General features: G+C 39.3%; 47 protein-coding genes and 3 pseudogenes (1 of these 50 running past the window's edge). 27 read left to right on the forward strand and 23 right to left on the reverse strand.

Features of this window, described 5'->3' with window-relative positions:
* The 3 genes and pseudogenes from ACE1CC_RS30565 to psbO all read right to left on the reverse strand — a co-directional run.
* Positions 1–1211: pseudogene (locus ACE1CC_RS30565) on the reverse strand (hypothetical protein); the annotation flags it as partial.
* A gap of 324 nt (positions 1212–1535) precedes the next feature.
* Positions 1536–2312: an RNA polymerase sigma factor SigF gene (locus tag ACE1CC_RS30570; RefSeq protein ID WP_413274204.1), complete on the reverse strand. Its 777-nt coding sequence runs from the start codon at positions 2310–2312 to the stop codon at positions 1536–1538.
* 529 nt (positions 2313–2841) lie between these two features.
* Complete coding sequence (gene psbO, locus ACE1CC_RS30575) at positions 2842–3669, reverse strand: photosystem II manganese-stabilizing polypeptide (protein ID WP_413274205.1); 828 nt, start codon at positions 3667–3669, stop codon at positions 2842–2844.
* Between the two features lie 654 nt (positions 3670–4323).
* On the opposite strand from psbO, the gene ACE1CC_RS30580 reads away from it, so the two are divergent.
* Positions 4324–5043 carry an MORN repeat-containing protein gene (locus tag ACE1CC_RS30580; protein WP_413274206.1) on the forward strand — a complete coding sequence of 240 codons (720 nt, stop codon included), beginning with the start codon at positions 4324–4326 and terminating at the stop codon, positions 5041–5043.
* A gap of 42 nt (positions 5044–5085) precedes the next feature.
* Here the strand turns inward: ACE1CC_RS30580 and ACE1CC_RS30585 are convergent, their stop codons facing one another.
* Positions 5086–5898, reverse strand: a complete 813-nt coding sequence (locus ACE1CC_RS30585; RefSeq protein ID WP_413274207.1) for a hypothetical protein — start codon at positions 5896–5898, stop codon at positions 5086–5088.
* A 319-nt stretch (positions 5899–6217) separates the two neighbouring features.
* Between ACE1CC_RS30585 and ACE1CC_RS30590 the strand changes: the two genes are divergently transcribed.
* Positions 6218–8521 (forward strand): methyltransferase domain-containing protein, encoded by a 2304-nt coding sequence (locus ACE1CC_RS30590; RefSeq protein ID WP_413274208.1) that lies wholly within the window; start codon positions 6218–6220, stop codon positions 8519–8521.
* A gap of 19 nt (positions 8522–8540) precedes the next feature.
* Here ACE1CC_RS30590 and ACE1CC_RS30595 read toward each other — a convergent pair whose 3' ends face one another.
* The 3 genes from ACE1CC_RS30595 to ACE1CC_RS30605 form a co-directional block, all read right to left on the reverse strand.
* Complete coding sequence (locus tag ACE1CC_RS30595; protein ID WP_413274209.1) at positions 8541–10757, reverse strand: O-linked N-acetylglucosamine transferase, SPINDLY family protein; 2217 nt, start codon at positions 10755–10757, stop codon at positions 8541–8543.
* A gap of 103 nt (positions 10758–10860) precedes the next feature.
* Positions 10861–11400: a type IV pilin-like G/H family protein gene (locus ACE1CC_RS30600; protein ID WP_413274210.1), complete on the reverse strand. Its 540-nt coding sequence runs from the start codon at positions 11398–11400 to the stop codon at positions 10861–10863.
* A gap of 113 nt (positions 11401–11513) precedes the next feature.
* The gene (locus ACE1CC_RS30605) at positions 11514–12842 is read right to left on the reverse strand and encodes a class I SAM-dependent methyltransferase (RefSeq protein WP_413274211.1); all 1329 of its coding nucleotides are present in this window, start codon (positions 12840–12842) and stop codon (positions 11514–11516) included.
* Between the two features lie 330 nt (positions 12843–13172).
* Here ACE1CC_RS30605 and trxB point away from each other — a divergent pair, with 330 nt between their 5' ends.
* On the forward strand, positions 13173–14543 hold the full coding sequence (trxB, locus tag ACE1CC_RS30610) for a thioredoxin-disulfide reductase (protein ID WP_413274212.1): 1371 nt from the start codon (positions 13173–13175) through the stop codon (positions 14541–14543).
* Positions 14544–14966: 423 nt separating this feature from the next.
* Positions 14967–16745: a tetratricopeptide repeat protein gene (locus ACE1CC_RS30615; protein ID WP_413274213.1), complete on the forward strand. Its 1779-nt coding sequence runs from the start codon at positions 14967–14969 to the stop codon at positions 16743–16745.
* Between the two features lie 118 nt (positions 16746–16863).
* On the opposite strand, the gene ACE1CC_RS30620 is transcribed toward ACE1CC_RS30615, so the two are convergent.
* Together ACE1CC_RS30620 and ACE1CC_RS30625 are read right to left on the reverse strand one after the other, a co-directional pair.
* The gene (locus tag ACE1CC_RS30620; RefSeq protein WP_413274214.1) at positions 16864–17439 is read right to left on the reverse strand and encodes a class I SAM-dependent methyltransferase; all 576 of its coding nucleotides are present in this window, start codon (positions 17437–17439) and stop codon (positions 16864–16866) included.
* 8 nt (positions 17440–17447) lie between these two features.
* Positions 17448–20042, reverse strand: a complete 2595-nt coding sequence (locus tag ACE1CC_RS30625) for a tetratricopeptide repeat protein (RefSeq protein ID WP_413274215.1) — start codon at positions 20040–20042, stop codon at positions 17448–17450.
* 160 nt (positions 20043–20202) lie between these two features.
* On the opposite strand from ACE1CC_RS30625, the gene ACE1CC_RS30630 reads away from it, so the two are divergent.
* From ACE1CC_RS30630 to ACE1CC_RS30640, 3 genes are read left to right on the forward strand one after another with little or no spacing between them, the layout of a single operon-like run.
* Entirely contained in the window at positions 20203–23424 is a 3222-nt protein-coding gene (locus ACE1CC_RS30630; protein WP_413274216.1) for a TylF/MycF/NovP-related O-methyltransferase, read from the forward strand.
* A gap of 19 nt (positions 23425–23443) precedes the next feature.
* The gene (locus ACE1CC_RS30635) at positions 23444–24328 is read left to right on the forward strand and encodes an ABC transporter permease (RefSeq protein ID WP_413274217.1); all 885 of its coding nucleotides are present in this window, start codon (positions 23444–23446) and stop codon (positions 24326–24328) included.
* Positions 24329–24363: 35 nt separating this feature from the next.
* Positions 24364–25251, forward strand: coding sequence for an ROK family protein (locus ACE1CC_RS30640; protein WP_413274218.1), 888 nt, complete (start codon positions 24364–24366; stop codon positions 25249–25251).
* 207 nt (positions 25252–25458) lie between these two features.
* On the opposite strand, the gene ACE1CC_RS30645 is transcribed toward ACE1CC_RS30640, so the two are convergent.
* From ACE1CC_RS30645 to ACE1CC_RS30655, 3 genes are read right to left on the reverse strand one after another with little or no spacing between them, the layout of a single operon-like run.
* Positions 25459–25878, reverse strand: a complete 420-nt coding sequence (locus ACE1CC_RS30645) for a hypothetical protein (RefSeq protein ID WP_413274219.1) — start codon at positions 25876–25878, stop codon at positions 25459–25461.
* A gap of 30 nt (positions 25879–25908) precedes the next feature.
* Positions 25909–26139, reverse strand: coding sequence for a hypothetical protein (locus ACE1CC_RS30650; RefSeq protein ID WP_413274220.1), 231 nt, complete (start codon positions 26137–26139; stop codon positions 25909–25911).
* Positions 26117–27844: a CTP synthase gene (locus ACE1CC_RS30655; RefSeq protein WP_413274221.1), complete on the reverse strand. Its 1728-nt coding sequence runs from the start codon at positions 27842–27844 to the stop codon at positions 26117–26119. Before ACE1CC_RS30655 ends, ACE1CC_RS30650 begins: the two co-directional genes overlap by 23 nt.
* 166 nt (positions 27845–28010) lie before the next feature.
* Between ACE1CC_RS30655 and ACE1CC_RS30660 the strand changes: the two genes are divergently transcribed.
* The 3 genes from ACE1CC_RS30660 to ACE1CC_RS30670 all read left to right on the forward strand — a co-directional run bounded on the left by ACE1CC_RS30660 (position 28011) and on the right by ACE1CC_RS30670 (position 31029).
* On the forward strand, positions 28011–28559 hold the full coding sequence (locus ACE1CC_RS30660; RefSeq protein ID WP_413274222.1) for a pyridoxamine 5'-phosphate oxidase family protein: 549 nt from the start codon (positions 28011–28013) through the stop codon (positions 28557–28559).
* Positions 28560–28561: 2 nt separating this feature from the next.
* Positions 28562–30406, forward strand: coding sequence for an N-acetylmuramoyl-L-alanine amidase (locus tag ACE1CC_RS30665; RefSeq protein WP_413274223.1), 1845 nt, complete (start codon positions 28562–28564; stop codon positions 30404–30406).
* 65 nt (positions 30407–30471) lie between these two features.
* Positions 30472–31029, forward strand: a complete 558-nt coding sequence (locus ACE1CC_RS30670; RefSeq protein ID WP_413274224.1) for an NUDIX hydrolase — start codon at positions 30472–30474, stop codon at positions 31027–31029.
* A gap of 16 nt (positions 31030–31045) precedes the next feature.
* Here the strand turns inward: ACE1CC_RS30670 and ACE1CC_RS30675 are convergent, their stop codons facing one another.
* From ACE1CC_RS30675 to ACE1CC_RS30685, 3 genes are all read right to left on the reverse strand, one after another.
* Complete coding sequence (locus ACE1CC_RS30675; protein ID WP_413274225.1) at positions 31046–31561, reverse strand: GNAT family N-acetyltransferase; 516 nt, start codon at positions 31559–31561, stop codon at positions 31046–31048.
* Positions 31548–31835 carry a type II toxin-antitoxin system TacA family antitoxin gene (locus ACE1CC_RS30680; protein ID WP_413274226.1) on the reverse strand — a complete coding sequence of 96 codons (288 nt, stop codon included), beginning with the start codon at positions 31833–31835 and terminating at the stop codon, positions 31548–31550. Before ACE1CC_RS30680 ends, ACE1CC_RS30675 begins: the two co-directional genes overlap by 14 nt.
* 151 nt (positions 31836–31986) lie before the next feature.
* A complete protein-coding gene (locus ACE1CC_RS30685) occupies positions 31987–32436 on the reverse strand; it encodes a DUF29 domain-containing protein (RefSeq protein WP_413274227.1) in 450 nt (149 codons plus the stop codon).
* Between the two features lie 339 nt (positions 32437–32775).
* On the opposite strand from ACE1CC_RS30685, the gene ACE1CC_RS30690 reads away from it, so the two are divergent.
* Both ACE1CC_RS30690 and ACE1CC_RS30695 read left to right on the forward strand, forming a co-directional pair.
* Positions 32776–33171, forward strand: coding sequence for a hypothetical protein (locus ACE1CC_RS30690; RefSeq protein WP_413274228.1), 396 nt, complete (start codon positions 32776–32778; stop codon positions 33169–33171).
* Positions 33168–33587: an HNH endonuclease gene (locus ACE1CC_RS30695; RefSeq protein ID WP_413274229.1), complete on the forward strand. Its 420-nt coding sequence runs from the start codon at positions 33168–33170 to the stop codon at positions 33585–33587. Before ACE1CC_RS30690 ends, ACE1CC_RS30695 begins: the two co-directional genes overlap by 4 nt.
* Before the next feature lie 99 nt (positions 33588–33686).
* Here ACE1CC_RS30695 and argZ read toward each other — a convergent pair whose 3' ends face one another.
* Together argZ and ACE1CC_RS30705 are read right to left on the reverse strand one after the other, a co-directional pair.
* Positions 33687–35801 carry a bifunctional arginine dihydrolase/ornithine cyclodeaminase gene (gene argZ / locus ACE1CC_RS30700; protein WP_413274230.1) on the reverse strand — a complete coding sequence of 705 codons (2115 nt, stop codon included), beginning with the start codon at positions 35799–35801 and terminating at the stop codon, positions 33687–33689.
* A 298-nt stretch (positions 35802–36099) separates the two neighbouring features.
* The gene (locus ACE1CC_RS30705) at positions 36100–36777 is read right to left on the reverse strand and encodes an arylesterase (protein WP_413274231.1); all 678 of its coding nucleotides are present in this window, start codon (positions 36775–36777) and stop codon (positions 36100–36102) included.
* Between the two features lie 340 nt (positions 36778–37117).
* On the opposite strand from ACE1CC_RS30705, the gene ACE1CC_RS30710 reads away from it, so the two are divergent.
* Entirely contained in the window at positions 37118–38359 is a 1242-nt protein-coding gene (locus ACE1CC_RS30710) for an adenylate/guanylate cyclase domain-containing protein (protein ID WP_413274232.1), read from the forward strand.
* 23 nt (positions 38360–38382) lie between these two features.
* On the opposite strand, the gene ACE1CC_RS30715 is transcribed toward ACE1CC_RS30710, so the two are convergent.
* Positions 38383–39282, reverse strand: a complete 900-nt coding sequence (locus ACE1CC_RS30715; protein WP_413274233.1) for a c-type heme family protein — start codon at positions 39280–39282, stop codon at positions 38383–38385.
* A gap of 110 nt (positions 39283–39392) precedes the next feature.
* On the opposite strand from ACE1CC_RS30715, the gene ACE1CC_RS30720 reads away from it, so the two are divergent.
* Positions 39393–40259, forward strand: a complete 867-nt coding sequence (locus tag ACE1CC_RS30720) for a phosphate/phosphite/phosphonate ABC transporter substrate-binding protein (protein WP_413274234.1) — start codon at positions 39393–39395, stop codon at positions 40257–40259.
* 89 nt (positions 40260–40348) lie between these two features.
* On the opposite strand, the pseudogene ACE1CC_RS30725 reads toward ACE1CC_RS30720, so the two are convergent.
* From ACE1CC_RS30725 to aroC, 4 genes and pseudogenes are all read right to left on the reverse strand, one after another.
* Positions 40349–40655 (reverse strand): annotated as a pseudogene (locus tag ACE1CC_RS30725) (cytochrome P450); the annotation flags it as partial.
* A pseudogene (locus ACE1CC_RS30730) lies at positions 40648–40923 on the reverse strand (cytochrome P450); the annotation flags it as partial. The pseudogenes ACE1CC_RS30730 and ACE1CC_RS30725, both read right to left, overlap by 8 nt.
* A gap of 84 nt (positions 40924–41007) precedes the next feature.
* Positions 41008–41862, reverse strand: a complete 855-nt coding sequence (locus tag ACE1CC_RS30735; RefSeq protein WP_413274237.1) for an MBL fold metallo-hydrolase — start codon at positions 41860–41862, stop codon at positions 41008–41010.
* Positions 41852–42964, reverse strand: a complete 1113-nt coding sequence (aroC, locus tag ACE1CC_RS30740; RefSeq protein ID WP_413274238.1) for a chorismate synthase — start codon at positions 42962–42964, stop codon at positions 41852–41854. Before aroC ends, ACE1CC_RS30735 begins: the two co-directional genes overlap by 11 nt.
* A gap of 583 nt (positions 42965–43547) precedes the next feature.
* Between aroC and ccmS the strand changes: the two genes are divergently transcribed.
* A complete protein-coding gene (gene ccmS, locus ACE1CC_RS30745) occupies positions 43548–43979 on the forward strand; it encodes a beta-carboxysome assembly chaperone CcmS (protein WP_413274239.1) in 432 nt (143 codons plus the stop codon).
* Positions 43980–44042: 63 nt separating this feature from the next.
* Here ccmS and ACE1CC_RS30750 read toward each other — a convergent pair whose 3' ends face one another.
* Positions 44043–44939, reverse strand: a complete 897-nt coding sequence (locus ACE1CC_RS30750) for an alpha/beta fold hydrolase (RefSeq protein ID WP_413274240.1) — start codon at positions 44937–44939, stop codon at positions 44043–44045.
* A 116-nt stretch (positions 44940–45055) separates the two neighbouring features.
* On the opposite strand from ACE1CC_RS30750, the gene ACE1CC_RS30755 reads away from it, so the two are divergent.
* The 12 genes from ACE1CC_RS30755 to ACE1CC_RS30810 form a co-directional block, all read left to right on the forward strand.
* Positions 45056–45853: a DUF928 domain-containing protein gene (locus ACE1CC_RS30755; RefSeq protein WP_413274241.1), complete on the forward strand. Its 798-nt coding sequence runs from the start codon at positions 45056–45058 to the stop codon at positions 45851–45853.
* A 31-nt stretch (positions 45854–45884) separates the two neighbouring features.
* Positions 45885–48149 (forward strand): CHASE2 domain-containing protein, encoded by a 2265-nt coding sequence (locus tag ACE1CC_RS30760; RefSeq protein ID WP_413274242.1) that lies wholly within the window; start codon positions 45885–45887, stop codon positions 48147–48149.
* A 183-nt stretch (positions 48150–48332) separates the two neighbouring features.
* The gene (locus ACE1CC_RS30765; RefSeq protein WP_413274243.1) at positions 48333–49538 is read left to right on the forward strand and encodes a glycosyltransferase family 2 protein; all 1206 of its coding nucleotides are present in this window, start codon (positions 48333–48335) and stop codon (positions 49536–49538) included.
* A 23-nt stretch (positions 49539–49561) separates the two neighbouring features.
* Positions 49562–50236: a class I SAM-dependent methyltransferase gene (locus tag ACE1CC_RS30770; RefSeq protein WP_413274244.1), complete on the forward strand. Its 675-nt coding sequence runs from the start codon at positions 49562–49564 to the stop codon at positions 50234–50236.
* A 4-nt stretch (positions 50237–50240) separates the two neighbouring features.
* Positions 50241–52019 (forward strand): hypothetical protein, encoded by a 1779-nt coding sequence (locus tag ACE1CC_RS30775; RefSeq protein WP_413274245.1) that lies wholly within the window; start codon positions 50241–50243, stop codon positions 52017–52019.
* A gap of 60 nt (positions 52020–52079) precedes the next feature.
* Positions 52080–53039, forward strand: a complete 960-nt coding sequence (locus ACE1CC_RS30780) for a glycosyltransferase family 2 protein (protein ID WP_413274246.1) — start codon at positions 52080–52082, stop codon at positions 53037–53039.
* Positions 53040–53056: 17 nt separating this feature from the next.
* Complete coding sequence (locus ACE1CC_RS30785; protein ID WP_413274247.1) at positions 53057–53836, forward strand: class I SAM-dependent methyltransferase; 780 nt, start codon at positions 53057–53059, stop codon at positions 53834–53836.
* A 7-nt stretch (positions 53837–53843) separates the two neighbouring features.
* Positions 53844–55031 (forward strand): glycosyltransferase, encoded by a 1188-nt coding sequence (locus tag ACE1CC_RS30790; RefSeq protein WP_413274248.1) that lies wholly within the window; start codon positions 53844–53846, stop codon positions 55029–55031.
* Between the two features lie 48 nt (positions 55032–55079).
* A complete protein-coding gene (locus ACE1CC_RS30795; RefSeq protein ID WP_413274249.1) occupies positions 55080–56177 on the forward strand; it encodes a glycosyltransferase family 9 protein in 1098 nt (365 codons plus the stop codon).
* Positions 56178–56200: 23 nt separating this feature from the next.
* The gene (locus tag ACE1CC_RS30800; RefSeq protein WP_413274250.1) at positions 56201–56479 is read left to right on the forward strand and encodes a hypothetical protein; all 279 of its coding nucleotides are present in this window, start codon (positions 56201–56203) and stop codon (positions 56477–56479) included.
* A gap of 71 nt (positions 56480–56550) precedes the next feature.
* Positions 56551–57615, forward strand: a complete 1065-nt coding sequence (locus ACE1CC_RS30805) for an NAD-dependent epimerase/dehydratase family protein (protein ID WP_413274251.1) — start codon at positions 56551–56553, stop codon at positions 57613–57615.
* Between the two features lie 48 nt (positions 57616–57663).
* Positions 57664–57671 carry the 5' end (the start) of a glycosyltransferase gene (locus tag ACE1CC_RS30810; RefSeq protein WP_413274252.1) on the forward strand. 1309 nt of this gene lie beyond the right edge of the window, so 8 of the gene's 1317 nt are visible here — the first part of the coding sequence; its start codon is at positions 57664–57666; its stop codon lies off the right edge, out of view.

Below are 57671 nucleotides of genomic sequence, written 5' to 3' on the forward strand. Positions count from 1 at the left end.
GTCCGTTGCGGTGTCCTTGCCACAGTTCGGGTTGGCTGTTGAGTCCGTTGCGGTGTCCTTGCCACAGTTCGGGTTGGCTGTTGAGTCCGTTGCGGTGTCCTTGCCACAGTTCGGGACGGATGTTGAGTCCGTTGCGGTGTCCTTGCCACAGTTCGGGTTGGTTGTTGAGCCCGTTGCGGTGTCCTTGCCACAGTTCGGGTTGGTTGTTGAGCCCGTTGCGGTGCCTGTGCCACAGTTCGGGTTGGTTGTTGAGCCCGTTGCGGTGTCCTTGCCACAGTTCGGGACGGATGTTGAGCCCGTTGCGGTGCCTGTGCCACAGTTCGGGTTGGTTGTTGAGCCCGTTGCGGTGTCCTTGCCACAGTTCGGGTTGGTTGTTGAGTCCGTTGCGGTGTCCTTGCCACAGTTCGGGTTGGCTGTTGAGCCCGTTGCGGTGCCTGTGCCACCTGAGTAGGTTGAGTTTGGCCAGTGGTGCGTGTGGCTGGAGTTCTTACTCTTGGTTGTTGTCTAGTCCCAGTTATGCCAGGGCTAGCAGGAACACGAAGTACTGGTGCTTGGGGTATTCTGCTCGGTGTTGTGGTTGTACCACGCCCTGCTGTTTGTTGGGGAGTCGCTCTCGAGGGAATATTAACTACTGGTGGTTGTGCTTCCGGCACTCCTCCCACTGTAGGAACGTTCCTTGCTGTAGGTGCAGTAGTGGTACTAGGAATGCTAACTACTGGTGGTTGTGCTTCTGGCACTCCTCCCACTGTAGGAATAGATCTATTTGGTGATTGAGTAGGAGTTCTATTAGCAGTATTTGGGGTTGGCTGCTGTGGATTTAATTCTAAAGGTGGCAACCCAAAAGGATCTCTGTTAGCTTTATCTATTTGTGTTTGTACTTGTGTTGCCCGCTGATTTGGGTCTGTTGGTGGTATTAATTCTGCTGGTGCAGTAACAATAACATTTGGTGCTGGTTTGGGCGCAGTCGCCCCAGGCGTAGGTGTGGGTTTTTGTTTCGGATCAACCATTGGACTGGAAAATGGTTGAGTCGGTGATTGCTGCGCTGTTGGTTCAGTGGCAGGCGTGGTAGCAGCGGGTGTGGTAGCAGCGGGTGCGGTAGCAACGGGTGTGGTAGGTGAAGGAGAAGTGGCGGTTTCATTTTCTTTGCCACCGCATCCACCCATTAGAATAGCCAGTGTCCCAAATAAGGCAATAAATGATAATTGACGCATTGCCTGTCTCCCAAAAAGTTTTTTAGCCTCCACTATCAATGTCTATTTTTTCTATTGGACATTTAGTGATTGCTCAGTACTGTTATATATTAAACTGCAATTCTCAAAGTATAGCGGGACTAGTGACTACAATTTGAGTCTTTACATCTTGGTTGCAGTTAAATTTTTGTTTCAACTTCTCTGGAAAAAGAGTAATTTTGTATTTGTCTATATCTCTATGCAGGAAATCAGCAGATACACCGTGACTTGTTAAATTTATTTTATTGAAACTCCCTGCTGAGTAAATGAGCAGTAAATTAAATGAAAAAATTTTCAGTCGGAATTTTAATCGTTACTTCCTGCCATCAACTGCTTGAGGACATCCAATCCTTTTTTCACCCGCCGAGAGACAGTCACTACGCTAATGTCTAAGCGTTGTGCTACTTCTTTTTGGGTTAGGTCTTGGAAGAAAACGAATTCTAAAATTTCGCGAGTTCGTTCTTCTAATTTGACTAAAGCTTGTTGTAGGCGAATTTGATCTTCTTGGGCTAACTGAAAACTGCGGTAATGAGGATCGGGGACGAGTTCTGCTAAAGGTCGAGATCCGTCTTCGTCATCTCCTACTGGTATATCTAGACTTATGGGGGCGCGATTTTGACAAGCTAATTTAATTTCTTGCCATTCTTCTGAAGGAATTTTTAAGGCAGCTGCAACTTCTGCGTCTGTTGGTTGGCGGTGCAGTTGGCTTTGTAATTCTCTGGTGGCTGCTATTCCTTGTCTTTGCAGTGTGAGCCAGCGCCGGGGAATGCGGACTGAGGAGCCTCGATCTCTGAGGTAGTGTTGAATTTCGCCTCTAATGTAGGGGAGAGCAAAAGAGCTAAAGGCGTTGCCTTTGCAGATTTCAAATCGCTCGATCGCTCTAATTAATCCTAAGCAGCCTACCTGAAGCAAGTCTTCATAGCTTTCTGTACATTGATTGCTCCAGTAGTGCGCTTCCTTTCTTACTAAGCCGAAGTTCAGATTTACCAACTGATTACGAGTGGTGGCAGAGCCAGTTTTTCGGTATTCTTGCAGCAATTGCAAGCTATCATTTTTTAAATCGTGAGACAGATTGGTAGGCATAGCGGCGTAATGGGGGTAGGTAGGCTGTACCAGGGTTATTTTCGATTCAGTTTTATCACTTTGGCAGTCTGGTGGGCTGTGATCTGCAACAACATAAGTTATTGGGTAATGATTATGTTTTGCTGATTTGCTTAAGTAGACTGGAAATAGAACTGAACCTAACCAAAACTTTGTTAATTTATCACATTATTTGGCAGTGAGTATTACCCAACAGAAGGGTGCTGCTCTACCTGGTGCGAAGTTATATCTTTACCTTAGTCACCGACTATATACTCCAACAACCCCATATTTACGGAAGTTTTGATTTAATTGAAACAATCGATGTGGTGAGAAATTTTGATTACTTAATTTAGTAAGTGCAGTCGGACGATCGCGTTACGTATTTCTAAGTAGAAGCGGGATAATCATCAGCAAGATTTCATGGTTTTGGTTCCTGCTGGCGATTTTACCCCGCTCCCACTCTCGTTCATTGATAGCGTCTGCTGTTTTACTTTGACGATTTTAAGCTCTGTTGAGCCATTCTCTGGACTTATGCCTGGGATTCAACTCTGGCGTAAAATACGCCCCGAATTTTCACTTCTTTGGGTTCAGAGGCTCCCAAATCGGTATCCGAGGGCTGTTCGCTCTCAAATGTACCAGCAATTTCACCAGTACGGCTGTCCACTTTGGCTACTCGGAGGGAAATTTTTCCTTTGCCTGTTTCGGCGCGTTTGATGTTAGCACGGGCTAGTTCTTCCCGATCGGCTTGGGAGGGAATTGCCACCGCGCTATCATAACCAGTAGCTTCACCACGAGCTTTCGGGTCTAGGAAGGCAGCAGACCGATAGGAAGGAACCTTAAATTGGCCTTCAAAGTCGGTGGAAGTGTTGATGCTTTCCGATCCGGGCTGGGATGTTGCTACTAAGTTCTTAATGGTGAATAGGAAAGGTACTCTTTCGCCACCAGGTAACTGAACGGTAATGGCTTGGAAATCTAAGCCATCTTCTTCAATGAAGGTCAAGCTACTGTCAGAGTTAATCTTCAGTTTGCCTTGTACTTGGTCAATGCTGGAGGTGTAACGAGTCAGTAGTTTGCCGGGAACGAATTCTGCTTGTTGGCGTTTGTTAACTGGTTCTTCTTTAACAAAGAAAGTGGTGGGTTGTAAGCACAATCCCTTAATTGCGTATGACTCACCGGATTTAAGTGCGATCGATCCACGAGTTGTTTCTTCTAACTGTGGACAGTTATTAGCTAAACCAGTGCCTTTAATTTGATCGTATGTCAGTTGCTCGGTAGCTGTTGCAGGGCCGTCGCTACAAGCAGTTAGCACGCATAAGCATAATGCTAGGAGTGCAACGATAAAACCGCGATACCTCATGGTCAACCTCTGTACCTAACCTCAATCTCTACTTAAACTCAAATGTGAAAATTATTGCCACTGCCGTCAAACATCAAGCCATTTGACTTAGGCAAATGCCAGCTCTGGCTTTGATACCTTGAGTCGGGGGTAGTCGGCTTGACTATTCTCCCTCGAAAAGGAAACCTTTTGAACTGTTGCCCTGTTTTAGGCTAGATTCATTAGATCTTTTATTGGCTCGGCTAAATCTCATACAGCATTTTACAGAATAATGTGCTCACTCCCACTGTTAAATTAACTATTAATTGATCTTGGCTAGTTTGTGTTACGTGGTAGCTGGGACGAGCGGCAGAAAAAACTTTTACCAATTGTTTCTGGCTTTGAAAGATTAACCTGAATATATTACGATTGATTAAGTGATGGTTATTTTTACTAATTATGTGCTTTTAGCTTGACTAACTAGTGCGGTGTGGTAGAAATAACTATACAGTAAAAAAGCTTTGTGTTAGCTTGATTTGCCGGAAGCCTGGGAGCCTTGAATCTGTAAGGATGGCTGTCGCTCAGGGAAAAAGTAAGATCTAAAATCGGATGACATAATTGGATTGTTAGGTGACAAATGATTAAATATTGCGCTAAAACATTTTATTGATAGGAAATAAGGGAGATTGTTTACCGATGTTTAGCCCAATTCAGAAGTTAGGAATCCTAGTATTAGCGGCTTCTAGTTTGGGAATCATTACTAATATAATGAAACCCATGCCATCCTTTGGTCAAGTTGTGATCAAATTTGCGGATGGCACTTACTGTGAAGGAGCATTTCAAGGCGATCGGCTCAACGGTAAAGGGGTTTGCTCGTATAAGGATAAAGGTTCTTACAGAGGACAGTTTCGTGATGGTCAGCCGAATGGAATAGGTGTATTTATATTTAAGGAAGGCGATCGCTACCAAGGGCAATTTGTTAACGGTCAACCAAATGGTTATGGGGAATTCGTATTCAAAGATGATAACCGTTATCAAGGAGAATTTCGCAATGGTCAGCCAAATGGTAGGGGTACATTTATTTTTACGAATGGCGATCGCTACCAAGGGCAATTTCGCAATGGACAATTTCACGGTACGGGAGTATTTACTTATGCCAATGGCGATCGCTACCAAGGACGTTTCGTGACTGGTCAAATTCTTGGTGGTGGCGTATTTACCAGTAGCGACGGTACACGCTGTCAAGGAGAATTTTTTAATAATGATTTAGATGGCAGAGGAGTTTGTGTCGATAATAAAGGTAATCGTTATCGCGGTGAACTTCGTAATGCTTTACCTCACGGCAGAGGTAACATTGTGTTTGCTGATGGACGCAGTTTTTCTGGACAATTCCGCAATGGTGAACCACTTCGGTAAACTAAATTGAAGCTAGAAGGAGCCTTAGTTTTTAATTCGTAACTAGTTTAATTTGGACTTTGGTAGTTTTACGCTTATGGCTCCTTTTGGTGAAATAATTACTTTTCCTCCCTGTCTCTCTATTCTATCTATTACTTGCTTGCGAGTACGTTCGTCATTAGCATTTAACGCATTGACTAATACCATTGCCCAAGCCCCTTCTTGAGCTAATGTCAGATCGGGATCGTCGGCTAAAAATTCAGCAGTTCTTCGAGAAATAGAAGCAATATTTTGACTTTCCTCATCGGAATGTTGACTCGCCCATTCTGCTGCCGTTGCAAAGGATTTTTGTGCTCTTTTAGTGTCTCCTAAAAATAATAGCTCATCAATTCCTTTATAGCGCCAGACATAATAAGATCCAGGTTGTTTAGGAGTTAGTGATTCTAACCCTTTTTCCATTAAAGAAATAGTTTTTTCTGGTTCTCCAGCAAATAGAGAAACACTGGTAGATAAAAGTAGATATGATTGCAAAAAGTGGGGATCGCGGTCTACAATAATCTCAAAGTACTCTGGGCTTAATTCGTATCCTGTGCGATCGCGGGCGACATCATCTCCGAAATATTGGATAAAACTCAGCAATACCCAATCAGCTATTAAGTTACTAAATCCCAACGAAGGTATTTTTTGGATTAACTCAAGTCGGAGTTTTTCTGCTGCTACCTCTCTTCTCAATTCTTCGATCGGTGCAGTTTTTGATTTAGTAATTAATTGGTTCAACTGAGGTAGTTGCAGCCCTATTAACGCTAACACGCATAGAACGGCTACTAAGGAAGTTACCAGAGAAGGGCCGAATTTCATTCGAGATACACTAAACATAAACATCAATCCACTATTTGTCCGTTAACTTTGAGCAACTCTTTTCTCTGTTAAGTACTTATGTACTATTTTGCAATTAATAAATTTATTTAAATGTCTATAATAAGCTGTTACGCATTTAAAAGTCATATTGTAGGGTGCGTCAGAAGGGGATATTTTCCTTTCTAAATAAGGCTTTACCGTCTGACGCACCCTACTCGTTAATAAGTGATTTAAATGCTCCACAGCTTAGCTAATTGAAGTAAGATATAAATATTGTAACTCTTCTGATGCTCAGGAAGCAATTACAGATATCCTCTTAGTTAATTATTATCCAATTATGAAATGCAAAATTTGTCAATCAGAAAGTATTCATTTTGCTAATGCGAAAATTCTGGATAAATATAATATTGATTACTTTAAATGTCAAAATTGCGGGTTTGTCCAAACAGAAGAACCCTATTGGCTATCAGAAGCATATACCAATGCCATAGCAAGTAGTGATGTAGGCTTAGTCTTCCGCAACCTCCAGTTTTCTAAGATTACTAGCAACATCATATTTTCTATTTTCGCTCATTCTAGTAAATTCTTAGACTACGGTGGTGGTTATGGCTTGTTTGTCCGCCTGATGCGAGATGAAGGATTTGATTTTTATTGGTACGATAAATATTGTGATAATATTTTTGCTAAAGGTTTTATAGCTGAATCAGAAGAGGAGAAATACGAACTAGTAACCGCTTTTGAGGTATTTGAACATTTCAGCGATCCCTTAACAGAAATTCAAAACCTTTTCCAGTTTTCTCGAAACATATTGTTTAGTACAGAACTACTACCCGAAAATAATCCTAAGCCTGGTGAATGGTGGTATTATTCTCTACAAGATGGGCAACATATTGCTATCTATACTGTTAAATCTTTAGCTATAATTGCTGAACGATTAGGGCTAAATTTCTATTCTAATGGGTTGAATCTACATTTAATCACAGAAAAGCAGATCCCCGAAGTTTTATTTGAAAATTTATCTTATGCTCCCCCTCCAAATAATAAAAAACCTTCTTTAATTACTAAAGATTACTTGCAGGTCATTGGTAAAACTGAAGAAATTGAACAAGAATTAACGACTACAAGCCCGCTTGCGCCACAACAAGAAAAATTTAAAGTAATTATCGATGGAGTATTTTTCCAATCATTTAAAACAGGGATTGCTAGGTTGTGGAAATCTTTACTAGAAGAGTGGGTAAAAGACGGTTTTTCAGAGAATATTTTGGTACTAGATCGAGGGGGAACTGTACCCAAAATTTCGGGTGTTAATTACCGAAATATCCAACTTTACAATTATAGTATGGCAGCTTTCGATCGCGAAATATTACAAAAGATTTGTGACGAAGAAAATGCCGATCTATTTATTTCCACTTACTATACAACACCAATTTCCACGCCATCTGTATTTATGGCTTATGATATGATTCCCGAAGTTTTAGGATGGAATCTTAGTGAACCTACTTGGCAAGAAAAACATTTTGGTGTGCGTCATGGAGTGGCTTATATTACTATTTCCGAAAATACAGCCAGAGATTTAGTGAAGTTCTTTCCAGATATTTCCCCAGAGTCAATTACTGTAGCTTATTGTGGAATTGATAGCAATTTATTTCCAGCCAGTTCAGAAGAAATTAATAGTTTCAAAACTAAGTACGGAATTACGAAACCCTACTTTTTATTAGTAGGTGCAAGAAGCGGTTATAAAAACGGTATTTTGTTTTTTCAAGGATTTGACCAACTATATAATAAACATGGATTTGACATTGTTTGTTCCAGTTTCGATCCGGTATTTGAAGATGAATTTCGTGTCTACACTTCTGGTTGCACTGTCCACAAACTACAATTAAATGATCTGGAATTAAGACTTGCTTATTCTGGTGCTGTAGCTTTAGCTTTTCCCTCTCAATATGAAGGATTTGGTTTACCTGTTTTAGAGGCGCTTGCTTGTGGTTGTCCGGTGATTACTTGTCCTAATTCTTCTCTTCCAGAAGTAGCAGGAGAAGCAGCATTGTATGTAAATTATGATGATGTTGAAGGAATGGTAAATGCTTTATGTGATGTGCAGAAACCTGCAATTCGTAACTTATTAATTGAGCGTGGTTTAGCACAAGCGAAGAAATTTTCTTGGAGAAAGATGGCTGATAAAGTGCGATCGGTTTTAATCAAAACAAGTCTGCTAAACTTAAAACTAAGAGCAGTTAATCTCATAATTTTCCCAGATTGGTTGCAGTCAGAAGAATCTTTATATTTGGAGTTGGCAGAAGTTATTAAGGTTCTAGGAACTCATGAAGATAGAAACCAAATTACTCTACTAATCGATACTAGCAATATTTCGGAAAATTCGGAAATAGATGTTAATCTGTTTTTATCTAGTATTGTGATGAACTTGCTGATGGAAGAAGATGTAGATATTACTGATGGTTTGGAAATTTCACCTGTCGATCAGCTAGATTCACTGCAATGGGAAGTTTTGTTACCGCGCCTTCACTCGCGGATTAGGTTAAACAATGAAAATGAAGAGGCGATCGCACAAGCAAAGCTAGAGACTATACCATTAATTCTATTAGATAACCTTACCAATATGCGATTTATTTCGGAAGCTTAAATCAGCAGCAGTCAACTGACTAATTTTGAATATACCTCGTCCACATTTGCTGGAAAGCAGTTTCCATTTCACGAGTAAACTGTTCGGCATTCCATAGCGGCGATGTTTGCCTCGACTGTCGTAATTTTCCAGCTATTTTTTGCCGCAAAGCTGCATCTTTGCCTAACTGTACACCCCAGTCTATATATTCTTCATCTGTCCAAGCAATTCCTTCAGTTACGCCAACATTCATCATCATAGTGTAACTATTACGACTGGCAAATTGTTCGCCCACTTTTGTCACTAAAGGAATACCCATCCACAAGGTTTCTAAAGTAGTGGTTGCTCCATTATAAGGATAAGTATCTAATACGATATCAGCAATTCCTAGATTAGCTCGGTGGATTTCTTCAAAGGCGACATCTGGAAGGAATCTGAGTCGATCGCTACTTATACCTTCTGATTCTGCTATTTTAATAAAAAAGCTTTTCAGGGAATTTTGTTCAGCCGAACCTTTAATTAAAAAATAGCTATTGGGTACTTGTTTAAGGATTTTCATTTGTAACCGCACTGTATCGGGATGTCGCTTAAAACCCATTTGAGAGCTAAAGTAAATAATGGCATCTTGGGGAATTTCTAGGCGATCGCGACGTAAGGTAGGAACTCCAATTTCAAAACCATCTACAGCTAAATAAGTTTTTGGTAATCGCCAAAGAGTTTCGCTATATTCTTGTTGTGCTGTTTCCGGTAAAACATAGGGATCGACTATAAAGTAATCCACTGCTGGAATTCCCGAAGCATCCCAACCTAACCAAGTTACTTGAATTGGTGCTGGTTTAAGCGAAGTAATTTCCGAGATTACATCTAATGTGATACTATCTAAATCAACTAAAATATCTATTTCATCTTGATAAATTTGGTCAGCTACTTCTGCTGCTTCCAAACCAAATTTATAAGCTTTATTCACTTGGTTAACGTACCATTCTTGTAAGGGATCTTGGCGTTTTTGAGCATTAATTAAATAAGCATAAGTTTGAAAGCGATCGCGATCGTGATATTTAAACAACCAACGTGCGATCCAACCTACGGAATGTCTTTTTAAACAGTGGGATACATAGCCAATTTTTAAAGGTCGATCGAGATTATTTGTTTGTTGCTCCAAACTTCTTGGCGGATATTGGGAATAGCGATCGCCAGAATATGATTTAATATTAAACTGACAAATTTCCGCCACTTGATTTTGCAGCCGTCTATTATTTTTCAGGTCATCACGAAAGTATGGTAAAAAGTAAGTAGAAGAAAACAACCGAATTACTGTAGTTAAATCCAGACTTTTATCTTCCGCTGCAAATAGAGACTGCAAAAGCGATTCGTGTCTTTGAAAAACCGCAACAGCTTCAGACCAATATTCACCAGCTGCCACCATTAATCCCCGAATAATCAGATGATTAGCAAAAACTTTTTGAGCTAATTTCGGTAATAAGGAATAGCAAAATTTCGCCATTTCTATTCCTTGGAAATACTCACCTGCATCTTGATAAAAACTAGTCAACTGAATCACAACTTCTGGACTAACTGGCTCGAATTGTAAAGCCAATTCCAAAAAACGTGCTGCCAATGCCGCTTTTTGATCAGAGTAAGCTATTTTAACTGAAGTTACAATTAACAAATCAATAAAAACATAAGGTTCCTTAACATAAGGGATACAAGCAGTGGCAAATTCCAGAGACGATGGATGCAAAGGAGCCACATCTAAAACTCTTTCCAATACCTGCATTAACAGTTGGTCATCCAAATCTTGTAATTCAGAAGACTGGAAAATTTCCACAACTCCTAAAGAGTTTAATTCTTCTCCGGTAAAAGTTTCTAACTTAATTGCTAGCAAAATTAACTGTAATAAATTATTAATAGCTCCGGGATTAATTTCGCGGATATGTTGCCGAATTAACCAAGCAACTGAATTATCTGATATAGCTTCTCGCCGCTGAGCTTCTGTTTTGAGAACCTGAATTAATTGGACTGTCCACAGTTCAATTTGTTCAGGTTCTCCTTCCGCCATTACTGAGAACCAAGTCATTTGAGCTTCGGCTTCTTTTTCCTGCAAAAGTAACATTAATCCCAAATACCAATAATGGGAAATATTATCCGGTTGGGCTATTATTGCCTGTTCGTATAAGCTAGCAGCCTGAATATAATTACCTTGAAGTAATAATTGATGCGCTTGCTGCTGCCAATTACCGAGATTAGAAAAAGCCATATTAATAAAAGTAGCTCAAAAGTAAAAGCCAAGTGAGTAGCCTAGAGTTTCTACTACCCACTTGGGAAAATGTTAGTTTATTCAAGTAAACCAAATGACTACACTAGATAGGGTTCGTGTTTCCAGTACAAGTGACAGCATCCGCGCCCACTGCTCCGCTCGCAGGGGCATCAGCAGCGGTCTTAGTTTCACACACAATTGCCAAAGAGGTTTTGTCTTGGTTCTGTCCACCGATCAAACCTACTGTTCCAGAATAAGATCTCAAAGCAATAGGAACTTTGGTAGCATGAACGCTGACACCGTTTTGCGGTTCGTTTTTGATTTCGTATTTGTAGTTAGCGGTTTGAGTTTTAATACCAACGCCTAACGCACTCCAAGCAGCTGCATCACTACCAGTAACAAACTGACCATTTTCTGTGTAGTAAGCTTGTTGACCTTTGTTAATTGAACTTACATATTGCTTACCTTCTGCTTGTCTGCCTTTGTTTGCTTGGTTGAGGAAAGATGGCAACGCAATAGCAGCAAGAATACCGATAATGATGATAACTACCAACAGTTCAATTAGAGTGAAACCTTGTTCGCCAGATGCTTGTTTCTTTTGGTTAATGTGTAATAAGAATTTGGTTTTGAATGTAGTATTCATGAGAAGTTTCTCCTTCGGCTCTAGGTGGGTTTTGTTTTCTCCCTTATATATAGAACTTACCCACATCAATTCACTTTCATATCACCTGTGGGAAAATTTTTTTTGGATTAGGCTCAATCCTTTGCAGATTGAGGTTCCAGAAGAATTAAGCCAATTTCTTCTAAGGTAGTGAACATTTGTTTGAGGAGCATAGAGGCTTGGTTGGGATCGCTTGGTTGTAAGGTTATGGGGTCTAGGGGTCTTATTTGCAGCCAACGCTGTACCAGCGATTTTAAAGATTGTGGCTGGTCAAACAAAGGTAAGATGCACGCTACTACGGTGCTGTCCATTAAAAGTGTAGTTTCTTTGATAAAGGGCAGGTAGTTAGCAAGTTCAAGCATTTTGACCTTGCTAATGCAGTTAAGCATTTCTTGTTTGACTGGTGGTACTTTCAGGCTGGGGTGCAGATGTACTAAGGCTTTCTCCCAGTCTGAGTCAGTCCACTCCATTACAGGTTGGCGAGGGGTAGAGACATTAGGATGACCGCACCAAAAATCAATTAAGCGATGTATAGGATGGAGGATTTCATATAGATGTAGCTGTTCTTCTAGCGAAAGTTCTGGGAGGGTAATTCCTAGTGCAGTGGGCAAATTATTCGGATCTTGGAACAGATCTAGTAAATCCCACTTCTGCCGATGCACCATACTGATAAACTCTAAGTCAGTGTTTCTCAATGCTTCAAAGGTTTCAGGGATGGTATAGCCGCGATCGCCTTGGAGTAAGTAGTTTGCACAGAACCATTCGTCGTTATTTTCCATTTCGGGTCTCCAGGTATTGGCTTTGAGAGTTACCCCGTCTTTCAATGACTTCATGGTTTCTCTAGCCTGTTCCATCTCTAGTGGGCCAGGAGTCTCTTCCATAAATCCCAACATTTTGAATAGTTTCTGGGCGGTGAAAAACTGGCGGCGCTGATTCCGGCTATGTAGGTTGGTGCGGATAATTCCCTCTGGTTTAAGCACTGCTTTCATTGCTTTGAGTCCCGCCAGTATATCGGGCAAGAGGTACAAAGTTTCGTCGCAGTGTATGTAGTCAAATTCCATTCCCAGTTTTGGTAAATCGTAGATAGAAAGGGCATGGAATTCTACATTAGAAAACCCGTGATATTTTAAACGTTCTCTTGAGAGGTTAGCAGATTGTTCGGATAGGTCAACTCCCACAATTCTGGCACCCGGATTAGCTACTGCTAAGGCTAGGGATTTGAAACCACTACCGCAACCTGCGTCTAATATTAGCTTTCCTTCTGTCTCTACAACTTTTTGGTATCTTAGGTAGTAAGCTGTAACCATGTTATAGAGAGTCAGATATTTCATGTCGGTTGGGTATTGATCCAAGGGAATTCTTGGATAAGGGGCAGCATCAAATTGTTGGCGAATTTTTTCGATCTCAGATACTTGTTTTTCCATTGTAATTTTGGGATATTTTGAATTTTTTGGGAGTTATTAGTTATTACTTAGCTATTTAAAAAGAACTAATAACTACTGGCGCTCTCCCTTAAGTATTCCCCTTTTTTTGCTCAAAATTACAATTAGACCTCTTACTGAGATCTTGCACTCCTGAGCTCCCGCCTCCATTTTTCGTTCCCCGGTTGAACCGGGGAACGAGGACACAGGAGGTTCTACCTCCTTTGAGTGCAAGATCTGAGTCTTACTTCCCCACCTTCCTACCTGTTGAAACTTTAGTCCAAGGAAAACTTTATGCTATATTAAACGTAGTCGTTATGAGTTTAATTAAATATGGCAAACTCGAATGTAGAGAATGTGGTAATTATTGGTTCTGGGCCTGCGGGATATACAGCGGCGATTTATGCGGCGCGGGCTAATTTAAAACCGTTTGTATTTGAAGGTTTCCAAGCTGGGGGGTTGCCTGGTGGACAGCTGATGACGACGACGGAGGTGGAAAATTTTCCGGGTTTTCCTGAAGGGATTACTGGGCCACAATTAATGGATCGGATGAAGGCGCAGGCGGAACGTTGGGGCGCAGAGTTGTTCACGGAAGATGTGACTTTTGTGGATTTAAGTCAACGTCCGTTTGTGGTTCGTTCTGAGGAAAGGGAAGTTAGAACTCACAGTATTATAATTGCTACAGGCGCGACGGCGAGACGGTTAGGTTTACCTAGCGAGCACCAGTATTGGAGTCGGGGGATTTCGGCTTGTGCGATTTGTGATGGCGCGACTCCGATTTTTCACGGCGCTGAGTTGGCGGTAGTTGGTGGTGGTGATTCGGCGTTGGAAGAGGCGGTTTATTTGACTAAGTATGGTTCTCGCGTGCATTTGTTGGTGCGAAGTGAGAAGATGCGTGCTTCTAAGACGATGCAGGATCGGGCCTTGAGTAACCCAAAAATTACGGTACATTGGAATACTCTGCCTGTGGATGTGGTGGGTGAGGGCGATCGCATGACTGGGATCAAAGTCCGCAATACCCAGACTGAGGAAGAAAGCATTCTAGAGGTGAAGGGTTTGTTTTATGCGATCGGTCACACTCCCAACACTTCTTTATTTAAGGGACAATTAGAACTTGATGATGTGGGTTACATTGCCACTAAGCATGGTTCGGTAGAAACTAGTGTGGAAGGCGTGTTTGCTGCGGGTGATGTGCAGGATCACGAGTTTCGCCAAGCGATCACGGCTGCTGGTACTGGTTGTATGGCGGCGATGTTGGCAGAAAGATGGCTTTCAGCTAATAGTTTAATTCAGGAATTCCACAAAACACCTGATGCGGAAAAGGCGGATAGTCCTGATGAAGTGAAGGAAAGCAAAGAGGTTTTAGCGGCTGAGTTTAGTATTGATGATACTCGCCATGAGGGTGGTTATGCGTTGCGGAAGTTGTTCCACGATAGCGATCGCTTGTTGGTAGTTAAGTACGTTTCTCCTCATTGTGGCCCTTGTCATACTTTGAAGCCAATTCTTAATAAAGTGGTGGATGAGTTTGAGGGTAAAATTCACTTCATTGAAGTGGATATTGAGAAAGATCCAGAAATTGCGGAAAATGCTGGAGTGACAGGAACTCCGACGATTCAGTTTTTCAAGAATAAGGAGTTGTTGACGGAACTCAAGGGTGTTAAGCCAAAAAGTCAATATCGTGAGTTAATTGAAAGTTATCTCTAAAAGTTTTTGATTTGCTACAGACGCTTTATCCCCCCAAAACCCCCGTGGTAAGGGGGGAACAAGACTCTGTTTTAACTCAGATCTTGCACCTAGAGGCAGAGCCTCAATTTTTCGTTCCCTGGTTGAACCTGGGAAGGAGGATCTGGGACAATAGTGCTCGGTTAAGCAAATTTGTGGTCTGTAGGGGCGAAGCAAACGGAGCAGAAAATCTAGGGTTTAAGTCATAAATTGTCGCCCGAATGCTTCGCCCCTACCCAAAACCCGAGCAGTATTGGGATCTGGGAGGTTCTACCTCCTTTGAGTGCAAGATCTGAGTTTAAGTCTCTCTGGGGGAGGGGAATCTCCGATTTATGGGATTCTTTTTTCGATTTAATATTATGGTAGGGAATGGTCAGATCTAAGTAAAGAAATTAATTTATAAAAATGATGGATTTGGCACAACAAGCGGCGGAGTTTTTAGTTCAAGATGAGTACGATCGGGCGATCGCTCTCTACGAGGAATGTATCGCTGCCGATCCTAGTGTTTTGTTTAATTATTGGATGTTGGGATTGAGTTTGCTTTTACAAGGAAGAGAAGAGGAGGCGCAAGCTTGTTGGTTTTCCGGGATGGTAGCTGGAGATTCCGCAGAGATGGAAGCGGGAACAAGGGAGTTAATTGAAATCTTAGAAATTGAGGGAATTAAATGTTTAGAAGCTGGGAAGTTTAAGCAAGCAGAAAGAATTTATTTACAGATTATTGAACAAGTACCCGATCGTGCTATTGCTTATAAAAATTTAGGTAATGCTGCATTGAATCAAGGGAAGTTGGAGGAGGCGATCGCCTATTACCAACAAGGGATTGAATTAGAACCAAATGAGGCGATAAGTTATTATCATTTGGCGATCGCTTTTCATCAGCTGGATAAGTTAGAAGAAGCGATCGCTTGTTATCAACAGTTTCTTAATTTTAATACTAACGATCCGATAGTTTGGAACAATTTGGGTAATGCTTTGCAGAGACAGGGTAAATTTGCGGAAGCGATCGATTGTTACCAAAAATCACTTTCTTTAGATGGTAACAATGCTTTAACTTATAATAATTTGGGAACTGCTTTTAATAGTCAAGGCAATTTAGCCGCAGCACTTGCTTGTTTTGAACAAGGTTTAATTTTAGAGCCAAATAATGCGGAATCTCATTACAATCTAGCTACATTTTATCAGGAACAACGTCTGTACGAAAAAGCATTAGCCTGTTGCGATCGGGCTATTGAAATAGATCCAAATTATGCAGATGCTTACTGGACTCGTTCATTAATTTTGCTCAGATTAGCAGATTATAAACGCGGTTTTATTGAATACGAATGGCGTTGGCGACGAAAGGAAAACAAATCACGTACTTTATCAAAACCTATTTGGGATGGCGCAAGTTTAGCAGGTAAAACTATTTTACTGCAAGCGGAACAGGGCATGGGAGATTTGATTCAATTTATCCGCTATGTACCTTTATTGGTAAAGCTTGGAGGTTGTGTAGTAGTTGAATGTCACCCGCCACTTGTCAGGTTATTAAAAAGTGTTGCAGATATAGAAAAGGTAGTAGCTATAGGCGAAAAGTTGCCGGAATTTGATGTTTATATTCCCTTTCTCAGTTTACCGAGAGTTTTTGGCACAACTTTAGAAACAATCCCCGCAGAAACTCCCTATTTAAAGCCTTTGGAATCGAGGAGTTTAAAACTGGAAACACCCCTGGATAATTGTCTAAAAGTTGGGTTAGTCTGGGCGGGTAATCCTGAACATTTAAGCGATCGGCAAAGATCCACTTCGTTGCACAATTTTTTACCACTATTTAACCTGAAAAATATTACTTTTTACAGTTTACAAAAAGGTGCAAAATCAGCAGAGATTAGCGAAATTGATTGTCCGGCAAACTTGTTAGATTTAAACAGTAAAATTCATGATTTCGCTGATACTTCGGCGGTGATATCGCAACTGGATTTAGTCATCACTGTAGACACCTCTGTTGCCCATTTAGCTGGTGCATTGGGTAAGCCAGTATGGGTGCTTTTATGTTACAATGCCGACTGGCGATGGATGACTGAGCGAGAGGATAGCCCTTGGTATCCAACTATGCGTTTATTCCGTCAAGATCGATCGGGAGATTGGCAAGAATTAATCGAAAGGTTGGCCCGATCTTTGCAAGAATTAGCATCAAGTAACCAATGCTAAAGCTACTAAGTGATTTGTAGGGTGCGTCAGACACCACAATGCCTGGTAAATCGCAAGAATTCTCTGATTCTGACGCACCCTACGGAATATAACTAGCAACTTGCGTTAAGTAATAGTCTTATTTTATAACTTCTAAAACCATTTCAATTTGCTCTATCAAATTATTGTAATAGGTGCTTTCTGACAGTAAAAATCCGACATCAACCTCTGATTCTGGATGGAGAGTGAACCAATGAGAACTGGGTGTATAATAAGTTTCAATTACCTCAAAATCAACATTTAAATAAAGTCCAAGAGGAGAATTGGCAGCTTTTTCTTCTATCCATTTTCTATTTAATCTTTGGGAAAAAAGTGATAACCCCATAGGAGTTACTACACGCACATGAGTAGGGTCATCAAAAAAGAAATCGTGACGATGATGAGGTACAACAATCCTAATTTTTGCTCCTGGTTGACAGATGCGATACATTTCTTTAATGATATTCAAATATATTTTGCTATCTTGCCCTAAATGTTCCAAAACATGAATTAGCAGGATTTCAATTACTGAATTATCTTTCCAAGGCCAAGGAAAAGTTTCTAAGTCGTGTTTGACATCGGGATTACCGTATTTATCTACGTTGATATAACCCTCAAAGTGTCTTTCACCACAACCTAAATTCAGCCGTAAGTCAGTCATACTTGTAGTTTCCATTGATTTTTCTAAGTTATGCCTGCGAAATTTAAAATGTTTAAAAGTTGGTTGGGATTGACGAAAATATCCTCGATTCTAGCGTTGGGATATAGAAGTTTATGTAGATAAAATCCTTCGGGATTTTCACCTAATAAATAGTAATATTCGAGAGCGATCGCATTGCTAACTAGCCAGTAACAAGGATACACATAATTAGGTGAAAAAATTTCTATCACTTTTGTTCCAGGTTGGCAGAAGACAATGTTAGTTAGTCCGCCGCCGTGAGGAGCTATTACTACTTTAGCATTAGTTAACAATGCTGCTTGTTCAATTACAGACATTGATTCTAAAACGATACTTTGAAACCCAAACTTTTTCAATAAGTCAATAATCTCATCTTCGTTAATAATTCTCCGATTGGCTGTGGATTTGCGACTAATATAAAGGCGTTCTATTTTTTCGGCTTTGGCAATAGCTGGTTGTTGCAAAAATTGAGTTCTGAGAAAATCACAAACCCATTGGGGCATCCAGGCTATAGTACTAGGAAAGGATGGTATTACTAATTTAGTTGCTTGGATATGAGGATATTTATGAGTTTGGAGGATTTTTGTTTCGGGAATTCCTAATAGGTTCAGGGTTTCTTTCTGAAAAGGAAGATGGCTACTAACTAAAAATTTTTCTATTTCCGCGATTTCTATATTACTACGATGCAGTAATTCGATGCGGGGGATAATATCAAACATCCAATGAAAATATGTATCATTTAACAGTCCGGCTAAAATTGCTATGGTTCCATTTAGCTTTTCAATAGGTGGTAATTTACTTAAGGAAAAAATTGAATGTTTGCTAGGATGATTATCTGGATGTCCGGGACTTAAAACTGGAAATTCTGGGGAAATATCGCCTAATAGTTGATTGTCTGAGGTGATGACGGCGCTTTTATCTTGGGCTTGATTTAACCAGAAATGTCCATTTGGTACGATCGCCACAAAGCTAGCTGGTAATTCAATTTTATTGCCAAATCTAAAACTAAAATGTATATTTTCATCTGGGGTAAGAGGGGGAGTTAAATCAATTGTATTTTGGGGATAAATCGGGAAGTAATTAGTATTTTCTAAACTTTGACTAGTAGCCCAATATAAGGTTGTTTCAGAAAAAGTTAGGGGTGTTTCTACTGGCAACAATTCTTGAAAATATTGAGCTTTTTGATTCAGCAAACCTTGCCGAGACAAATCGAGGGTTAAATCATAAATTGATTGAGCCATATCTGGCTTAATTTGCATGACTTTTTGGAAACAGGCAAGTGCTTTTTCGGGCTGATTTTGTTGAGCTAGAGTAATTCCTAAATTCCAGTAAGTTTGGCTAGATTCTGGCTGAAGTTCTAGGCTTTTATGGAAGTTGGCGATCGCTTCATTCACCTGACCGATATTTGATAATGCACAACCCAAATAAAAATAAGTTTCGGGATTTTCTGGGTTGATTTCTAATGCTTGATTGTAAATTGCGATCGCTGCTAATAAATCACCTTTTTTAGCTAGAGCTATTCCTAAATTTAGATAAATTCTATCTTGGGAGGGTGCTAGATTGATGGCTTTTTGATAGTTGGCGATCGCACTTTCCAATTCTCCTATCTCTGCCAAGACTTTTCCCATTTGCAAGTAAATTTCTGATGAGTCAGTTTTCAGTTCAGATGCTTTCTGGTAAAGGGCAAATGCTACAGGTAAATTTTTAGATCTACCTAGTATCTTTCCTAAATAAAAATAGGTTTCCAAACTATTCCCTTGCAGATGTAAAGCTTTTAATAAGCAAGCATTAACATCAATATTTTCGCTGGATTTTTCCTGTTGATTTAGAATTTCTTGCCAATGATAGTAGGATTGAGCTAAATTTGGATTTAGTTGAATAGCTTGAGTAAAGAAGAAAATGGCTTGTTCAAGTTGGTTTTGCCGCAATAAAAGATATCCTAAATCGCTGTACGCAGGGGTATAATCTGGTTTAATTTCTATTGCTGTTTGGAAACAGGCGATCGCGTCATCGAAGCTACCTATTTGAGAAAAACATAATCCTAAATCATAAGCTGTTTGATAATCTGGTTGAAGCTCTAAGACTTTTAAGTAATTGGCGATCGCATCAGGAAAATTCTCTAACTTTTGCCACACACTTGCCTGATTTTTATAAGCATCAACTAAATCAGGTTGAAGTTCTATTGACTGTTGCCAACATTCCATTGCTCGCTCAAAATTTCCCTGCTGGGCTAAGGCATTTCCCAAATTATAATAAGCTTCAGTTTGAGTGGCATCTAATTCTAAAATTTCCCAGGAAATTTTTTCTGCTAATTGCAGTTTTCGCGAGTCAAGAAATTCTTTAGCTTTTGTTGTTAAAATCTCCAGCAATTCTACTATTAAGTTATCCATTTCTTCTGGCGTTTCCGTCATTACTGATAGCCAGATTGCTTGTGCTTCTGATTCTTCTCCTTGTAACAACCAAGCAAGTCCAAGATACCAATAGTTAGAAGTTAAAGCTGGATTCGCCTGAATACATTGCTCGTAGAGTGCGATCGCTCGATCGTACTCCCCTTGATTCAAATATTCAGTCGCTTGTTGTGCGATTTTAGTAATATCCATTACTCAGTAGATTCTTAATGAATTTATATATTTGGCAAACTCAAACATTATTGAGCAAAAGCAAACATATCTGACAGTTATAATAAAACTAATTTACCCAACTTGGCTAAGTCGAAGCCCCAAATTTTAACCAGAAGCTTTAAACAAAGGGGAAATTTCTATGGATATCTTATTTATTACTGCGGCTGATGCTAAATACTTCGATCTAGTTCAAGGAACAATTCTGTCGATTCGGCAGAAACCAGAGGGTAAAAATGCTAACATTGGATTTTTTGATTTGGGATGCACGCCAGAGCAAGTTCAGTGGTTAGAAAAGCAGGTAAATTTAATTGAGCGTCCAAATTGGGAGTTTGATTTTCCGGGGAAAAATGAAGCACCAGAACATTTTAAAGGACTGTTAGCACGTCCTTTTTTGCGCCGCTACTTTCCTAATTTTGAAGTCTATTTTTGGATTGATGCTGATGCTTGGGTACAAGATTGGCAAGCGGTGGATTTATTAATTAAAGGTGCGAAGAAACAGAAATTAGCAATTGTTCCCGAAATCGATCGCAGTAGTCATATCCAGTACGGGGGTTTAACGGAATACTGGTGGCAATGGATTTACCGTCGATATGAAGAAACTTTTGGCGAGGAAGTTGCTAAGAAATTCTATAGTTATCCTTTATTAAATGCTGGGGTTTTTGCGCTACATAAAGATGCTCCTCATTGGGAAGTTTGGGCACAATGTTTGCAACAAGGACTACAGCAATCTGTGTCACTAATGACGGATCAATTTGCTCTTAATTTAGCTGTTTATAACTATGGATTATTTGAACAAACTGAATTACTTCCGGCTTGGTGTAACTGGACTTGTCACTCGGCTGCACCTGCTTGGGATGAAGAAAAATCTTTTTTAGTAGAGCCTTATTTGCCGCATACAGCGATCGGAATTTTGCATCTAACTAATGAAAAATATGAATGGGTAGAGTTAGTAACCACTGAGCAAAATTTAGTGGAACTGAGCCTGCGCTATCCTAATAAATCACTGCTTACCGAAAATTCAACTATTAAGATTAAAGAAAAAATGCTAGAAAATGAACAAGCAAATAATTTTGACTCTTTACCTGTTGGGGATTACGTTTCTCCAGGGTGCGAAATAGTCCTTCCTGATGATTGTTTTCCTAATATGATTATCGGGGATAGAGATAAGTGTAATTGGCTTTATTTGAGACGAGAAATTGCCCATAATTGGTATGTAGATAAACGCTATGCAACTGTCGGATTTGTGACTCGTGATGAAGGGCATATACTTTATAATACAGCCCTTAAATTTAAAGGTAAAAAAGCTTTAGAAATTGGCTGTTGGTTAGGTTGGTCAGCCTGTCATTTAGCTTTGGCAGGAGTTACATTAGATATCATAGATCCTATATTAATGAATTCGGAAATATATGAAAGTGTAGTTAGCTCACTTACAGCTGCGAAAGTTATTGATTCGGTTAAACTAATTAAAGGTTTTAGTCCTCTGGCGGTAGAGGAATTAGTTAATCAGTCGCCAAGGAAATGGTCGTTAATTTTTATCGATGGAGATCATGAAACTCCTGCACCTTTGCTAGATGCGATCGTCTGCGAACAATTTGCCGAATCAGACGCAATAATTTTGTTTCACGATTTAACTTCCCCTGATGTAACTCAAGGTTTAGATTACCTCAAACAAAGGGGATGGAACACCATGATTTATCAAACAATGCAAATTATGGGAGTAGCATGGCGCGGAAATGTTGAACCTTTTATTCATTATCCCGACCCCAATATAGAATGGAATTTACCATTACATTTGCAGCAATATCCTGTTAGCGGTATCGACACCAAAGGGAAAGAATTCCATAAAGATTTAGCGGCAATTGAATCAATTAATTTAGTAGAAAATCGGCCACTAGATATTAGTTTTAATTTTCCTGAATTTGATAGTAAAGAAGTAGTTGAAAGTTTGCAGAAAGGAAAAGCAAGTTTTATTGCGGGAAATTTAGATGAAGCTTTGCCAGAATTTACTAAAGCAGTTCAATTAAATCCTCTTTCTTGGATGGGTAACAAATACCTGAGTTTAATTCATTGGCAAAAAGGAGATTTAGAAACCAGCCTAAAACATTATTTAGTAGCAACTCAATCAAGTAATTTGCCAAGTAGTTATAGCAGTAATGATGAATTTTTAAAACTTATTGCAGCCGTTCGTTCCTATACAATGCTGAGTCAAGCGCGATTATTTTCTCTTTATAACTTAGCAAAACAAATTTGTTTAGATGATATCCCAGGCAATTTCGTAGAGTGCGGAACTTGGCGTGGTGGAACAGCAGCGATGTTAGCTTTTGTCATCAAAAAATATAGTTTACGTCCGCGAATTTTATATGTATTTGATACTTTTGCTGGAATGCCCGATCCTACTGAGGCGGATCAACATGATGGCATACCTGCAAATGATACTGGTTTAGGTTCTGGTACTTTAAAAGCTTCCATAGTTGATGGTTTAGATGCTGTTTGTAAATCTTTAGATGTGAGAGATATTGTTGTTCCCGTACAGGGGTTATTTTCTGATACTTTGCCGCAATATAAATCAGAAATAGGTGATATTGCTTTGCTGCACGCTGATGGGGATTGGTATCAATCAACAATGGATATATTTAATAATTTGTTCGATCGCGTTGTCGATGATGGAATTATTCAAATCGATGATTATGGTTTTTGGGAAGGATGTAGAAAAGCGATTCATGAAATTGAACGCGCTAAAAGGATGACTTTTTCTCTCAGGGCAATTGACGATACTGGTGTATGGTTTCGCAAAGAAAATACAATTGAGTATGATGCTTGGCGTGGTGTATGGTTTTTAGCAGAAACAGCAGAAAAAATGGGTGATGTAATGTTAGCCCAAAAAGCGGCACGCACTACTTTAAAATTAGTACCAAGGTTGCTAGCAGCAGAAAAAATGCTGTCTCGTTTGCACCAACCTTCTGTCAAAGAAGAACTAAATTTGCGAAAATTAAATTTTATTTTATTCCCAGATTGGAGTCAACCGGAAGAGTTATTGTTGCCAGAAATAAAAAGCATAATGAGAGGTATTTTAACTCATCCAGAAAGAGAGCAGATAACTCTCTTAATTGTAACTGACGATCGCCACCAAGAATCAGCAGAAATGACTATTTCCGGCACAGTAATGGAGATTTTATACGAAGACGATTTAGATATTTCTCAGCAACCGGAAATTACTTTTGTTGGTCAATTAAGTAAAGCAGAATGGTCAACGCTGCGTCAGCAAATTAACAGTAAAATAACCATGAATAGGGAAAATAGTCAAGCAATTGCGGAAGCAGGAATGACAGATTTACCTGTTTGGGAGTATGATTTAGTTTAAGTAAATTCTCGCTGGTGCAATGACTCCGACAAAAGTTCAGTTTCCCCAATTTTTACGATTTTCCCGAAGTGCGAATCTTTCGATGCAATTAATGGCGATCGGGTTTATCATAACCTTATGCTTCGTCTTAATTGCCATTTTAGCCCCAACATTTCAATCTTGGGGATGGTTACAAGATCCGACTCAATCATTAAAAAATCCGATTAACGAACCCCCTTCTTGGCAACATTGGTTTGGTACAACTAACCAAGGTTACGATGTTTTTTCCCGGAGTTTGTTTGGTAGTCAAGCAGCATTACAAGTAGTAATTCTTGCCACAGTATTAAGTTTGTCGATCGGTGTACCTTTAGGTTTAGTTAGTGGATATTTAGCAGGAAGATTAGACAGAATATTGCTATTTTTGATGGATAGCATTTACACTTTGCCGGGGTTATTATTGTCAGTAACTTTAGCTTTTGTGGTGGGTAAAGGGGTTGTGAATGCGGCGATCGCACTTAGTATATCCTACATTCCTCAATATTACCGAGTTGTGAGAAACCACACAGTTAGCGTCAAAAACGAACTATTTATTGAAGCAGCGCAAGCAATGGGTGCAGACACTTGGACAGTGCTTTCTCGCTACTTATTTTTAAATGTAATTCAAAACGTTCCGGTATTATTTACTCTCAACGCCGCCGATGCTATTCTCATACTTGGAGGTTTGGGATTTTTGGGATTAGGACTTCCCGACGAAGTACCAGAATGGGGACATGATTTAAAATTAGCCTTAGAAGCATTACCCACAGGTATTTGGTGGACTGCCCTTTTTCCAGGTTTAGCCTTAACCTTATTAGTAGTAGGATTATCCTTATTAGGTGAAGGATTGAGCGAATTTTTCAATCCTAAATCTAGAAGACAAGAGTAAAATCAAATCGAAAAATTAAAATCTAAAATCGCAAGATGGCAGCAGAAGTAATTGGCATAGACTTGGGAGGAACCGCCATTAAATTAGGTCGGTTTTCGGAAGATGGTAAATGCGAGGAATCTTTAACAACACCGACACCGCAACCTGCAACACCAGAAGCAGTTATTCAAGCATTGGTAGCAGCAATAAATACTTTGAGAACTGCGGCAGTAAAAGCGATCGGTGTCGGTACTCCTGGGCCAACTGATGCAGCCGGAAAAATTGCTAAAATTGCGATTAACTTAGTAGGATGGAACGATATCCCTTTAGCTGAATTATTGGAAGCAAAAATAGGTTTACCTACCATTATTGCTAATGATGCTAATTGCGCTGCTTTGGGGGAAGCTTGGTTAGGTGCAGGACGAAATTTTCGCAATTTAATATTACTAACTTTGGGCACTGGAGTTGGAGGCGCAATTATTTTAGATGGCAAACTATTTACAGGACATCAAGGCGCAGCCGGGGAATTAGGCTTAATTTGTTTGCATCCAGAAGGGCCAAAATGTAATAGTGGAAATCATGGTTCTTTGGAACAATATGTCTCAATACAAGCAATTCGCCGTCTTACAGGTTTAGAACCAAAAGAATTAGGAGAATTAGCCCAAAAAGGTGATTATAAAGCTTTAGAATTTTGGCAAAGTTACGGGAAAAATTTAGGTATAGGTTTAGCAAGTTTAATTTATGTTCTCACGCCGGAAGCAATTGTTATTGGTGGGGGAATTAGCGCTAGTGCTAAGTTTTTCTTTCCCGCAGCTTTAGCAGAAATTGAACAACGAGTTTTACCTATTTCTCGCACAGGTTTGCAACTTTTATTAGCAGAATTAGGCAACCAAGCGGGAATGGTAGGTGCAGCAAAGTTAGCATGGCAAATGTTAAATAGTTAGGACTTACCCAAGTGTCACAATTGAACCCTGATTGTAGGGTGCGTCAGACCATAAATCTGATCGACAACATCAGGCTTTTAGGTTCTGACGCACCCTACTAATTGTGCCAGTTGCGTAAGTCCTGATAGTAAAGGTTAGTTGTGAGAACTTTAGTCCTTTTTGCTGACAGCAGGACTTTAGTCCTCACAACAAACTTTTCTCTAATTATTAAGGTAAAGATAGACCTGTTGATTGTTTGATATAGTTTTGGACTTTTGCGTATGTTTCTGAGTTGTTATTGGGGTGAATTATAATTGGTAAAGATCCTTCAGGCAACCAAAAAGTAATTCTGCCATTTGGTTCGGCGGAAAAAGCACCAATCTTTTTCAGATTGATTAAATACTGTTTATTTTCATAGTCAATTTTTACCCAATACAACTCGAAAGCTATTTCAGTGACGTGCTGAATGTAAGTCAGCAAGCTTTTATGTATTTCTGGGTGCGCTTGGGGGCTGACTACAATGGGATAGGCGCTATCTGGTAGCCAAAAGGTGATCCTGGCGTTTGGTTCATAAGCGAAACCACTAACGCGGTCTAGGTCTACTATATATTGTTTCCTGTCGTAACTAAATTTAATCCAATATGCCACAGAGATTCTTCCTCGCGATCGCTATTTCCTCTATTCACTCGCTTTTAAATAAAGCCGTATAATTTTGTTTTCCTGAGTATAAAGGAATTCAGCTAATTTAGATTTTTGATTTTTGATTGATATTACTGATAAATTTTGAGGAAAGGCTAAAAAATTCTTTTCTCTTTCACCTTTCCCCCGATCTTCCCTGGAAAACTTCTGCCTTTCTTCGGTGAAATTGTCCATTTTGAATTGTTTATTATTTAACTTCGCTTGTAGCATTCAAAATGGGATCTCTATCAGCATCAGCAATTATCACTTGTTCGGCAGCATTTATTCCGGGTGCAATAATCAGTTTTTGACTGGTTGTAGCAGTTGCACTTTCTCCTGATTTAACTTTGAAAGCTGCTTGAATAAACCCTTTAAATAAGGGGTGAGGTGTGCTGGGACGAGATTGAAATTCTGGGTGGAATTGGGTAGCAATAAAGAAGGGGTGACTGGGAAGTTCGATAATTTCTACTAACCGTCCATCGGGTGAAGTTCCGCTGATAGCGTAACCATTTTCTAAAAACAGGTTGCGATAAGCGTTGTTAAATTCGTACCTGTGGCGATGGCGTTCGTAAACTACTTCTTTTTGATACAAACTTTTAGCCAAAGTATTAGGTGCTAATCGACAAGGATAAAGCCCTAATCTCATCGTTCCGCCCAAGTCTACTACATCATGTTGTTCGGGCAAAAGGTTAATCACTGGATTAGCAGTATTAGGATCGAATTCGGCGCTATTGGCATCTTTTAATCCTGCTACATTGCGTGCCCATTCCATGACGGAACATTGCATTCCTAAGCATAAACCTAAGAAGGGAATTTGATGATTCCGAGCGTATTCTACGGCGGCGATTTTACCATCTACACCGCGACTGCCAAATCCTCCGGGGACGACTACGCCATCTACATTTTGCAAATATTTTTCCGCACTATCGGTTTCAATATCTTCTGAGTTTACCCATTTTAAATTGAGGTCGAGGGAAAGTTCGATCGCAGCATGACGCAATGCTTCTACCATTGATAAGTAAGCATCACTTAACCGAACGTATTTACCAACAATGGCAATTTCAATGCTATTTTTGGGACTGTAGAGGCGATCGACTAAAGTTTGCCAATTACTTAAATCAGGTTGGCGCTGTTCTAATTGCAATAATTCTAATGCTTGTTGCGCTAATCCTTCCCGTTCTAAAAGTAGTGGTACTTCGTAAATACTTTTCGCATCGATGGAAGCGATGACGCATTGTTCTGGTACGTCGCAAAATTCAGAAAGTTTATGTTTGAGACTGCTGGGAATTGGGCGATCGCTCCGACATACTAAAATATCTGGTTGTATCCCGATCGATCGCAATTCTTTCACCGAATGTTGTGTCGGTTTGGTTTTCATTTCCCCAGCAGAAGCAATCCAAGGTACTAAGGTAACGTGCATATACAGCACATTTTGCCGTCCCACATCTTTACGAAGTTGGCGAATCGCTTCTAAAAATGGCAATGATTCAATATCCCCAACCGTACCACCAATTTCAGTGATTACTACATCCGGGTTAGTATTTTTAGCAACTCGACGAATCCGTTCTTTTATTTCGTTAGTAATATGGGGAATTACTTGTACTGTTCCCCCCATATAATCGCCGCGCCGTTCTTTATTAATTACCGCCTGATATATTGATCCAGTAGTAACACTATTAAGGCGCGACATTGAAGTGTCTGTGAAGCGTTCATAGTGCCCTAAATCTAAATCTGTTTCCGCGCCATCTTCGGTGACAAAAACTTCCCCATGTTGAAAGGGGCTCATTGTTCCCGGATCGACGTTAATATATGGGTCTAGTTTCAGGATGGAGACTGAATAATCCCGCGACTTGAGCAACCGACCTAAGCTAGCTGCTACAATTCCCTTGCCAATACTAGAAACTACACCGCCTGTTACAAAGACAAACTTAGCCATACAATGCTTAAATGAGAGCGTTCTTCCAACCTACCCGGTTAATTGTGCCACAATCTCAACCTTTGCGATTATGGTCTACAACCCCTTACACAGGATAGCATTTTTGTCAAAGATTTATTCTGTTAATTCTAGCTAATTTTTCTCTGGTTCTCTGTGGAGGTTTTTTATGGCTAAATTTTACACCCAGTTGGATGATTATTTACGCCAATTCATTGCGGAACAAAAGGTATTTTTCACTGCTACTGCGCCTTTTTCTGGTCGAATTAATTTATCTCCCAAAGGTATCGATACTTTTCGCTGTATCGATCGGAAAACTGTGGCATATTTAGATTTAACTGGTAGTGGCAATGAAACAGCAGCGCATTTATATGAAAATGGGCGAATGACGATTATGTTTTGCAGTTTTGCCGAAAAACCTTTGATTTTAAGACTTTATGGCAATGGACAAGTAATCGGGCCAAAAGATCCTGAATGGTCGAAGTTTTATAGTTTATTTAATCCTTTGCCGGGAGAACGGCAAATTATTGTCTTAAATATCAATTCAGCGCAAACTTCTTGCGGTTTTGGTGTGCCAATTTTTGAGTTTAAGGAGTCAAGACCAACCCTGAAAGAATGGACAGATAACAAGGGGGAAGAGGGAATTTTTGACTATTGGCGGGAGAAGAATCAAACTAGTATTGATGGACTGCCAACCAGAATTTTGGAAAATCGTTAAGGATGTGGCATTCACCAATGGGAAAAAGTTTAAAATTAGCTGGTTTAGGAATTGCTTTCGCTTTCACTACATTTAACTCAATTACCGAGATTACTGTGGCACAACAATCACTGGTTATTTCTTTCCCTTCGCGGACTGAATATCAAACTACTTCTGATAGAATGTTCTTTTTAGGTTCTGCGCCACCCGCAGGCAATGTGTTAGTAAATGGGCAACCAATTCAAAGGAGTCCGGGGGGACATTTCGCACCGAGATTTTCTTTAAACATGGGCGAAAATGTCTTTGTTTTCCGCTATCAAAACCAAGAACGACGCATCAGAGTTAATCGCATTTCTCGACAACCAAATTTACCGAATGGGTTAGCTTTTGCTGAAGGTTCTTTGTCACCAGCTGTAGATATTTCTAGATTACCAGGGGAGTTGATTTGTTTTAGTGCGATCGCACCCACAAACGCTACAGTTACAGTTAAACTAGGTAATCAAAATATTGGGTTATACCCTCAAGGAAAAAAGGTAGAATTGCCTCCTAATTTAGCAGTTTTAGCCGATCAAAATCAACCGATCCCCCCAACCCCCCTTGATAAGGGGGGCTTAAATCCGATTAGTAAATATGAAGGTTGCGCGGTTGCATCAGAAGCGGGAGAATTGGGTTTTCCTGAATTTCAATTGACCGCCAATGGAAATACTGTATCTCAAGTAGGGCAAGGGAGAATTTCGATCTTAACGCCCGCAGATTTAGAAATAGCTGAAGTGATTGTAGATGCTGGGGTTGCGCGTACTGGGCCAAGTACCGATCACTCGCGTTTGACACCTTTACCAAAAGGCACAATAGCAACAATAACTGGGCGAGAAGGTGACTGGGTAAGATTAGATTATGGTGGATGGATTAAAGCTGAAGAAGTGCAAGTTTCCAGAGCAAGTATACCACCACAATCGATTATTCGCAGCGTGAGTGCGCGACAAATTCCTGGTGCAACACAGGTGATTTTTCCCTTACAAGTTCCTGTACCTGTGAGTGTACAACAAGGCGATCGCACTTTCACCCTTACACTTTACAACACCACCGCCCAAACTGACATTATTCGCCTTGATGATAACCCATTAATCTCCCGTTTAGATTGGCAACAAGTCGCACCGAATCAAGTTCAGTATACCTTCAATTTAAAGTCAGGACAACAATGGGGTTATCAACTAAAATATGAAGGAACGAGTTTAGTTTTAACCTTAAGACATTCACCGACAACCTCCTCAGCGACACCTTCAGAAACCGGAGGAATGAAAGGAGAAAACGGCAAACCTTTGGCGGGTATTACTATTTTATTAGATCCCGGACATGGGGGAACAGAACCAGGGGCAGCGGGGCCAAATGGTTATTTAGAAAAAGATGTTAATTTGAGTGTATCTAGATTATTGCGAGATCAATTAGTTGCTAGGGGTGCGACAGTTTATATGACGAGAGAGGATGATAAAACTGTATCTTTGCCAGAAAGGATGGCGATGATTGATAGTGTACAACCTGCGATCGCGATTTCCATTCATTATAACTCCCTTCCCGACTATGGCGACGCTTTTAATACTAAAGGTGTGGGAACTTTTTGGTATCATCCCCAAGCCCATAGTTTAGCAGTATTTTTGCAAAAATATGTCGTGGAAAAATTAAATCGTCCTTCCTACGGAGTATATTGGAATAACCTCGCATTAACTCGCCCCCATTCCGCCCCTTCAGTATTGCTAGAATTAGGTTTTATGAGCAATCCTTTTGAATTTGAATGGGTCACAAATCCTCAAGAACAAAGTAAATTAGCTGCAATTTTAGCAGAGGGAATTACTGAATGGTTTAAGCAGTAATTGAGGATGATAAATTGGGAATGACAGGCAAGATGCCTGTCCTACAAGATTGGGGAAAATGAGCGATGATTAAAAAATGGAAAATCCTTAAATCGAAACTCGTTTTTAATAATAAATGGGTAACAATCCGGCAAGATGAAGTAGAATTGCCGAAAGGGGAAATCATTGATGATTTTTTTGTCGTAGTTCGTCCAGATATTGCCTTAGTTTTCCCCGTTACTGAAAATCAAGAAATTGTCTTTGTGCGACAATATCGACACGCGACTGGGGAAATTTTATTAGAACTTCCCGCAGGAAGACTTGACTCAGAAATAGAAGATGCGGAAGTGGCGGCGCGAAGAGAACTGGAAGAAGAAACGGGTTATGTTACAGAGGAGTTAGTTAAATTAGCAACTTTGTATGATAACCCGATTAAAGATACAAATAAAATTCATTTGTTTTTGGCGAAAAATGTGCAGTTAACCGGGAAACAAAACCTTGATGTTACAGAAGATGTGGAAGTTGTGTTAATCCCCATTGATAAAGTAATGACTAAAATTACTAATGGTGAAATTCGGGTATCAGGAACGATCGCAGCTATTTTCTTGGGAATAAATTACTTGTCCCAAACTAATTGTAGATAATAAAAATCCTTAAGCTTTATGAATTTTCCTTCCCTCCTTGAATCAGCGATTCAATGGTACTGAGAGGCAGGAACATTTCTAACTCTGAATTTTCTAAATTTTCAAATCCATAGCGTGAATAGTAGTTTTTGGCTTTCTCATCTTTAGCATCAACAAATAATCCTATACCTCCTGCTGTTTCAGCGACAACGAACGCCTTCCTCATTGCCTCTACCATGAGAATTTCTCCAATTCCCTTTCTTTGCCACTTTCGATCGACAGCCAAACGAGCTAATTTGATTCCTGGCACTTTCTGGGGATACTTTTTCACCCATCTTTCTGGCAAGTTTTCGCCGCGAATTTCGCATAGCGTTAAACTCAGATAGCCGATGATAGTTGAAGGCTGTTCGCTATCAATTAATACCCATGTCCGCGCTATCCCTTTTTGCTGATGTTGCCGCGCTGTTTGTTGCAAGTAACGATTGAGGGCTTCATTTCCACAATCGAAGTTCGTTCGATTATGTGTTTTTGTGAGTAATTCAATGATTTTCACGGAAAAAAATAGCGTGTTTTTCAAAGGCGGCTTTCAGTTTATCCGATGCTTTTGGGGGATTCTCCAGTAACTCGAAGATTCGATCGGCATCAGCATTAGATAGCTCAATAGTTTTCTGTTCTTCTAATACTTTGTGTGCTTCCTTTAAAGCTGCTTGCACGACGAATTGGTTTAAGCTTGCTCCCGATAATTCGGCAGCTTCCTGCAAGGTTTCTCTAACTTTCGCCGATACCCTGGCTGTTACTCGCACATCTTTTTGCTTTTGTTGACTCATAGACTTTTTTCTCTTTTATACTCTGAGTCTAACTATTTTGGTGTCATTTTGTCACTATTAAACCTACTAACGAAAAAAGTTTTGGTAAAAGTTCTAAATTTCGCTTTTTTAACTGTAGATGAGCTGGCAATTTTGCTTTCAAAAAGTACATTTATCCAGGCCACCAAGTTTGATCGCGTAGTTCATCAAGTGAGTAGGGGCATTGACAAGGAAATTCAACCGAGTTCTGAGTTTTTAATTCCACATAACCTTTTGCATCCTGATAGATTTGTTCTAATTCATCTTCTAAATAATTCAGAAGGGTTGTGGTTAATTTTCGATTTAGCTGTAATCGGAAATTATAGATTTCGCTTTGCCAATGAGCAGAATTATTCTCTTTTTCAGCCGTCCCATATTCTAGCAATAATAGATGCCTAATTATCTGCTCTAAAAGACTGACTACAGAATTTCTCTCTCTTTTCCCCAATTCTTCTAATTCCTCAATTAAATTTTCCAAATCGAGTGAATCAAATTGACGATTTTTCAGAAGTTTGATGGTCGTATCCAACCATTTAATGTCATCAACTTCATAAAGCTCTTTTAAATCAGTAATGTTGCTCATGATTTCCTCTTTTTTGGCAAAGAATATATTTGACTGTTTTTATTAACCAGGAAATCTATACTGTTTACAGGTGATATGTTAGCATAACAAGCGATCTCTAATAAAAAAAACTGCCCAAAATTTGTAAATTAGGACAACGCAGAACCTGGCAGATCCCCGACTTCTTAAAGAAGTCGGGGATCTGGGATGAGTCCTGTCCTAATACTTATCATCATTTCCTCATTTCACTTTTTTAACTATAGATGAACTGGCACTTTTGCGTTTAAATTAAGCCGATCGCTTGTTAACACCTAACAAACTAACTATAATAATATATACAAAATCTCTTACTCCATCATAATGACTGTCACAATAACTATTAACTTACCCGAAAGTGTAGTGGCATCTGTCCAACGTCTTGGAGAAGCAACATCACGAAATATATCAGAAGTATTAGCTGATACGCTAGAAATGATTTTACCTACCTTTAGTAATCTTTCAGAAATCAACCTTGATTCAGAAGTGTCTCAGCTTTCAAATCAAGAAATAATCGAATTAGCTAACTTAAAAATGGAAGAGAGACAAAATCAACGTCTTGGAGAACTCCAAACAAAGGGAAAAAATGCTGGATTGACGGAAGCAGAACGTTATGAACTGTTAGTTTTAATGTCAATTTATCAAATAGGACAATTAAGAAAATCAGCGGGATTAGCTGAAGCAGTTCGTCGAGGATTAAAAACACCTTTATTACCATGAGTTCTCGATCTGAAACTCTCCGGCAAAAGGTTCGGCAAAGAGCAGGAAATCGCTGTGAATATTGCCTTAGCCATCAAGATTATATTATGGGTAGGTTGCAAATCGATCATATACAGCCTCTCGCAAAAGGAGGAACGGATACAGAAGATAATCTTTGTTTAGCTTGTGAATTATGTAATCAGTATAAGTGGGTACAAACTGAAAGTGTAGATCCGCAATCAGAGGAAACAGTTTCTTTATTTAATCCTCGTCAACAGCAATGGAAAGAACATTTTACCTGGAATACAGAGGGAACCGAAATTATTGGTCTAACTGCCTGTGGTAGGGCAACAATTGCCGCACTACGATTAAATAATAATTTAGCTGTTATTGTGCGTCAAAATTGGGTTAAAGCTGGTTGGCATCCACCGAATTAAAGTTAAATTTTTTGAGGTAGACCAGAGACAAATTTAATAAAAAAGCTGCCCTAAATGTTAAATTTAGGGCAGCTGAAATATTGAAAAGATTGAACTAAACTAATTAGTCTTAGCGATCTGATAAGGACTGGTTAATTTATCCAATTGTTTGGTTAACAAACTGAGGAATAAACCGACATCGGTAACAACGCCAACAGATTCGATCGATCCCCGATCGCTTAACTTAGTCACAACAGCTGGGTTAATATCCACACAAACCATCTTCACTCCCGCAGGAGTCATATTACCCACACCGATCGAGTGCAACATGGAAGAAAGCATTAAAATCATGTCGGCACCTTGCAGCAATCTGGCATACTCTTCTTGTGCCTTAATCAGATCCATTTGGGTATCTGGTAACGGGCCATCATCGCGAATCGAACCAGCTAAACAGAAAGGTACATTGCTACGAACGCATTCGTACATTACACCATTTTGAATTACGCCATTTTCCACAGCTTTGGCGATACTTCCGTAACGGCGAATGGTGTTAATTACCTTTAGGTGGTGACGGTGCCCACCGCGAACAGCAACCCCTCGCTTCATATCTACACCTAACGAGGTTCCCATCATTGCTTGTTCGATGTCGTGAACTGCGATCGCATTTCCACCCAACAAAGCTTGCACATAACCTTCCCGAATCAACCGGGATAAGTGTTCCGCACCACCAGTATGAATCACCACTGGCCCTGCTGTCACTACCACTTTACCGCCTTGATCGCGAATTTGCCGCAATTCCCAAGCGATTTGTTCCACAACTAATTCTACACGGCGTTCGCTGGAAACACCCGAACCCATAAAGCTAAATTCTTGAGTGTTTCTTTGTTCGCGAGACTCGGTTTTACGAATAGTGCGGATACCTTCCACGCCAACAATTACATGATCGCCAATTTCTAAATCTCTGAGCAATTTACATTTAGCAACAGGCCCTTCGGTCGTAAAGTTTACTGCGATCGCGCCATCCATCCGCTGATTTTGTACCTTCACCCATTCACAATGTACCCTTACTTCTGTTGGGTAAATTGTCGTAACGTAAAAGTCATCTGGCGCAACCCCTGGAATAGTTACAGCTTCCGTATTAACATCACAAATTTCTTGAGGCGGAGGTAATGCACCCAGATCGATCAACTGAGTCATTATCTCTTCCATAATCTCATGATCGGGAGCAGAGACTTTGACCTCAGCAGAAGAAGTACTTTGGCGCTGTTCTCCTAAATAGAAATTGAGAACTTGGAAACTGCCACCATTGTCTACAATTAAGTCTAAGGCACGATTAATTAAACCAGAATCCAGCAAATGACCTTCCAGGCGAATAGTGCGACTTTCCACAGATACTAAACTGTGAACTTCCACTCTTACTGGTTCAGTAACGCGCAAGGTCAAGCATTTCGCTGCGCCACCAGCTTTTAAAAACTCAGTTAATGGTGTTTCTACTACTTGAAAACCACATTCTTTCAACCGTTGCTTTAAGCTGTCACTTACTTTATTCATCACTACCACGTCATCGACGTTGACAGCGTTACAAGCAAAATTAACTGCGTCTGCTTCTTCGATCGCAATGCGTTTTTCTGGCGCAACCCGCATTTCAATCAAGCGATTTGAATAAGAATCAAATGCTGGAGGATAGTAAAGTAAATAACCACCAGCTAACGGACAAAAGCAAGTATCTAAATGATAGAATCGCTCATCAATTAAGCGCAAAGAAAGCACTTCAATATCTAGCCATTTTGCCAAATAAGGGTGAGAATCTAATTCCGAACGGAAACCATAACCCGCCCATAACCAACGACCTTCGCGATCGAGTAAAGCATCACCCGCGCCTTCAAAAGGTAAATCTTTTGGTAATTCGTAAACTGTGTAACCTTGGTCTTCAAACCATTTTTTAAAATGCGGTTCTTCCCCTTGGCGTTCTTTATGATAAAAACGACTCAAAACGACAGTTTTACCTAATACTAAACCTGCGTTAGCGGTAAATACCATATCGGGCCAACCTTTCTCCGGTTGAACCAAATCTACTAAAGCATGATCTTTGAGGACATGGTGCAGTTTTTGCCATTGTTCGACGGCGCGATCGCGAGAAGACTTGTGTATATTGCCCTCCATCCAAGGATTAATTACATAATCTACGTCGTAGTGGTCAGGAGGGCACATCAGGAAGCGAATCGGATCAGTCATAATAAATCAGCTAGCTTAACTTTACGGCTTGGGTTTATATACATAAGCCGCCGTGAACCTACCCCTATAGTCAAAGTCTCAGGAATAGATGCGGGTCATACATATTAAAAGCCAAATCTCTATTTTAGAGTAGAAGGGTAGATAAAGAATAAATTTTTTCTCGCCATCTCAAGTTTAATTGCCCACAAAATGCCCAGAATCACTAAGCAGAAGTAGCAAAAGAAAACCGAATCATTTGTTACAGAATTTAACTAAACGATAAAATATTTTATTTAATCACAGCTTGGCGTGCGATTCCTCACTTTTTAATTGGGCGAAACTGCATTAAAGCAGAAGGCCAAGAAGCTTTTGCTAATAGAGGTTTTAATTCTGTAGCAACGCGAGTGGCTAATAATTTATGACCCTCAACATTGGGATGAATAAAATCCTCTTGGCGATAACGTGGATTATCCAAAATGCCTTTTAAAGATTCGGGAATTAAATAAGCATTAGTTTCCTTAGCTACCCGCTGATAAAGGGTTTTGTACTCATCAGTAAATAAACCTAAGTTCATACCCAAAAGTACAACAATTGCTGACTTTTCTTGAATTGAGGTAACAATTTGCCGTAAGTTTTTTTCCGTCTCCGACTTAGGAAATTTCCTTAAAAAATCATTACCACCAAGTTCCACAATTACTAACCAAGGTTCAGCAGCAATTACATCAGTTTGTAAGCGTTTTAATCCCATGTCTGTGGTATCACCACTCACGCCACGATTAATAATTGGTAAACCTAATTCCTGACTCAAAACACTAGGAAAAGCTTCTTTTTCTTCTACTCCATAACCTGAAGCAATGCTATCTCCTAAAACTATAACTTGTTTACCTGCACCTGCTTTCAGATTTTTGACAGAATCAATATAGTTGCTGCAACTAGTAAAAACTAACAACGAACAAAGCATCAAGATAAAGAAATTTAACCAGCGATATTTTTTCATATTGAATAAAGCGATCGCTACTATTACATCAATCTCATTTTCTCATCAATTATTAACAAAATCAAACACAGCTTAACCGGAGTCTTGCAGAATAAAAATTACTAGATATCTCCAAACAAGTAGAGACGTTGTATACAAAGTCTCTACCAGGATTCCAGGTAGGGCACCTTTAATTTCTGGAAATGCCTAATATAAAAATAGTACTTTCCTTTTCCTGTAATTGACAGAATCAGTTAGATTAGTTGGATAGTAGCTTTTATCAGCATCCCAGTATAAAACTATTGATGTGATGTTGGAAAATGCACTATTCGGCAAGTTCTCCAAAATCTAATATACAGCTATGTCTGAGAATGTGATTACAATGGTGTTTACTGACTTGGTAAGCTCAACAGCGATTAAGCTGAAGCTACCAGGGAAAGACATCAGCGAAAATAACCGCATATATCGGGACACAATTTTATTACCTCATCGCCATCGCGTCGAAAGCAGTATTGCTGCTTATGGAGGTCGCAAGGTAGAAACTATTGGTGATGCTTTTTTCCTGGTCTTTGCTAATCCTGTGGAAGCTGTACAGTGGGCTAGTATTATTCAAATCAGCCACATTAATGAGCCAATACCAACACCATTGGGGCCCCTACAAGTTACGATCGGAATGCACACGGGAAGTCCTTTGGCTGATGATGAACGCTTTATTGGACATGAAGTAGATTATGCGGCGCGAGTGGCTGCACTTGCTAGTGCTGGACAAATCTTGCTTTCTGAAGCAACAGAAGTGTTGGTACGCCTTTCTCGCAGCACAAATTTGGTGACGCATAGACATAGCGATCGCAACTTAAAAGGCATAGGATCTGTACCTATATTTGAAGTTCTCTACAACAATAAACAACCACAACCACTTAAGGATGCTTCCCCACCAAAGGAAATCACAAATATCCCAGAAACAGCTGCAATTAATCAAGTTATGGTGACACCGAATCTGGGATCTACCGACACTCAAACACCCGCGCCTAAGTTAACCATATCGACAAATGTTCAAAAACAGCTAGAATCAATTTTAATCCAGAGAATTGGGCCAATGGCTAAATTCGCGATCGAACAAGCCCTAGAACAAGTAATTACCCGTGAGGATTTATTAAAAGCTTTAGTAATTATTGTCCCAGAACAATTGCAAGAGCAATTTCATCAAGAAGCCAAAAACATCCTAGAACTAGCTCAAGATTTGCCAGTCAGCACACAAACTCAAGCTACATCACCAGTTGCCAATCCTCAGACCACCGTTCCAGAAACTATACCGCCAGCAACAATTGAGTCAAGTTTTGTAGAATTTTGCCAAATAGAATTAGCCAAATTAATTGGCCCTATGGCTAACTTGATTATTAAACAAACTATCTCTTCTAATCCAAAACTAAATCAGTACGAACTGGTTGATACTTTAGCTGCCAAAATTCCTAATTCACATGAATCTCAAGAGTTTCGTCAGATTGTCACGTCTAAAATGAATCACGATCCAAAACCTGATAACTCTGAAGATAAATCCTTTTTTCTAGCTTCGGCTCTCCACTTAGTATCTTATCATACTTGAAATAGCTAGATTTTAGTTTGGTTTCAGTTACGACGTTGCAGCATATCCATAGCCATTGAAAGGCTAATTTTCATTCTATTAAATGCTATAGCCAGCATCCCTATTTCATCATTAGAACTATGTTCAAATTCAGCTTCCATATTGCCAGTGCTGACTTCATTTGCCACTTTAACTATACGTTTTATGGGGTAAACTACTGCTTTTTTCAGTAAAATATTAGTAATTAAAATTGCTATAGCAAAGGCAGTTAATACCACAGCCATTACTATTAAAAAAGAACGCTGAGCAGCTTGTTGAATATGACTAGCTGGTACGGACATTACCTGCGCTCCTACTATTTCGTTTAACTTCCAACCAAAGCCATTTTTACTGCCGTAAGTGGCTAAAAGACTCTTGGGTGCTGCTTCTGGAGTACTATGACAGACTAAACAACTTGCTTCGGAAATAATCAAAGGTTTGGCGATATAATACAAATTTTCATTTCCTATTTGACGATAACCTCTCAATTCATTCAAGCTCTTATTTTTACGTAAACTTTCAATTAACTTAGTTTCAAAAGTATCAGCTTTATCTCGTAAGTTAGTAGGATTGAGAGTTGCTTCCTTATAAAATAAACTTGTATACTTATTACTTGTACGTAGATTTTCAAATACTTCTCTAGCAGAATAGCCTGGTACTGTTTGGGGGATAAACTGCGGATCTGTATCTAATCTTGCTGCTAATAGAGGATTAACTTGCTTATCTGTATAACTTCGCACTGCAATCATTGTTTGCATCAGCATTTCTGCTTGGGTAGTTACTTCATTTTCTGCATTTCGATTTAAAATAGCAGAAAGAGCTAAACCGCTTAACAAGACCCCAATCATAAACACTATGGTTAAGACTAAGGTAAATTTCTTATTTAAATCAATGTTTCTTAACATTGGAGGTTTTTCTTTATTTGAAATAAGAATTAACTAAAATTCTATCTTAGTTTAGATGCAAAGGTAATCTATCGTTAGGATAATTTAGTTGAAGATATCCTGATAAATCTATGCTTTCACGTCGTTTTCTGTTAGTGCAAATTTTATTGTCCCTAGCAAGTTGTGCTGTTTTTAGAACTAACTCAGGAAGAGAGTTAACTAAATTAACTATTGGAATAGTTTCTTATGGAGAAGGAGTGCGTTCTATTGAAGAATACGGTAGGTTTGTAGATTATTTACAGAAGCAGACGAATACATTAATTGAATTAGAACCTGCTTACAATGAAATCAAGGCGATCGAACAAATCAAGCGACAAGCTTGGGATTTAGTATTTGCTTCTCCGGGATTAGCTGCGATCGCAATTTCCCAAGCAAATTACATACCCTTGTTTCCACTACAAGGAAAGAACAGGTATAACACTTTGCGAGCGGTATTTATAGTACTGAAGCAAAGTCCGATGCAAAAATTAGCAGATTTAGCTCAACAGAAAATAGCCTTGGGTCAGCCTGGATCTGCCACTAATTATTACATACCTTTATACGATCTTTATGGCGCAGTCTTAGCGGAAATAATTTTAGCACCAACACCCCAAGACATTTTAGAATATATCTCTAAAGGAGAAGTTGCAGCTGGGGCTTTATCGGAAGAAGAATTTAATACTTATCGCTCCCAATTTAAGCCAACAGAATTTCGGATTATTTACATTAGCCGTCAAATTCCTATAGGAGCAGTTTTGATTAATCCTAAAGTGAAAGCTAATCAAAAGCAAAAAATTAAACAGGCTATGACCGAAATTTCTTCTGAACTAGCACAAGATACAGGTTATATTCCTAATATTCCACCGTCTGATTACACAATATTAATCAACATGATTAACAGGGTAAAATCTATAGAAGCTCATATTAGAGAAAAGCCTGCACGGTTATTTTCCATGTAAGTAGATGTTAGGTAAAATCTGCGAATAAAGCAATTTTACTTAATTACCTAATCCGCAGTTTGGAAAAACAATTACCGAATTATCAAAACTTACAAACGCCAGAAATTTACCTTTAAACCATCTTTCGGATGCGGTGTTGGTATTCTTAACCAATTCCAAATTTTGCTCAGGTAAAAGTTCCCAATTATAATCTCGAACTAAATATACAGCAAACACTTTCATCACCAATTGAGCAAAAACTTTACCCAAACATTCGCGCATTCCGCCGCCAAAATGTACATAACTAAAAGGTTTTTTATCCTCACTTCTCTCAGGAGAAAACCGCTCAGGGTCAAACTTTTCCGGTTGATAATAAATCGACTCATCAGCGTGAGTTCTACCTATTTGGTAAAGAATGCGGCCCCAAAAGAATTTTTGTACTTGGGGGCCAAATAACAGCAAAATATTGATTATTGGTGAGAATAAAACGGTTTGCCTCGGCTCCCACGATCGCAATTGAATCAGCACCAAAGATCCGGGTTTTAAAAATAGAACCGTATTTCTTTTGCCGCTTTTCCATGAAATCTGGATCGCGAAGAAACTCAACTGTTTCTCCAATCAAAGGCAAACCAAAATTTCCGGGTGGCAAAGGCAGTGTCCGAGAATTACCAGTTGTAGTAGTCATCGTTGGTTATTCCAGGGAAAATAGATATAGAGTGTAGATATTTCAAATTGTAAACTCTTTGCCAATTTCCAACTGATAATTCTCCTAAACTACTTTTAAAATCATTCCTTCTTTAGCTAATACAGCATTAGGAGAGGCAGCCAGGATTTTTTCTTCGAGGCGATCGAGAAACTCATCGCTATGAACAGGTTCGTGATGAAATTTTACAAACCTTTTGACTCCAGCCGCTTCGCATACTTTTACCCCTTCTTCCCAGGTTGAGTGACCCCAGCCAACTTTAGGAGATTTGGGATTATGATATTCCTCATCGGTATACATAGAATCGTAAATTAACAGGTCTGCATTATTAGCTAATTGCAGCACGCTTTCATCTATATGGTCTGGATAATGTTCTGTATCCGTGCAGTAAAATACCGAATGTCCTTGCCAGGTGACGCGATAACCCATTGCGCCATTTGGATGATTTAGGGGGCCTGTTTCAATGATGATATCGTCTATTTTAAATTTGTCCCCGCAAGAAATATGACAAAATTCTATATTCGCCTGCATTCCTTTAATAGGAACTGGAGAATTGGGGTGAAGCACTCGCTCCATAAAATGTTGTTCTAAAGAGCCATTTTGATCGGGAACCGCGCCATAAATTTGAAAATGATTACCCTCAACAAAAGCTGGGATAAACATTGGTACGCCTTGAATATGATCCCAATGGTAATGGGTAAAGAACATATAGGCTTCTACGGGCATAGTTTTGAGTAGTTCTCTACCCAAAACGTGCAAGCCGCTACCGCCATCGAAAATTAGGCGTTTGCCGCCAATTCGCATTTCGATACAGGAGGTGTTGCCTCCGTAACGCGCAGTTTGGTTTCCAGGGGTGGGGATACTACCTCGGACACCCCAGAATTGAACTAAAAATTCGTCAGAAGAATGGCTATTTTCCATGTGCTACTTCAAATTTCAAGGTGCCACATTGCCCCTGTTGCCGCAAAAGGTGATCGCACAACACTAAGGCAACCATTGCTTCTACCATAGGCACTGCTCTAGGTAGTACGCAAGGGTCATGTCTTCCTTTGGCTGCCAAGGTGGTTGCTTCTCCTTCACGGGTTACAGTACGCTGTTCTTTTCGGATCGTAGCAGTTGGTTTAAAGGCTACTCGGATGATGATATTTTCACCGTTGGAAATGCCACCCTGGATACCGCCCGATCGGTTGGTAACGGTTCGGATGTGACCTTCCGCGTCAGTATAAAATTCGTCGTTGTGTTCGCTGCCTGTTAGTAAAGTACCAGCAAAGCCGGAACCAATTTCAAATCCTTTACTGGCGGGTAAGGACATCACACCTTTTGCTAAGTCTGCTTCTAGTTTATCGAATACTGGCTCACCTAATCCGGGAGGAATGTTGCGAGCCACACATTCTACTACCCCACCGATCGAGTCGCCTTGCCGTCTGACTTCCTCGATTAGTTCAATCATCCGATCTGCACACTCTAAGTCGGGACAGCGAACGATGTTACTTTCTACTTGTTCCATCGTCACTGTGTTGGGGTCAACGACTCCTTCGAGGTCTTTGATGCGTTTAACGTAACCGATAATCTCTGTCTTAGCGATTTGTTTCAGGATTTTTTTAGCGATCGCACCCGCTGCCACTCTCCCGATTGTCTCTCGCGCCGACGATCGCCCCCCGCCTTGCCAGTTGCGAATCCCATACTTCGCGTCGTAAGTCGCATCAGCATGGGATGGACGATACTTTACCGCCATTTCATCATAATCTTGGGGTCGAGTATCTTGATTTTTCACCAAAATTGTGATAGATGTTCCTAATGTTTTACCTTCAAAAACACCGGAAAGAATTTCGCAGCTGTCGGCTTCTTTACGGGGTGTGGTAATCTTACTCTGTCCAGGTCGTCTTCTGTCTAATTCTTGTTGAATTTCAGCCGGAGTTATTTCTAGTAGTGGCGGACAACCGTCAATGACTACTCCGACTCCGCCGCCATGAGATTCACCAAATGTGGTAATGCGAAATAAATGTCCGAAAATGTTACCCATGATGTTGTTGAGGATGCCGAAAACTTTGATTTTATCAGCGATTGGTGTTTGGGGTTGCAGGCTGGGTAGCTGAACTTAAATAAATTTTAGCTAACTGCTTTCAAGACAGAGGGCAAATCAGGAAAAAATCTTCTCTCAATTATTGATCTGTGGAAAATAGGCGTTAATATTGATGATGTTAGTTTGTGTTTGTTTTGTCTGCTACAGGTGCATTGACTTAGTTTGATAGACTGTATTTTGGTTTCCTGACAAGATTTCCACAAATATTGCTTATGGTAGTTTTGCATTATACTTCCAGAGGTGATAATAGCCGATAAGATAGCAAAAGCTTAAGACTTAACCGGGAAACTACCAAGAAAAACGCTCTCGATCCTCCCTTGCTTTAGCGGGAGGGTGAAAGCGAACACCTGTTTGATAAAACGATGCTATCTGTGTAATTAATAATGGCACAGATGGCAAAGTGGTAGATTGTGAAACAAAACAAACAATTACTCGAACAATGGAAGATTTATGCTAACCTTTGGCGAGTACAGTCTGAGTTGAAATTTGAATTAACATTGGCAACGACAGAACGCAAGTAATTATGATGTTTGGTAGTACCCAGTCAAATCAGGGCGCGAATAACTGGCGACAACAGTTAAATGATTTCGTCAAGCAAAATCAGAAAGAATTAGCAGCCCTAGCTTGGGGGTTAATGCAACAAAGGGGAGAAAGTGAAGATACTTTGGGTATCGATCTCGAACCATCACCGCATTTTGTATACTGCCCCAGAAATGCGATCGAAGCATTAAATCAAAAGGTCGAAAATCAACTTCAGGAAATTTTGGGCATTTTAGATGCACATAATCCGAAGCAAGAAGTTTTGATTATTGGCATTGGTAGTGGTCAAATTAAGTTGGTGCAGTTTGAACCGGAACCTTCACCACCTGATTGTTTTGCTGAGGTGGCGAAAGATGTGAATACTTTGTTGGAACATTTAGAAGAAAGGATGTGCGAACAAATAGCGATCGAATAAGCGATCGCACTTAGAAAGAAAAATTTGATTCATTCCCGCAAAGCTCGGCAATTGTTCAACTTGCTAATCATCCGGTTCGGCGATGAAGTTGAAAATATGTTGGGCAGTAAGTTCTGGTTTTTCTAGGTGGGGTACGTGACCACAATTGGCGATCCAGATTAGTTTGCTATTGGCGATCGCATTCTTAAATTTTTCCGCGTCAGCAACACCCAAAATTCGGTCAGATTCTCCCCATAAAATTAAAGTTGGTTGCCCAATATCTTTAAGTTTTTGCCGAAAAGAACCGTAACCTCCGCTTTTAGTAAAAGCAACTAAAGCTTGTGCCCAACCAGAGGTTTGTAAATGCAATGCGGCACATAATTGAGCATCAACCGAAGCAAAGGTAGGGTTACAATAGGCGTTGATGCTAATGCGTTGACGGACTTGAGGATTCCGTAAAAATTCAGTAGCTAAATAACCCAAAGGTGGAAATAAAAATTTACCCATTGCGGGGCCTGCGGTGAAACCTGCACTATCAATTAAGATTAAATTTTTAACTGCTTCGGGATAAGTAAGAGTAAAGTCAATTGCTGCTGCACCTCCCATAGAAGCGCCGACTAAAATTACTGGTTGTTTGATTAAAGTTTTCCAGGAATAGTAGAGATGTGTGGCGATCGCACTAGGACTAAAGCTAAGTAATGGGTTTCTTTCTGTAAAGCCAAAACCCAAGAGATCGATCGCCCAAGTTTCCTGTTTTTCGGCAAGAATGGGTAGCAGGCGGCGGAATTCAAATACTGAACTATCGAACCCATGAAGTAATAAAATTGGGGTTCCATTTGTACCCAATTTGACATAACTTGTGCCAATTGGTTGTTCGCTCAAGGGAGTGAAAATTGGTTGATATTGGATATTTTGTGCCAGAGCAATCGAGGTAGATTCTGTTAATTGCTCGACGGAATTGGGAAGAAAAGAAGGCCACATGGAGTTTAGTATAACTGATATGCGATCGCCCGAGATAATAAAGATTGCTGACACTCAGGAGCAATTTAAGCCAAACTAGAGTCTATCTTGTAAATAGATTAGAAGAAGATTCGAGCATGAATATGAAATTAGCTCTGACTGGGAAGACTTTGCTGGTGAGTCTGGGTTTAGGATTAGCGATCGCTCCCTACTTAATAACAGAAGTTAAGGGGCAAAATCAACAAGTAACTAGAGTCAAAAATTTAACCTGGGAAGTAAGTCAGAGTTACCAGCCACCAGACAGAAGCGCACCTTCTGCCACTGCGGGAGGCGCTTCGCGAGGAGGTTGTATAGAAAGTGCAGGAGTTCTCACTTCCTTAATGCCGCAAAATAACTTAGGATTAACCCTAACAGGGTATCCGACATTCTTTTGGTATGTTCCCAAATCTAAAGCGGAAGCATTGGAATTTAAGCTGCTAGACGGGGAAAATGGTCAGGTAATTTACAAAAAAACTCTTGCTGTTCCGTCTAATTCAGGTATTGTCAGTTTTAGATTACCCAACAATGAATTATCCGCACCTTTAGAGGTGGGTAAAATGTATCATTGGTTCCTCACAATGATCTGTCCACCTAACCCAAACCAAGAACTTCCAGACAAAAGTGGAAATGTTATCGTAGACGGATGGGTGGAGCGAATCCAATTGAACCCTAATTTAGTGAATAAACTAGAAAAGGCGGCACCAAGCGATCGTCCAGCCTTGTATGCAGCCGCAGGTATTTGGCACGAAAGTTTAACAACTTTAGTTGACTTACTTCGCCAGAAACCGGATGACCGAAATTTAAAAAATCAGTGGAAGAAACTTCTAGATTCTGTCGGATTAAATGTATTAGTAGAAAAGCCAATGCTTGATTGCTGTACATCCAAACCCAACTAAGATTTAGTGATTACCAATTGGTATATTTAATATGCTTTCTAAGCTTAAACTAAAACAGCTAATTTGGGAATGGCGTGGAGTATTAATTACTGTACCAAGCGTCACTCTATTAGCAATTGCTTTACGTTTCGCGGGATTGTTTCAGTTTTTGGAATTTTCTGCATACGATCAAATGTTTCAGTTGCGTCCCAAAGAAGCTAGGGATTCTAGAATTGTGATTGTAGGAATAAATGAATCAGACATCCAAGAATTAAAACAATGGCCGATAAAAGACAAGATTCTAGTAGACTTGTTGCAGAAAATTAAACAACAAAGACCTAGAGCCATAGGTTTAGATATTTATCGGGATTTACCTGTAGGAAGTGAAGCCGAGCATCAAAAATTATTACAGTTATATAGGACTACGCCTAATTTAATAGGCATTAAAAAAGTCGTAGGCGGTGCAGGAGGCCCAGCAGTAAATCCGCCGCCAATTTTAGAAAAAAAAAGACAGATTAGTGCTAACGACTTACCTTTAGATACAGATGGGAAAATCCGGCGACAGTTCTTATATCTTGGTAAAGTAGAAAGCTTGGGCTTGAAATTAGCTTTAATGTATTTGAAAAAAGAGGGTATAGTTGCCAAAGGAGCGAAAAATAATTATTTGCGATTGGGAAAGGTAGTATTTGTTCCTTTTGAAGCTAATGATGGCGGTTATGTTCGTACTGATGCAGCTGGATATCAGGTAATATTAAACTTTCGTGGGGCGGGGAATTTTCAAATTGTTTCGCTGATAGATGTGTTAAAAAATCGCATTTCTAGCGATTTAATGCGCGGACGCATTGTCTTAATTGGTTCAACAGCAGCCAGCTTAAACGATCTATTATATACGCCTTATAGTAGCAATTTTGTCGGCATTCCCCAAAGAACTTCCGGGGTAGAAATTCATGCTCATTTAACTAGCATGATTTTAAGTGCGGTTATCGATGGTCGTCCGTTAATTAAAACTTTGCCAGAATGGTTAGAGTGGTTGTGGATATTATTTGGTGCTACCATAGGCGCAGTTTTAACTTGGCAGTGGCGATATCGAGGTGGTGTAGGCAAGTTTTCTGTAAAAAGAACCGCTAGTATATTGTCAGTAATAGGCGGTTTTTTCTTAATAGGTTATCTAGCTTTTTTAGAAGGTTGGTGGATTCCAGTAATTCCGCCAGTAGTTGCTTTTGTTGGCTCAGCAAGCGTGATTATTAGCTATATTGCCCGTACTGCTGGAGAAATTCGGAAAACGTTTAGTCTTTATCTTACAGATGAAGTAGTAGCTAATTTGCTGGAATCACCAGATGGATTTAAACTTGGTGGAGAACGCCGAAAAGTGACAATTTTAATGTCAGATTTGCGCGGTTTTTCCTCAGTTTCCGAAGAGTTAGCGCCAGAAACAGTTGTTTCCATGTTAAATATTTATTTGGGGGAAATGGCAGATCAAATTGTCAAGTATCAGGGAACGATCGATGAATTTATTGGAGATGCAATATTGGTGCTTTTTGGTGCGCCAACGCAAAGAGAAGATGATGCAGAAAGAGCGATCGCTTGTGCCCTAGCCATGCAATTAGCAATGGACAGTGTAAACAAGAAAAATGAGCGTTTAGGATTACCAAAAATCGAAATGGGAATTGGCATTAGTACTGGTGAAGTAGTAGTAGGAAATATTGGTTCCACAAAACGAGCCAAATACGGCGTAGTCGGACATCATGTAAACTTAGCCGCGAGGATTGAATCCTACACAGTAGGTGGGCAAATTTTAATTTCCGAATCAACCCTCAAAGATGCAGGAGAAATCGTCAAAATAGATGCAGAGATGAAGGTACAACCCAAAGGATTTAACGAACCAATTTCCATTTATGATGTAGATGGAATCGATGGAAAATACAACCTGCATCTGCGGAAAGAAGAAAATATTCTCCTGCCATTAAAAGAGGAAATTTTGTTACAATACACAATTTTAGAAGGAAAGCATATAAATGACGAAATGTACGAAGCAAGTCTGGTCAAACTATCAACCAAAGGTAGAGAAATAAAAGGTGCAGAAATCAAAACAGAACATAACTTAGAGATATTTAAAAATATTAAGTTAAACTTATTGATTAACTATGAAAAGAAATCGCTGAGTGGAGATATCTACGCCAAAGTATTAAAGAAATCCCAAGATGAAGAAAACATTTATTATCTAGGCTTGACAACCGTAGCATCAGATGCGGGAGAAATACTGAAGGAGATATTTAACGATAGCGAAGTGCAGATAGAAAATAATGTGGTTAAATAAGGAATTGGCAGAAACCCAAGTGTATAAGTAAAATCAGGAGGTTTTTGGGAATTGTATGCAAACGCCATCAAAGCAAATTAGATTAAGTGTTGCCTTGGTGACTAAAAATAGAGCAGAGAGTTTAGAACGTTGTTTGCAAAATTGGCCTATTGCCTAATAAGTTCTTCTTGTGGTAAATAAATAATGTTTAGCAGTAGCAATGATAATTTATTAAATTATAAAGAATCACCAGTGGACGAGAGAGAAAAAAAACCATTAGTATCAGTGGTTATGCCTTGTCTTAATGAAGAAGAGGCTATAGGTATCTGCATTCAGAAAATTCAGGAAACCTTTGCCAATGCCAACATTAACGGAGAAATAGTTGTCTGCGACAATGGCTCAACTGATAGCTCAGTAGAAATTGCAGAAAGTATGGGTGTTCGCGTAGTACATCAATCGCTACGCGGCTACGGTAATGCTTACTTGAAAGGCTTTGCCCATGCTAGAGGTAGTTACCTAATTATGGGTGATGCAGATGATACTTACGATTTTCGTTTAATTCCACAATTCTTAGAAAAATTAATCAACGAAGGCTATGATTTTGTGACTGGTAGCCGATACATCGAAGGCTTTGAAGATAAATCAATGCCTTTGCTCCATCGCTTTATCGGTAATCCAGCACTAACAGCTATTTTAAATACTTTGTTTGGAACGAAATATACAGATGTATATTGTGGATTTAGGGGGTTTAGTCGGAAAGCTTACGATTTAATTCAACCCGTAAGTCCGGGCATGGAATTTAACTTAGAATTAGTAATTAATGCTGGTTTAGCTGAACTAAAAATAGCCGAAGTTCCAATTAAACTACATAATCGCAAGGGGCAGTCCAAACTACGCACATTTCGAGATGGATGGCGCAGTTTAAGGATGATGTTGCTTTATTGTCCAAACAAGGTGTTTTTGTTGCCTGGTTTTGTTCTTTTGGGGATAGGCATATTAATTCATATAGTTACATTGCTAGCACTAGTTAAATACGAAGGCAGACCTCTTGGTAATTCCACAGGAATATTTGCAACAATATTTAGTGTAGTTGGTTTTAATATATTGAGTTTAGGTTTGCACGTAAAAACCTATTCTTGGAGCCGGAGATTTGATAAATCAAACAAAACAATTCAAAAGTTTTATAGATTTTTCAAACTAGAAATTGGTATTTTGTTGGGTACGGGTATGATATTAATAGGAGGAACTATATTAATATTATTAGTAATTGAATGGATTAAGTCAAATTTGTTACCTTTGCCAAATCCAGAATGGGCATCTTTTGGTGCAACTTTAGTAATTATAGGGTTTGGCACGGTTTTCTCTTCTCTTTTTATTTCAGCGATGTCAGTAAAAACACCAGAAATATAACATTTACTTTAAATCGAGGTAAAATGACTAAAATTAAGAATGATTCTAGCCCGTATATTCAACCTAACATTGGTGGATTTGTTAGTAAAGTATCTTGGTATGCCCGGAAAAAAATGTTTGCTTCCTTGATGCGAATAACACAACCTACAAACAAAACTAGAGTTTTGGATGTAGGAGTTACTTCTGATAGACGGGAAGACTCAAATTTTTTTGAAAAGTTATATCCTTATTCTGATAAAATAACTGCTGTTGGTCTAGAAGATGCCTCTTTTCTAGAACAAGATTATCCAGGTTTAAAATATATTAAAGCTGATGGTCTAAGCCTACCATTTCCCGACAAAAGTTTTGATTTGGTAGTAAGTTTTGCTGTAATTGAGCATATAGGGAGTCGTGCTAGGCAAGAAGCTTTTGTTCAAGAACTATGTCGTGTTGGTCGCACCTGTTGTATCACCACTCCAAATCGCTGGTATCCTATAGAATTTCATACAGTATTACCGCTTGTTCACTGGCTTCCCCCCTCTTGGTTTCGCACTGTTCTTAAATGGCTTGGCAAAGAGTTTTATGCTAAAGAAGAAAATTTAAATTTGTTGTCTGAAAAAGAACTTTTATCTATGATTCCAAATAAAGCGAAGGTTTATACCAGGCATTTCAAGCTGCTGGGATTTGTATCTAATTTATTTTTTTACATTCAAAATTAAAATTATGATGAAGTTTTCAACATATAGCGATCGCCGATCTGTACCCTACTTAATAGTTTTATTCTTGGTGACATTACTTTTCACCCTCAGTTTAATCCATCCTTTCCGAATAGATGCAGATGCAGCATTTCAAATTAAATCTGTCCAACAGTGGTTGAGAGGAGAATCTACTTTACTCAATGCACTGGTTTTACCTAGTCCTAATGATTTATCAAAGGACGTGCAAGCTTGGACAGTTTGGTGGCCTCCTGGTGTGCCATTTTTTTTCTTACCCTTAATAGCAATAGGTTTACCTTTAGGAATTGCTGCTAAATTAACAACATACTTATTGTTTTTATTAGGCTGTATAGGCTGGTTGAAATTAGCAGATGTAATCAAAGCTAATTTTCAGACGAAATTAGTAATTTCTTTGATATTACCTATATATTCTATTACGATCGCCAATCTAACAGAGCTAATTGGAGATGTCCTCCCTTTTGCGATTATGCCCTGGCTATTTGTTTATGCACTGTACATTAGCTCCTGCTTTCAGTCAAACCAATTCAGCTACAGACATATTCTAATTAATTCAAGTATAATCGGCATACTTCTAGGTTCAGTTTACTGGTTAAAATATTCTGCTTTTACAGTCTCTTTAGGAGTTTTACTATATCTTAATATCTGTTTTTTATTTTTCAGTTCTCAATATACATTAAAAAAGCGATTACTTTTAGTAGGAGTATGTACGGCTTGCTTATTACTACCTTTTTTTAGTCTTACTCTTCTAAATCTGCTTCTTAGTAACTCAAACATTGCAGTTTCTCAGTATAACAATTTCGGTTTTGGCTCACCTGCAACAAAAGGATTTGGGTTGCTATGCTCATTTTTAGGTTCGATCGGGCTAGCTCTTTTTCAGGCTTATGGCGGACTAATGCACCTGATTTACTTTAGCGATCGAGTCATCCCTTTCTTTGCATCTTGGGGGCCAGGAGAAAGAGAAATTCCCTTAGCGATCGCAGGTATTCCCGGAACAGTAGTTGTTATCTGGTTACTTTTGTACTCCCGTAAGCTTTACGACAAAAGTGTATTCATTCTATGCTGTTGTGTTACTTTTGTTCCCTTTTTACTACTAGGCTACTTAACAGGTAAAGTGGGATTTAACTTTATCGTTCATAATATCCGATATGTGTCAGCGTTCTTTATATTTACTCAAATACTTTTAGTAAGTGCTTATATACATTATTTCAAAAATAATCATAAACGAGCAGCTAAATTTTTGGCAGTTATTATATTAATACTTTTTTTCATTTTTCCTAATCTTTTCACAGTTGGTAATTTTGCTAGAAACGGAGTTTTTGAAAGAATAGGAGAGCATTACATTACAACAGCAAATAAACTTTATGTTCCGGTTTTATCTAAAGTTAATGTTAAATCAGTAGTAGAGCAGATTAACTCTGTGGTCAAGTCACCTCAAGATATTGTGGTCTTAGCTTTGGATGAGCCTGCACCTTTCGGAGCCTGGTTAGAAATGAAGCAGCGAACGCTTCCGCTAGTTGATGCGTGGGGGCCTCTAGTTCAAACTCATGGTACAGAGGGAGCTAACCTCAGAGGAGCATCAAAATTTACAAGCTCAAAAGATTTGAGATTGATTTTGGTGATTTCTAAATCTTTTGAAAGTGATAGTAAAATGGTATTGCAAATAAAGCAGAGGTTTCCCCAAGCTACTAAGTGGATTAAAGTGAAAACTCCTAAAGATGAGGAAGTCGCAGTTGATATTTTATATTCGGATCTGAAGGGTTTGTAAGCTAATAAAATTATTAGGTGTGGACGAATATTCAGTTGAATTCAAAGTCTAGGATGCTCAATGATGAATTTTTATAACCAAGGAAAACCAGAATATTTGACACAGCATAAGCAAACGGATTCTTCGCAAGTTCGCCTTAGTGTTGCCTTAGTGACTAGGAATAGACCAGAGAGTTTAGAACGCTGTTTGAAAAGTTGGCGCTCTCAAACTGTCGCCCCATTTGAAATAGTAGTATCAGATGATTCCGATGAAAACTATGCACCAAAAATAGAAGACTTAGCTAAACAATTTAACTGTGTTTATACTAAAGGGCCACGCCGGGGACTATATGCAAATCGCAATCATGCTAGTTTAAATTGTCGAGGTACACATATTCTGTCAGGCGATGACGATCATACACACCCCCAAGATTATGTTGAGAGGATTTTAGAGGTTGTGGAAAGCGATCGTCAAAGAGTTTGGATTTTTCCAGAACGCAATTACAACGAGCCTAACGCTCCTTTGCTTTGTCCTCCTGAGTTGCATCGAAGTGGCTGTGGCTGCACTCCCAAAGATCCATCAGATTGTGCGGCTATAGCCGATGGTTCTTCTGTGTATCCTCGACAAATATTTGACCAAGGTTTGCGCTACGACGAAACTTACACTTTTGGGCCTTTGTGGTATCTTTGGGGTAAAGTTCTCCGTAAATATGGCTGGAAGATTTCTTATTCGGATGCGACATTTATTTGGCATTATGCGCTATCAGAAAATAGATTCTCTAATGTCAAGCAACTCCAAAATCTCTTGGAGTCTACTATGTATGTTCTATTCGTCAATGCTTTATGGATTGAGCCTTCACTTCAAAATATAATGTGGTCAATTCTTTATTTGTCACGACGCTCAATTTGTCAAGATACAATGCTAGGATACACAGTTAAAACTCGTCTGGGAATCAAATCTGTGTTGAACTTGCTGATCCAAACGTGGCAGTTTCCCAATAAATTAGATTCATATCAAAGCAAAGATTTTAATAAAAATTAATCAAAAAGTAAAAATAGATGTCAAAACAAATAACCAGAGAAAAAATAATTCGCAAAATAAGGCAAATTAGGATTGCTAGCCGTTGGCTTTTAAATGAAATAATTGATGATTTAAATCCCTCGATGAATTTAAATTGTCCAATCTGCAATTTTTCTGGCGAAACTGAAAAATTTAAACCTTATGTAACCCGATGTATCTTTGGCGGAGGTAAACTTTTAAGGCATGAATGCCCCGACTGTGGAGTAATATTTGGAACTCAAAGAATGCTAGCTTTATCTCCACAAGCTTTAGAACAAGAATATGTAGAACATTACTCCTGTTTTAATGAAGGAGACTCTACGGAATCAGAGATCAGAACGTTTGATTACTTAAATCCTAAAAAAGAAGGAATTTATCTAAATTTTGGGTGTGGAAAATGGTCTAAAAGCATAGAATACGCCCGTTCTAAGGGTTATCAATTATTTGGATTTGAACCTTATGCAAAGGATGAAAAGAGTAATTACATAATTAATGATGTGGAATTGCTTAAATCAATGAAATTTGATGGCATTATCTCAAACGATGTTTTGGAACATTTGCGTTACCCAGATCAAACTTTATCTTTTATGTCTTCTTTGCTTAAAGATGACGGAATTATGATACATACAACACATTGTTACAATTATGCTTGTGAGTATACAAGGTTTCATTTGTTTTTCTTTACAGGTAATTCCTTAAAGATTATTTCTCAGAAAGCAGGATTGGCAGTAGAGGATACAGATCGGATTGATACGAAAATATTTCGCAAATTAATTTGAATTAAAAATGACTAAAGAAACAAAAATTTCTGTAACTATTGATGGCTACCGTTTGAGTTATCCTGCAACTGGTTTAGGGCTGGTGACTGCTGAACTTTTACGCGGGTTGCAAGAGCTTGGATATACTAAGTCAATAGCTGTTTTTGTAGAAAAGTCATTTCGTCCTCAAATATTTGGACTTGAGAATTTGGATGTTCAGTGGATTACAATTGATTTTAAAAATCGATCGCCTGACTACTTGGGACGTTTAGCTTGGGGTTTGGCAGTAACTAAAAAAATTAAGAAATTTTTCCCTAACTCTCGACACTTTATTCCGTACTTTTACAACTATGGAAATCTTAGCCAAAATGTAGTACTTGTTCCAGACCTAGTTTGGAGAATTGTTTCCGAACAAGACAGTATCTATCCCCACCGTCCTTGGTGGAATTTGCGAGGGCGGCTACCATTTCGTCCAATGTTTGTCAAATGGGAAGAGTGGTTAGTAACTAGAGCAAAGAATTTAATAGTTTACACAAAATTTGTTAAAAATCACGTTCACCAGGAATTTGGTACTTCTTTGGATAGAATAATGATTATGCAACATCCTGTACCTAGCTGGTGTATTACTAAGTATCAAGAGAGTAATAACTTATTAGTGCAGAACAAGTTTAATTTACCTCACCGTTTTGTCCTCTATGTAGGTGGTTTTGCGGGGAGAAAAAATGTTGCTATGCTGTTGGAAGTTTGTGGACAAATTTACGATGCCGATCCTTCATTTCGCTGTGTATTAGTTGGATTAACAGAGCAAATAATTCAAAGAGATTTTGGAATAAGGGAAGCTATGAAAAGAAATTCTGTTAGGGCTGCTATCATCCCATTACCAATTATAGATTATCCAGATTTAGCTTCTCTTTATCGATTAACTGAATTTACAGTTTATCCCAGTTTGAGTGAAGGCTTTGGTTTACCAATCTTAGAGGCTGGCTCTGCAAAAAGATTATGTTTGTGTGGAGATAACTCTAGTATGAAAGAAGTTCAAACTAATGCTGAGTACCGAATTAAGAGTGACGATCGCTCTGCATGGTTTGAGAAAATTTTGTATTTTTGGCAAAATCCTGAAGCAACTAAAAAAGCTGGAGAAGATTGCCATCTACTTTTCCATCAGTATGACTTGTATAAAACTGCTCAACAACTATGGAACATCTTGCAAAGTTAAAATTTATTCCTTGCCGCCTAATCCGGTTATAATACCTAGCAAAAAAATATGTCTGCGAAAAGAAAATTTGCTGATGGAGCGATTTGGTTAGCAACCAATTTCATAAGCTCCTCAAAAAAGATCCCTGAAATACCAAAATCGATTTTGGTGTTAAGAAATAACGATATCGGCGATCTTTTGATAATCACGCCGCTTTTCGAGGCTTTAAAACGACGATTTCCCGATGCTCATATTGTGGCAGGAGTTGGTAATTGGAATGTGGAAATTCTCAAACTAAATCCCTATATTTCAGAAATACTAACAGTTAATGCACCTTGGCACAATAAATTTATTCCTAATAAAAGCTGGCGGGATGCACTCAATTACATTGCTTTTTCTTCCGAAAGTCAGGAGTTAGCAAAACGGCGCTTTGATATAGGGATTGATGTTTTAGGAAGTTATTTTGGTTCGTTGTTGATGATGCGATCGGGCATTCCCTATCGTTTGGGTGTGAAGGGATATGCAGGCGGACATACGGCAGTACAACAATACGTTGAGTATAACGAGTACGAACAGGTAGGGCGATCGGCTCTTCGTTTTGCCGAACTGTTGGGGGCGACTGAACTCCCAGAATGCAGACCGCAGATATTTCTGAGTGCGAGTGAAGTAGAAGCGGGTCAGCGTCGGTGGTCGATAAAAACTCGGTCTACAGAGAAACGGATAGTTATTGGCCCTGGTGGTGGTTTTCTCGAAAAGTGCTGGCCCTTAGAAAATTATGCAGAGCTAGTAAAAATGCTGACGGAAATTGGCAACTTAGAAGTTATTATCCTTGGAGGCAAACAAGACCGCGAGGCTGGCAAACAATTAGCAAACCTTTCCCCGTTAGTTAAAAGTCTGGCTGGAGATCTGACCCTAAGAGAAAGTTTCGCTTTGGTTGCCGCTGCTGATTTGGTAATCTGTAACTCTAGTATGTTGATGCACGCTGCTGCTGCTTTCTCAATTCCTACGGTGGTTTTGCTGGGCGACTGTTTTAGCTCAACGAAACAGCACGCAGCACAGTGGGGATATGAGGGAGTATGCCACATATTTGGTAAGGAAGGCGATCGCCTTGAGGTTTATACTCCAACCGAGGTGAGAAAAGTTATTGCTAATTTATTAAAAATTTAATCAATATGATGTAATTGAGTTTTATGGAGATAGCCCAAAAGCAAAATCGGGTGGCTTTTAGGGGAAACTGGACTGCGCGTTATGGTTTAAATCAGCTAAGTGCAGTTATGAGCCGGGTCTTGACAAAAAACCCAACTGTGTATTTTGATGTCTATGGCACAGGAGGAGCTAATGAACAGCCAGCCATATTATGCAATGTCGATGATATTGATGGGATGGAAAATGCCGTTTTACGTTTGTTGGATGATGAAGAAAGCCAAAAACGGCTGGGAGCGAGTACGATCGCTAACATGGGATGCTAATATCAACAAACTGTCAAACCTGTATTGCCAGTGGACTGCATCTAATTTTTAACGGAGTAAATAAAGATATTATGACGGTTATTCTCGTAACAGGATCTGCTGGTCTAATTGGTTCGGAATCAGTACGTTTTTTCTGCGATAAAGGTTATACAGTTGTCGGTATAGACAACAATATGAGGGAAACTTTTTTTGGCAAAGGTGCTTCTACAGAATGGAATCGCGATCGCTTGCTAGAAAAATATGGAGAAAAGTATATTCATCATTCTATTGATATTCGCGATCAAGAAGCAGTTTCTAATTTATTTAATACCTACAATAAAGATATTAGTCTGATAATTCATACAGCCGCTCAACCTTCGCACGACTGGGCTGCTAGCGATCCCCACACCGATTTTACTGTCAACGCTAACGGTACTTTAGTATTACTAGAAAATACCCGCAACATTTGCCCAGATGCTGTATTCATCTTCTGTTCAACTAACAAAGTTTACGGAGATTCCCCAAATTATTTACCTTTAATTGAGCAAGAGTTTCGTTGGGAAATTGACGAAAATCATCAATATAACCAAGGTATTGATGAGAGTATGAGTATCGATCAATGCAAGCACTCTTTGTTTGGAGTTTCTAAAGTAGCTGCTGATTTACTCGTTCAAGAATATGGTCGTTACTTTGGCATCAAAACTGCTAGCTTTAGGGGCGGTTGTTTAACAGGCCCTAGCCATTCGGGAGCAGAATTACACGGATTTTTATCTTACTTAATGAAGTGTACAATGCTCGGTAAACCTTACAAAATTTACGGCTATAAAGGCAAACAGGTGCGGGATAATATTCACAGTTACGATTTGGTGAATGCCTTTGATCATTTCTACCAAAATCCTCGCGTCGCTGAGGTATACAACATTGGGGGAAGCCGTTTTAGCAATTGCTCAATGTTAGAAGCAATTCTACATTGTGAGGCAATAACTGATAAAAAACTGCATTGGGTTTATGAAGAAACAAATAGAATTGGCGATCACATCTGGTGGATTAGCGATATCCAAAAGTTTAAAAACCATTACCCAGAATGGAACTTAACTTATGGGATAAAGGAGATTTTGAAAGAAATCTATACCCAAAATGTTAGTCGATGGGTATAAATGTAAGGGAATTGAAAGTTTGAATTGGTTGTTTATAAATTGACAAAGATGTTAGC

The sequence above is a fragment of the Floridaenema aerugineum BLCC-F46 genome (assembly GCF_041929345.1).
GTDB classification, from domain to species: Bacteria; Cyanobacteriota; Cyanobacteriia; order Cyanobacteriales; family Aerosakkonemataceae; genus Floridanema; species Floridanema aerugineum.

Bases quoted from the DNA above. Each gene is read 5' to 3' on its own strand.
- ACE1CC_RS30695 (WP_413274229.1), top strand. From the start codon at position 33,168: ATGAGTTCTCGATCTGAAACTCTCCGGCAAAAGGTTCGGCAAAGAGCA.
- trxB (WP_413274212.1), top strand. From the start codon at position 13,173: ATGGCAAACTCGAATGTAGAGAATGTGGTAATTATTGGTTCTGGGCCT.
- ACE1CC_RS30770 (WP_413274244.1), top strand. From the start codon at position 49,562: ATGACTAAAATTAAGAATGATTCTAGCCCGTATATTCAACCTAACATT.
- psbO (WP_413274205.1), bottom strand. From the start codon at position 3,669: ATGAGGTATCGCGGTTTTATCGTTGCACTCCTAGCATTATGCTTATGC.
- ACE1CC_RS30635 (WP_413274217.1), top strand. From the start codon at position 23,444: ATGACTCCGACAAAAGTTCAGTTTCCCCAATTTTTACGATTTTCCCGA.
- ACE1CC_RS30755 (WP_413274241.1), top strand. From the start codon at position 45,056: ATGAATATGAAATTAGCTCTGACTGGGAAGACTTTGCTGGTGAGTCTG.
- ccmS (WP_413274239.1), top strand. From the start codon at position 43,548: ATGATGTTTGGTAGTACCCAGTCAAATCAGGGCGCGAATAACTGGCGA.
- ACE1CC_RS30570 (WP_413274204.1), bottom strand. From the start codon at position 2,312: ATGCCTACCAATCTGTCTCACGATTTAAAAAATGATAGCTTGCAATTG.
- ACE1CC_RS30680 (WP_413274226.1), bottom strand. From the start codon at position 31,835: ATGAGTCAACAAAAGCAAAAAGATGTGCGAGTAACAGCCAGGGTATCG.
- aroC (WP_413274238.1), bottom strand. From the start codon at position 42,964: ATGGGTAACATTTTCGGACATTTATTTCGCATTACCACATTTGGTGAA.
- ACE1CC_RS30585 (WP_413274207.1), bottom strand. From the start codon at position 5,898: ATGTTTAGTGTATCTCGAATGAAATTCGGCCCTTCTCTGGTAACTTCC.
- ACE1CC_RS30660 (WP_413274222.1), top strand. From the start codon at position 28,011: ATGGCTAAATTTTACACCCAGTTGGATGATTATTTACGCCAATTCATT.
- ACE1CC_RS30665 (WP_413274223.1), top strand. From the start codon at position 28,562: ATGTGGCATTCACCAATGGGAAAAAGTTTAAAATTAGCTGGTTTAGGA.
- ACE1CC_RS30720 (WP_413274234.1), top strand. From the start codon at position 39,393: ATGCTTTCACGTCGTTTTCTGTTAGTGCAAATTTTATTGTCCCTAGCA.
- argZ (WP_413274230.1), bottom strand. From the start codon at position 35,801: ATGACTGATCCGATTCGCTTCCTGATGTGCCCTCCTGACCACTACGAC.
- ACE1CC_RS30795 (WP_413274249.1), top strand. From the start codon at position 55,080: ATGTCTGCGAAAAGAAAATTTGCTGATGGAGCGATTTGGTTAGCAACC.
- ACE1CC_RS30785 (WP_413274247.1), top strand. From the start codon at position 53,057: ATGTCAAAACAAATAACCAGAGAAAAAATAATTCGCAAAATAAGGCAA.
- ACE1CC_RS30775 (WP_413274245.1), top strand. From the start codon at position 50,241: ATGATGAAGTTTTCAACATATAGCGATCGCCGATCTGTACCCTACTTA.
- ACE1CC_RS30630 (WP_413274216.1), top strand. From the start codon at position 20,203: ATGGATATCTTATTTATTACTGCGGCTGATGCTAAATACTTCGATCTA.
- ACE1CC_RS30760 (WP_413274242.1), top strand. From the start codon at position 45,885: ATGCTTTCTAAGCTTAAACTAAAACAGCTAATTTGGGAATGGCGTGGA.
- ACE1CC_RS30605 (WP_413274211.1), bottom strand. From the start codon at position 12,842: ATGGAAAAACAAGTATCTGAGATCGAAAAAATTCGCCAACAATTTGAT.
- ACE1CC_RS30655 (WP_413274221.1), bottom strand. From the start codon at position 27,844: ATGGCTAAGTTTGTCTTTGTAACAGGCGGTGTAGTTTCTAGTATTGGC.
- ACE1CC_RS30710 (WP_413274232.1), top strand. From the start codon at position 37,118: ATGTCTGAGAATGTGATTACAATGGTGTTTACTGACTTGGTAAGCTCA.
- ACE1CC_RS30765 (WP_413274243.1), top strand. From the start codon at position 48,333: ATGTTTAGCAGTAGCAATGATAATTTATTAAATTATAAAGAATCACCA.
- ACE1CC_RS30800 (WP_413274250.1), top strand. From the start codon at position 56,201: ATGGAGATAGCCCAAAAGCAAAATCGGGTGGCTTTTAGGGGAAACTGG.
- ACE1CC_RS30685 (WP_413274227.1), bottom strand. From the start codon at position 32,436: ATGAGCAACATTACTGATTTAAAAGAGCTTTATGAAGTTGATGACATT.
- ACE1CC_RS30625 (WP_413274215.1), bottom strand. From the start codon at position 20,042: ATGGATATTACTAAAATCGCACAACAAGCGACTGAATATTTGAATCAA.
- ACE1CC_RS30600 (WP_413274210.1), bottom strand. From the start codon at position 11,400: ATGAATACTACATTCAAAACCAAATTCTTATTACACATTAACCAAAAG.
- ACE1CC_RS30750 (WP_413274240.1), bottom strand. From the start codon at position 44,939: ATGTGGCCTTCTTTTCTTCCCAATTCCGTCGAGCAATTAACAGAATCT.
- ACE1CC_RS30615 (WP_413274213.1), top strand. From the start codon at position 14,967: ATGATGGATTTGGCACAACAAGCGGCGGAGTTTTTAGTTCAAGATGAG.
- ACE1CC_RS30650 (WP_413274220.1), bottom strand. From the start codon at position 26,139: ATGCTACAAGCGAAGTTAAATAATAAACAATTCAAAATGGACAATTTC.
- ACE1CC_RS30690 (WP_413274228.1), top strand. From the start codon at position 32,776: ATGACTGTCACAATAACTATTAACTTACCCGAAAGTGTAGTGGCATCT.
- ACE1CC_RS30595 (WP_413274209.1), bottom strand. From the start codon at position 10,757: ATGGCTTTTTCTAATCTCGGTAATTGGCAGCAGCAAGCGCATCAATTA.
- ACE1CC_RS30705 (WP_413274231.1), bottom strand. From the start codon at position 36,777: ATGAAAAAATATCGCTGGTTAAATTTCTTTATCTTGATGCTTTGTTCG.
- ACE1CC_RS30715 (WP_413274233.1), bottom strand. From the start codon at position 39,282: ATGTTAAGAAACATTGATTTAAATAAGAAATTTACCTTAGTCTTAACC.
- ACE1CC_RS30780 (WP_413274246.1), top strand. From the start codon at position 52,080: ATGATGAATTTTTATAACCAAGGAAAACCAGAATATTTGACACAGCAT.
- ACE1CC_RS30670 (WP_413274224.1), top strand. From the start codon at position 30,472: ATGATTAAAAAATGGAAAATCCTTAAATCGAAACTCGTTTTTAATAAT.
- ACE1CC_RS30590 (WP_413274208.1), top strand. From the start codon at position 6,218: ATGAAATGCAAAATTTGTCAATCAGAAAGTATTCATTTTGCTAATGCG.
- ACE1CC_RS30580 (WP_413274206.1), top strand. From the start codon at position 4,324: ATGTTTAGCCCAATTCAGAAGTTAGGAATCCTAGTATTAGCGGCTTCT.
- ACE1CC_RS30805 (WP_413274251.1), top strand. From the start codon at position 56,551: ATGACGGTTATTCTCGTAACAGGATCTGCTGGTCTAATTGGTTCGGAA.
- ACE1CC_RS30620 (WP_413274214.1), bottom strand. From the start codon at position 17,439: ATGGAAACTACAAGTATGACTGACTTACGGCTGAATTTAGGTTGTGGT.
- ACE1CC_RS30640 (WP_413274218.1), top strand. From the start codon at position 24,364: ATGGCAGCAGAAGTAATTGGCATAGACTTGGGAGGAACCGCCATTAAA.
- ACE1CC_RS30790 (WP_413274248.1), top strand. From the start codon at position 53,844: ATGACTAAAGAAACAAAAATTTCTGTAACTATTGATGGCTACCGTTTG.
- ACE1CC_RS30735 (WP_413274237.1), bottom strand. From the start codon at position 41,862: ATGGAAAATAGCCATTCTTCTGACGAATTTTTAGTTCAATTCTGGGGT.